General features: G+C 38.0%; 51 protein-coding genes and 1 rRNA gene (1 of these 52 running past the window's edge). 51 read left to right on the top strand and 1 reads right to left on the bottom strand.

The genetic code is table 11. The features are described from left to right. The 3 genes from ISU02_RS21335 to ISU02_RS21325 form a co-directional block, all read left to right on the top strand. Positions 1 to 140, top strand: the end of a protein-coding gene (locus ISU02_RS21335; RefSeq protein ID WP_194703880.1) for an enoyl-CoA hydratase-related protein. 631 nt of this gene lie to the left of the window's left edge; 140 of the gene's 771 nt are visible here — the last part of the coding sequence; its start codon lies beyond the left edge, outside the window; it ends in the stop codon at positions 138 to 140. Positions 141 to 177: 37 nt separating this feature from the next. Continuing rightward, positions 178 to 1,020, top strand: a complete 843-nt coding sequence (locus ISU02_RS21330) for a 3-hydroxybutyryl-CoA dehydrogenase (protein ID WP_194703907.1) — start codon at positions 178 to 180, stop codon at positions 1,018 to 1,020. A 173-nt stretch (positions 1,021 to 1,193) separates the two neighbouring features. Next, positions 1,194 to 2,129, top strand: coding sequence for an LCP family protein (locus tag ISU02_RS21325; protein WP_194703879.1), 936 nt, complete (start codon positions 1,194 to 1,196; stop codon positions 2,127 to 2,129). Between the two features lie 77 nt (positions 2,130 to 2,206). On the opposite strand, the gene murC is transcribed toward ISU02_RS21325, so the two are convergent. Next, a complete protein-coding gene (murC, locus tag ISU02_RS21320) occupies positions 2,207 to 3,589 on the bottom strand; it encodes a UDP-N-acetylmuramate--L-alanine ligase (protein ID WP_194703878.1) in 1,383 nt (460 codons plus the stop codon). A 103-nt stretch (positions 3,590 to 3,692) separates the two neighbouring features. Here murC and purR point away from each other — a divergent pair, with 103 nt between their 5' ends. The 48 genes from purR to ISU02_RS21080 form a co-directional block, all read left to right on the top strand. Then, positions 3,693 to 4,571: a pur operon repressor gene (gene purR / locus ISU02_RS21315; RefSeq protein WP_207736477.1), complete on the top strand. Its 879-nt coding sequence runs from the start codon at positions 3,693 to 3,695 to the stop codon at positions 4,569 to 4,571. A 257-nt stretch (positions 4,572 to 4,828) separates the two neighbouring features. Further along, positions 4,829 to 5,122: a septation regulator SpoVG gene (gene spoVG, locus ISU02_RS21310; RefSeq protein ID WP_194703877.1), complete on the top strand. Its 294-nt coding sequence runs from the start codon at positions 4,829 to 4,831 to the stop codon at positions 5,120 to 5,122. Positions 5,123 to 5,364: 242 nt separating this feature from the next. Then, positions 5,365 to 6,477 carry a poly-gamma-glutamate synthase PgsB gene (pgsB, locus tag ISU02_RS21305; RefSeq protein ID WP_228727915.1) on the top strand — a complete coding sequence of 371 codons (1,113 nt, stop codon included), beginning with the start codon at positions 5,365 to 5,367 and terminating at the stop codon, positions 6,475 to 6,477. Then, positions 6,470 to 6,904 (top strand): poly-gamma-glutamate biosynthesis protein PgsC, encoded by a 435-nt coding sequence (gene pgsC / locus ISU02_RS21300; RefSeq protein WP_194703875.1) that lies wholly within the window; start codon positions 6,470 to 6,472, stop codon positions 6,902 to 6,904. The genes pgsB and pgsC overlap by 8 nt, the downstream gene beginning before the upstream one ends. A 72-nt stretch (positions 6,905 to 6,976) precedes the next feature. Beyond that, positions 6,977 to 8,032, top strand: coding sequence for a poly-gamma-glutamate system protein (gene pgsW / locus ISU02_RS21295; RefSeq protein WP_194703874.1), 1,056 nt, complete (start codon positions 6,977 to 6,979; stop codon positions 8,030 to 8,032). Further along, the gene (locus ISU02_RS21290; protein WP_194703873.1) at positions 8,032 to 9,429 is read left to right on the top strand and encodes a sensor histidine kinase; all 1,398 of its coding nucleotides are present in this window, start codon (positions 8,032 to 8,034) and stop codon (positions 9,427 to 9,429) included. Before pgsW ends, ISU02_RS21290 begins: the two co-directional genes overlap by 1 nt. After that, positions 9,422 to 10,054 (top strand): response regulator, encoded by a 633-nt coding sequence (locus ISU02_RS21285; protein ID WP_194703872.1) that lies wholly within the window; start codon positions 9,422 to 9,424, stop codon positions 10,052 to 10,054. The genes ISU02_RS21290 and ISU02_RS21285 overlap by 8 nt, the downstream gene beginning before the upstream one ends. Positions 10,055 to 10,324: 270 nt before the next feature. Continuing rightward, positions 10,325 to 10,930, top strand: coding sequence for a DUF6305 family protein (locus tag ISU02_RS21280; protein ID WP_194703871.1), 606 nt, complete (start codon positions 10,325 to 10,327; stop codon positions 10,928 to 10,930). A gap of 45 nt (positions 10,931 to 10,975) precedes the next feature. Beyond that, positions 10,976 to 12,253: a TRAP transporter large permease subunit gene (locus ISU02_RS21275; RefSeq protein ID WP_194703870.1), complete on the top strand. Its 1,278-nt coding sequence runs from the start codon at positions 10,976 to 10,978 to the stop codon at positions 12,251 to 12,253. Between the two features lie 15 nt (positions 12,254 to 12,268). Further along, on the top strand, positions 12,269 to 12,415 hold the full coding sequence (locus tag ISU02_RS21270) for a hypothetical protein (RefSeq protein ID WP_194703869.1): 147 nt from the start codon (positions 12,269 to 12,271) through the stop codon (positions 12,413 to 12,415). Between the two features lie 10 nt (positions 12,416 to 12,425). Further along, complete coding sequence (locus ISU02_RS21265; RefSeq protein WP_194703868.1) at positions 12,426 to 13,571, top strand: succinylglutamate desuccinylase/aspartoacylase family protein; 1,146 nt, start codon at positions 12,426 to 12,428, stop codon at positions 13,569 to 13,571. A 75-nt stretch (positions 13,572 to 13,646) separates the two neighbouring features. After that, positions 13,647 to 15,488: a gamma-glutamyltransferase gene (gene ggt, locus ISU02_RS21260; protein WP_194703867.1), complete on the top strand. Its 1,842-nt coding sequence runs from the start codon at positions 13,647 to 13,649 to the stop codon at positions 15,486 to 15,488. A 319-nt stretch (positions 15,489 to 15,807) separates the two neighbouring features. Beyond that, entirely contained in the window at positions 15,808 to 17,178 is a 1,371-nt protein-coding gene (gene glmU, locus ISU02_RS21255) for a bifunctional UDP-N-acetylglucosamine diphosphorylase/glucosamine-1-phosphate N-acetyltransferase GlmU (RefSeq protein WP_459251427.1), read from the top strand. Between the two features lie 9 nt (positions 17,179 to 17,187). Beyond that, positions 17,188 to 18,141: a ribose-phosphate pyrophosphokinase gene (locus tag ISU02_RS21250; protein ID WP_194703866.1), complete on the top strand. Its 954-nt coding sequence runs from the start codon at positions 17,188 to 17,190 to the stop codon at positions 18,139 to 18,141. Positions 18,142 to 18,349: 208 nt separating this feature from the next. Further along, a complete protein-coding gene (locus ISU02_RS21245; protein WP_194703865.1) occupies positions 18,350 to 20,374 on the top strand; it encodes a methyl-accepting chemotaxis protein in 2,025 nt (674 codons plus the stop codon). A 124-nt stretch (positions 20,375 to 20,498) separates the two neighbouring features. Further along, positions 20,499 to 21,056: an aminoacyl-tRNA hydrolase gene (pth, locus tag ISU02_RS21240; RefSeq protein WP_194703864.1), complete on the top strand. Its 558-nt coding sequence runs from the start codon at positions 20,499 to 20,501 to the stop codon at positions 21,054 to 21,056. A gap of 17 nt (positions 21,057 to 21,073) precedes the next feature. After that, on the top strand, positions 21,074 to 24,553 hold the full coding sequence (mfd, locus tag ISU02_RS21235) for a transcription-repair coupling factor (RefSeq protein WP_194703863.1): 3,480 nt from the start codon (positions 21,074 to 21,076) through the stop codon (positions 24,551 to 24,553). A gap of 40 nt (positions 24,554 to 24,593) precedes the next feature. After that, on the top strand, positions 24,594 to 25,664 hold the full coding sequence (locus ISU02_RS21230) for a peptidylprolyl isomerase (protein ID WP_194703862.1): 1,071 nt from the start codon (positions 24,594 to 24,596) through the stop codon (positions 25,662 to 25,664). Positions 25,665 to 25,783: 119 nt separating this feature from the next. Next, positions 25,784 to 27,235, top strand: coding sequence for a bifunctional methyltransferase/pyrophosphohydrolase YabN (yabN, locus tag ISU02_RS21225; protein WP_194703861.1), 1,452 nt, complete (start codon positions 25,784 to 25,786; stop codon positions 27,233 to 27,235). A 94-nt stretch (positions 27,236 to 27,329) separates the two neighbouring features. After that, positions 27,330 to 27,608, top strand: a complete 279-nt coding sequence (locus ISU02_RS21220; RefSeq protein WP_194703860.1) for an HU family DNA-binding protein — start codon at positions 27,330 to 27,332, stop codon at positions 27,606 to 27,608. Positions 27,609 to 27,752: 144 nt separating this feature from the next. Beyond that, positions 27,753 to 28,016 (top strand): RNA-binding S4 domain-containing protein, encoded by a 264-nt coding sequence (locus tag ISU02_RS21215; protein WP_194703859.1) that lies wholly within the window; start codon positions 27,753 to 27,755, stop codon positions 28,014 to 28,016. 23 nt (positions 28,017 to 28,039) lie between these two features. Continuing rightward, positions 28,040 to 28,339: an FtsB family cell division protein gene (locus ISU02_RS21210; protein WP_194703858.1), complete on the top strand. Its 300-nt coding sequence runs from the start codon at positions 28,040 to 28,042 to the stop codon at positions 28,337 to 28,339. Positions 28,340 to 28,360: 21 nt separating this feature from the next. Then, complete coding sequence (locus ISU02_RS21205; RefSeq protein WP_194703857.1) at positions 28,361 to 29,278, top strand: Ppx/GppA phosphatase family protein; 918 nt, start codon at positions 28,361 to 28,363, stop codon at positions 29,276 to 29,278. A 205-nt stretch (positions 29,279 to 29,483) separates the two neighbouring features. Next, complete coding sequence (locus tag ISU02_RS21200) at positions 29,484 to 30,872, top strand: TldD/PmbA family protein (protein ID WP_194703856.1); 1,389 nt, start codon at positions 29,484 to 29,486, stop codon at positions 30,870 to 30,872. 1 nt (position 30,873) lies between these two features. Continuing rightward, a complete protein-coding gene (locus tag ISU02_RS21195; RefSeq protein WP_194703855.1) occupies positions 30,874 to 32,220 on the top strand; it encodes a TldD/PmbA family protein in 1,347 nt (448 codons plus the stop codon). A 218-nt stretch (positions 32,221 to 32,438) separates the two neighbouring features. Further along, on the top strand, positions 32,439 to 33,797 hold the full coding sequence (gene tilS / locus ISU02_RS21190; protein WP_207736476.1) for a tRNA lysidine(34) synthetase TilS: 1,359 nt from the start codon (positions 32,439 to 32,441) through the stop codon (positions 33,795 to 33,797). 27 nt (positions 33,798 to 33,824) lie between these two features. Beyond that, the gene (ftsH, locus tag ISU02_RS21185; RefSeq protein ID WP_194703853.1) at positions 33,825 to 35,822 is read left to right on the top strand and encodes an ATP-dependent zinc metalloprotease FtsH; all 1,998 of its coding nucleotides are present in this window, start codon (positions 33,825 to 33,827) and stop codon (positions 35,820 to 35,822) included. Positions 35,823 to 36,021: 199 nt separating this feature from the next. Continuing rightward, entirely contained in the window at positions 36,022 to 36,405 is a 384-nt protein-coding gene (locus ISU02_RS21180) for a thioesterase family protein (protein WP_194703852.1), read from the top strand. A 15-nt stretch (positions 36,406 to 36,420) separates the two neighbouring features. Then, positions 36,421 to 37,263, top strand: a complete 843-nt coding sequence (locus tag ISU02_RS21175; protein WP_194703851.1) for a fumarate hydratase — start codon at positions 36,421 to 36,423, stop codon at positions 37,261 to 37,263. A 9-nt stretch (positions 37,264 to 37,272) separates the two neighbouring features. Beyond that, positions 37,273 to 37,827, top strand: coding sequence for a Fe-S-containing hydro-lyase (locus ISU02_RS21170; protein WP_194703850.1), 555 nt, complete (start codon positions 37,273 to 37,275; stop codon positions 37,825 to 37,827). 63 nt (positions 37,828 to 37,890) lie between these two features. Then, entirely contained in the window at positions 37,891 to 38,490 is a 600-nt protein-coding gene (locus ISU02_RS21165; protein ID WP_194703849.1) for a class I SAM-dependent methyltransferase, read from the top strand. A gap of 248 nt (positions 38,491 to 38,738) precedes the next feature. After that, positions 38,739 to 40,109 (top strand): aspartate-alanine antiporter-like transporter, encoded by a 1,371-nt coding sequence (locus tag ISU02_RS21160; protein ID WP_194703848.1) that lies wholly within the window; start codon positions 38,739 to 38,741, stop codon positions 40,107 to 40,109. 56 nt (positions 40,110 to 40,165) lie between these two features. After that, a complete protein-coding gene (locus ISU02_RS21155; RefSeq protein ID WP_194703847.1) occupies positions 40,166 to 40,501 on the top strand; it encodes a DUF3870 domain-containing protein in 336 nt (111 codons plus the stop codon). A 310-nt stretch (positions 40,502 to 40,811) separates the two neighbouring features. Further along, complete coding sequence (locus ISU02_RS21150) at positions 40,812 to 42,308, top strand: acetyl-CoA hydrolase/transferase family protein (RefSeq protein WP_194703846.1); 1,497 nt, start codon at positions 40,812 to 40,814, stop codon at positions 42,306 to 42,308. A 131-nt stretch (positions 42,309 to 42,439) separates the two neighbouring features. Then, positions 42,440 to 44,116, top strand: a complete 1,677-nt coding sequence (locus tag ISU02_RS21145) for an acyl-CoA mutase large subunit family protein (RefSeq protein WP_194703845.1) — start codon at positions 42,440 to 42,442, stop codon at positions 44,114 to 44,116. Positions 44,117 to 44,143: 27 nt separating this feature from the next. Beyond that, positions 44,144 to 44,542, top strand: a complete 399-nt coding sequence (locus ISU02_RS21140) for a cobalamin B12-binding domain-containing protein (protein WP_194703844.1) — start codon at positions 44,144 to 44,146, stop codon at positions 44,540 to 44,542. A gap of 97 nt (positions 44,543 to 44,639) precedes the next feature. Then, a complete protein-coding gene (gene meaB, locus ISU02_RS21135) occupies positions 44,640 to 45,584 on the top strand; it encodes a methylmalonyl Co-A mutase-associated GTPase MeaB (protein WP_194703843.1) in 945 nt (314 codons plus the stop codon). 275 nt (positions 45,585 to 45,859) lie between these two features. Next, positions 45,860 to 46,264: a methylmalonyl-CoA epimerase gene (gene mce / locus ISU02_RS21130; protein WP_194703842.1), complete on the top strand. Its 405-nt coding sequence runs from the start codon at positions 45,860 to 45,862 to the stop codon at positions 46,262 to 46,264. Positions 46,265 to 46,286: 22 nt separating this feature from the next. Further along, positions 46,287 to 47,834 (top strand): methylmalonyl-CoA decarboxylase subunit alpha, encoded by a 1,548-nt coding sequence (gene mmdA, locus ISU02_RS21125; protein WP_194703841.1) that lies wholly within the window; start codon positions 46,287 to 46,289, stop codon positions 47,832 to 47,834. Between the two features lie 37 nt (positions 47,835 to 47,871). Continuing rightward, positions 47,872 to 48,276 carry an OadG family protein gene (locus ISU02_RS21120; RefSeq protein ID WP_194703840.1) on the top strand — a complete coding sequence of 135 codons (405 nt, stop codon included), beginning with the start codon at positions 47,872 to 47,874 and terminating at the stop codon, positions 48,274 to 48,276. Positions 48,277 to 48,332: 56 nt separating this feature from the next. Beyond that, on the top strand, positions 48,333 to 48,731 hold the full coding sequence (locus tag ISU02_RS21115; RefSeq protein WP_194703839.1) for a biotin/lipoyl-containing protein: 399 nt from the start codon (positions 48,333 to 48,335) through the stop codon (positions 48,729 to 48,731). Positions 48,732 to 48,765: 34 nt separating this feature from the next. Next, positions 48,766 to 49,908, top strand: coding sequence for a sodium ion-translocating decarboxylase subunit beta (locus ISU02_RS21110; RefSeq protein WP_194703838.1), 1,143 nt, complete (start codon positions 48,766 to 48,768; stop codon positions 49,906 to 49,908). A gap of 233 nt (positions 49,909 to 50,141) precedes the next feature. Continuing rightward, a complete protein-coding gene (locus ISU02_RS21105; RefSeq protein WP_194703837.1) occupies positions 50,142 to 52,244 on the top strand; it encodes a methyl-accepting chemotaxis protein in 2,103 nt (700 codons plus the stop codon). A 159-nt stretch (positions 52,245 to 52,403) separates the two neighbouring features. Further along, on the top strand, positions 52,404 to 53,390 hold the full coding sequence (locus ISU02_RS21100; protein ID WP_207736474.1) for a biotin--[acetyl-CoA-carboxylase] ligase: 987 nt from the start codon (positions 52,404 to 52,406) through the stop codon (positions 53,388 to 53,390). A gap of 17 nt (positions 53,391 to 53,407) precedes the next feature. Then, complete coding sequence (locus ISU02_RS21095) at positions 53,408 to 54,184, top strand: type III pantothenate kinase (RefSeq protein ID WP_194703835.1); 777 nt, start codon at positions 53,408 to 53,410, stop codon at positions 54,182 to 54,184. 30 nt (positions 54,185 to 54,214) lie between these two features. After that, positions 54,215 to 55,177, top strand: a complete 963-nt coding sequence (gene dusB / locus ISU02_RS21090; protein ID WP_194703834.1) for a tRNA dihydrouridine synthase DusB — start codon at positions 54,215 to 54,217, stop codon at positions 55,175 to 55,177. 58 nt (positions 55,178 to 55,235) lie between these two features. Beyond that, positions 55,236 to 56,702, top strand: a complete 1,467-nt coding sequence (gene lysS / locus ISU02_RS21085; RefSeq protein WP_207736473.1) for a lysine--tRNA ligase — start codon at positions 55,236 to 55,238, stop codon at positions 56,700 to 56,702. A 752-nt stretch (positions 56,703 to 57,454) separates the two neighbouring features. Beyond that, positions 57,455 to 57,671: ribosomal RNA gene (locus ISU02_RS21080) — 16S ribosomal RNA — on the top strand; the annotation flags it as partial.

The following is a 57,671-nucleotide window of genomic DNA, read 5'->3' as shown; positions in this document are numbered from 1 at the left end:
ATGTGGGCGCAAACGTCTCAATTGAAGAGGGCAATGAGGTTGAAGCGACATTATTTGGACTTTGTTTTGCAACGCTTGACCAAAAGGATGGCATGAAAGCTTTTCTAAACAAAGGCAAAGCTGAGTTTCAAAACAAGTAACTTTACAAGCTTATAACGGATAAAAGTAGGAGGAATGATTATGAAAATCGGTATTTTAGGAGCAGGCACTATGGGCGCTGGGATCGTTCAAATTTTTGCTCAAAATGGCTATGATGTTGTTATGCGTGATTTAAATGAAGAGGTTCTGAACAAGGGCATCAAAGGTATTGAAAAAGCCTATAGTAAGATGGTGACAAAAGGAAAATTAACCGAAGATGATAAAATTGCGAGCTTGGGTAGAATTCACCCTACTTCTAATGTTCAGGATTTAAGGGACTGTGATTTTGTCATAGAGGCCGCAACTGAAAATATGAATGTAAAAAAGAAAATATTTGAAGAGTTGGATCAAGTCGTTAAAGCAGATGCTATTTTAGCGACAAATACGTCATCACTTTCAATTACAGAGATCGCTGCCGTTACAAAGCGACCAGATAAAATAATAGGGATGCATTTTTTTAATCCTGTACCTGTTATGAAATTGGTTGAAATTATCAAAGGTATTGCAACTTCTGATGAAACGTATGATACGGTTTATGGGCTTTCCACAAAAGTGGGCAAAGATCCTGTAAAGGTTGAAGAAGCGCCTGGATTTGTGGTCAATCGAATTTTAATTCCAATGATTAACGAAGCGGTTGGCATTTTAGCAGATGGTGTTGCAACTGCGGAAGATATTGATAAAGCCATGATGCTTGGTGCCAATCATCCAATTGGACCTTTAGCGCTTGCTGACCTCATTGGAAATGATGTAAATTTAGCGATCATGGAAGTTTTGTTTGAGGAATTTAAAGATCCTAAGTATAGACCGCACCCTCTTTTGAGAAAAATGGTGAGAGCTGGTCGTTTGGGAAGAAAATCAGGGTTAGGTTTCTATCAGTACTAAGTGGGACAGAAATGAAAAGGATGTAACATAAATGTAAAATGGTTGCCTTTCCTCTTATGTTACAATAGAATAGATCTTATTATGAAAGGAATCACAATATGAAGTTTTACATTAAATTGTTTGTTATATCGTTTATATGTTTTACAGCTATAATTGCGGGTGGGTTTCTTATTATGGAGAAGAATCATGAAAAGAACGCCAGTAAGACACCTTCGGAAACATCACCTTCAACAGAGCCTGTAGCTGTTAAACCGCAAGAACCTATTGTTGAAGTGGATACTCGGACAGAGTTGCAGAAACTTGCGGATAGTTCAAATAGAGTGAATGTACTTGCTTTTGGACTCAATGATTCATTGGCAGATACGATGATGTTTATCAGTTTTGACCCAGATGAACAAAAAATAGATATTTTATCGATTCCAAGAGACACCTACCATCATGTTGAAGGCTTCAATAATCCGGGACAAAAGAAAATGAACGCAGTTTACGGGATGAAAGAAGTCGGTGGCGTCAATGGTATGAAAAAATATGTGTCTGAGTTTTTAGGGGTTCCAATTGATTACTACGTCAAAGTGGATTTCAAAGCGGTACAAGCAGTAGTAGACGTTCTTGGTGGTTACAAAGTGAAAGTACCATTTGATATGGATTATGATGATGTTTGGGCGAGTCCAGAACTTCATATTCATCTTAAAGCAGGGACTCAGACGCTTGATGGTAAAGAAACGGTCAAGTTTTTGAGATTTAGAAAAAATAATGATGGCACGATCAGCGAAGGTGACATTCAAAGAATTCCGAGACAACAGGCTTTTGTAAACACAATGATCAAGAAGGCGCTGAGTGCTCAATTGCCTTCTGTTATGAATACGATTATCAACAGCAATTATGTTAAAACAGACATGACAATCGAAGATGCTTTAGGCTATGCGGTTAAAGCAGCCGGCATGAAAACAGATCAAATATCGTTTTATACTGTAACAGGCGAGGATAAAAAAATCAATGGTCTCGACTACTGGATACATGATCCAGCCGAACTCGAGAGCACTCTGTTAAAAATTTATGGTACTGAGAAGAAAGCAGAAGAAAACGGTGAAGCAAATACTTCTAACTAAGATATGCTGCTAAATCAAATTAATAAAGCGTTTATTCATAGGATATCAACCTAGTGAATAAACGCTTTTTTTCATGCTTACTTTTTCAAAATATCGTTGAGCGCATAGCCAATTTTGTTCACATCGCCAGCACCTATGGTCATAACAAAATCGTGAGGATGACAATTAGCCGCTAGATAGGCCACAACTTCATCAAATGTTTCAAAGAAAAGTGCATTTATACCTTCTGCCAAAAGTGCTTTCAAAAGATCTTTTGAATGTATTTCGCCTTTATCAACTTCACGCGCTGCATAAATGTTGGTGAGTATGACTTCATCAGCTGATTTAAAGGAACCTGCAAATTCGTGTAAGAGCTCTTTAGTCCTTGAATAAGTGTGTGGTTGAAAAATGCAATACAACTTATTCAGGGATTCGATCCTCCGTGCAGCTTGCAAAGTAGCCTTGATCTCACTAGGATGATGTGCATATTCATCGATAATGCTGATGTCATTCACTGAGCCAATTTGCTCGAAACGGCGCTTGGCATTTTTAAATGAATTCAATCTGGATTGAATGAGATCATAATCCTTTATGAATTCGGATACAGCGGCAATTGCCGCAAGTGCATTATAAACGTTGTGCTGCCCTGGAATGGACAATGAAATTTGAGTTTTTTTCTGATCTTTGTAGTAAACATCAAATGTGGGAAAGCCCAAATGATTATAGACAATATTTTTTGCACTGAAATCGCAATCGGAATTGATGCCAAAGGTAGTGAGACGTCCTTGGTAATAGGCCTTGATTTTTTTACTGTTGTAATCATCACCATTTAAAACGAGAACACCATCCTCGTGAATGTTATCAGCGAATTTTGCAAAAGCACTGATAATGTGTTCCAGATCTCTATAGTAATCGAGATGGTCCTCATCGATGTTGAGGATAATGCCGATTTTAGGAAAAAAAGATAAAAAGCTTTCTTTGTACTCGCAGGCTTCAGTGATGAATAATTCACTTTTGCCAATTCGAACATTGCTCTCAATATCTGAGAAGAAGCCTCCTACAAGTGCTGTTGGATCAAAGGTTGAGTCATTTAATAACCTTGTGATCATTGAAGTTGTTGTTGTTTTGCCATGTGTGCCAGAGATTGCAATGCTATCTTGATAGGCACACATGATTTGTCCCAACATCTCTGCTCTTGAAAGACAGGGAATCCCCTTGGCGATAGCTTCTGATAACTCTGGATTTTCTTCTGTTACAGCAGAGGTATAAACGACTAAATCAATGTTTTTTATATGATCAGCAGAGTGTCCAATATATATTTTAAGCCCCTTGTTTTGAAGTGCTTCAGTTATAGGAGATGACGACATATCAGAACCGCTTATTTCATAGCCATTGGTGTGTAAGATCTCAGCGATTGCACTTACGCTGACCCCGCCAATTCCAATTAAGTGGACGGTTTGGATGGTACTCATATCTATCATAATTCACCTCTGTTATTTAGTCCGTCTTTTGACACAAAAGACATAATGATTATACCATATTTTTAAAAACTTGAAAGAAAAAAATAAAAAGTGATTGAAGTAAATGAAAAAAACGAATAAAATTAGAAATATAGATTATAAATATTCGGAGTGTGATAAAGTGAGCAAATTAAAACGAAATGAAAGAATTGGTGCAATTGTTAAAATTTTATGTGATTCACCCAATAAGGTTTTTACGTTAAATTATTTTACGAATATGTTCAATTCAGCAAAATCAACGATTAGTGAAGATCTTGTAATTGTAAAAAAAATCATGGAGGAACTCTCTCTTGGAAAAGTGGTGACACTTGCAGGTGCTGCAGGTGGGGCTAAATACGTTCCCATGATGGGTAAAGAAGAAAAGACCACACTGATTGAAAAGATTTGTGAGGACATTCGAAAAAAAGAACGTATTATGCCAGGCAAATACTTGTATATGGCGGACATTTTATACAATCCAAGCTATACCAAAGGGATTGGAGATATTTTTGCAGAAAAATATTCAGATGATGGCAATCAAGTGGATTATGTATTAACTGTGGAGACGAAGGGGATTCCCATTGCAATGATGACCGCCAGAGGCTTAAATGTGCCGCTAGTAATTGCAAGGCATGAAAATAAAGTAACAGAAGGCCCTAAAATTAGCATTAATTTCATTTCGGGTTCCACAGGGAAACTTCAAACCATGTATATTGCGAAAAATGCCATTAAAAAGGAATCTAAAGTGCTTATTGTGGATGACTTCATGAAAGCAGGCGGCACGGCAAAAGGTATGATTCAATTAGTTGAAGAGTTGGAATGTAAGGTGGCAGGCGTATGTGTGCTCATGGATACCATTTCACCTTCGCAAAAGTTAGTTCAAAACTATCTGTCCTTGATTAAATTTGAGGCCATTGATGAGGCCAACGAAATTATTGTACATCCGAATTATGAAAAACTGTAATTTTACTTAGGCTGTTGGTATGTGAAAATAGCGGGCTTATCAAAATTAAGCGTCGCTCTATGCCCTGTGATATCGTTTGCTGGATGTTTCGATATGACATAGAGGATAAAGGCTATTTGAAGCGGACTTTAGAGCATCGGACATTAAATAATTAAAAATAATTAAAAAAAATTAATATTTTCTAAAAAAAAAGAAGGACTTTTTAGATCTGTATAGAATATTCACTTTACACAGCAAAATTAGGGGGAAATAAATCGATGAATATTACAGATGTAAGAATTCGCAAATTACGTGAAGAAGGTAAAATGAAGGCTGTCGTTTCTTTGACTTTTGATAATGCATTTGTTGTACATGATATCAAGGTAATTGAAGGACAAAATGGGTTGTTTGTGGCAATGCCGAGTCGAAAGGTTGGGGAATCCGACTACAGAGATATTGCACATCCAATAAATCAAGAGACGCGTTCGATGATTCAAGATATCATATTTGAAGAATATGAGAAAGCGAAACTCTTAACAGATGAAGAAGAGCCTAGTTATCTAGGAGAATAACCTCAGCATCAAAGCTCAAAAGTCATGCGTAAACATGGCTTTTTTTTTGTTAAAACACCAAGATTTGAGCCGAAAGATTTTCTCCGAGGCACTAATCGGGAAAATCGTCAGCGAAAATCGGTTTGAGTCATTGGGAGATGAAACAAATGGTGTTCAAAATCGTAAAATTTGTGATATTCTTTTAGATAGTATGACACGATCATATAAAAGCGAATAAAAAGAGGTGAACCGTCTTGGAGAACATGATCATGCTGCTCTTTGGCATTATTCTAATAGGATTTTTAATAGAAAACAAATTGGCAATATATAGACGGAAACAACTTAAACATGTTATTTATGTTAATGGCACCCGTGGGAAATCAACCGTGACGAGGCTCATAGATGCTGGGCTCAGACGAAGTGGTTATCGCGTGTTCTGTAAGACCACTGGGACAGTTCCTCTGATCATAGGAACGGACAATATTGAAAGGCAAATAAAAAGAAATGGAAGCCCCAATATCAAAGAGCAACTCTGGGTTCTAAAAAGGGCAAATAAGGATAAAGCCGATATTTTAGTCTGTGAATGTATGGCAATTTCTCCAGAGTTGCAACGCATTTCACAGGATAGAATGCTCATGAGCAATATGGGTGTCATTACCAATGTAAGGCACGATCATTTAGAAGAAATGGGAAGGACTTTACCTGAAATCTGTGAAGCTTTATCCAATACAATTCCAGAAAACGGCGTTTTGTTTACGGCGGATGCAGATGCTTATCCGCAACTTAAGATAAATGCGGAAAGACGTCACACAGAGACCGTCTTAGCAGAAATTTCAGAGTCCGTTAAACACGAACTCTTTGGTGAAAACTTGGCACTTGCGCTTTCAGTATGTGAACATCTAGGGGTGGCGAGAGAAGTTGCTCTAGAAGGCATGCTCAATTACAAGAAAGATCCATACGCACTCAGTTTGTTTCGTCTAAAAAACGACGGCATCTTTGTAAATGGTTTTTCAATCAACGATCCAGATTCCACGGCGTATGTTTACAACATGCTGATGGCAAGAGATTTGTTTAAAGACAGACAGTGTATACTCCTGATCAATAGCCGATCAGACCGTTTATCTCGAACGAAGCAAATGATAGAGCTTGCCATAAATCTTAAACCGACTGAAGTATGGCTCATGGGTTCCATGAACTTAATGATGCAAAAGAGATTGAAGCGCAATTTTATGACTGTAAGTCATTTTAATACCGTGGATGCAATGGACTTCAAAAAAGTAAATCGTCATTTTTTTGTATTTGCAGTGGGGAATATCGCAAACGATGGGATGCAATTGATCCGTAAAATTGAAATGGAGGGACATGAAATTGGATAATAACATTATTATTTTAGGGATAGTCATCAGTCTTCTGTTTTACGAATTGACAGGGATCTCCCCATCTGGCCTTATTGTGGCAGGCTATTTTGCACTCAATTTTCATTCGCCTTATAGAATTGCGTATACATTTGGAGTGGTTTTATTGACTTGGGGCATTGCGAAACTCCTATCGAAAGTCATGATTCTCTATGGACGAAGACGATTTGCCGTTATGATTTTACTTTCGTTTGCCATAAACGTACTCGTTATTAGAAGTGGTGTTTTAGTTCATACCCCTGGAATCATAGGGAAAATTGTGCCGGGAATCATCGCTTTAGAATGGGAAAGGCAAGGTGTTTTAAAATCCACTTTATCGTTGGGAATTGTCGTTGTGCTGAATCTGCTTGTGATCATGTGGCTAGGTGTGCCTGTTATTAGTCTATAATATGTATTTATAATATTATTAGTCTAGGACACGATTTTGCGTGCTTTTGCAAATGAGGAGGAAAACATAAGTATGGATACAAATAAAAGAGATGTACTTCGACTGAGCTTAATATTGCTTTTTCTGATCTTGTTGTTGGCCCTAGTTGTTCAGAACAGTAAAGTTCAAAAGAATACCTACTATGATCAACAAGTCCATGCTGCTGAAAAGATGAAAACCTGCATGGAGGCTATTAAGTCTTATAAGAGCGATCTTGAAATTCCTTTGTCAGATGAGGATTATTTTAAGACAGGGCTGATTGGCGAACCGTTTAATCTCATTACCACAACTTTAGGTGAAGTAAAAGCTAAACGAACCACAGCTCATCCAGATATGGCGGCACTTGTTGTCAAAATGTTTCATGAGGTTGGCCTTAAAAAAGGAAACCGCGTGGGACTTGGTTTCTCGGGTTCTTTCCCCGCTCTAAATATTGCCGTGCTCTGTGCGGCAGAAGAGATGGAACTGGAAATGGTGCCCATAACCAGTGTAGGGGCCTCCACTTATGGTGCGAACAACTATGCCTTGACATTTCCTGAGATGTTACATCACTTGTATCAGGAGGGATTATTGGATACAGATAGTGCAATGGTTTCCCTTGGTGGAGATTTTGATGTGGGTGTCAACATAGATTCAGATAAGATCCATGAAATTGAAGAGAGATTGATTGAGTCAGGACTAAATCTTTCTAAAGAACCTGATCTTGAAAAGAATGTTCAGCTGAGGTTGAGAACCTATGGACAAATTGATTGTTTCGTTGCAGTGGGCGGCAACATAACCAATGGCGGCACGACTGAAGAAGCCATCACATTGGGACAAGGCATCTTAGATGGCAATCAGTACTTTGGAAAGGTGGATGCAAAAAGCGGTATTATTCAGCACTATCTCTCTAAAGAGGTGCCTGTAATCAACTTGCTAAATATCGAAAAGATCACATTGACCTATGGTATGCCCTTTGACCCAATTGAACGAGACGAAATCGGTACAGGCACTATATATTACACGGTGACTTATCCCAAGTTTCTAATCAGCATAGGATTTTTAACAGGGGTGAGCATGCTTATTTTTCTCTATAGAAAGAGGGGGGCCTGATGGATAACATTCATATCAAAAACTTTAATCACTCTAAATTTTGGTATGGTCTGCTCATGGTAATCGTAGGGATTATAATGCCTAGTATTATTACGGTGAATACTTTTAGCATACCTGAAAAGTTGAATCAGGCCATTAGAAATGAAGATGTGATCATTTTAATGGTTGCAGGACTTGAGCTCATTGCGCTCAATTCACTCCGCGCATTTCCACATTATCTGGGTGCATTTTTTATTACAGAATCCATAGAAATCAGCGATAATTTTCCCTTTGAGAAATTGTTTAAATCCGCATTGATCTGTCTGATCATTCCACCGGTTTATTTTATCATAGGTTATGTTCATCACATCAAATACTATTTTGGTATGCCGGCTTTTGTACTGATTATTCTATTAATGCTTCTAGGGAAAAATGACTATAATCGTGTGAGCGGATGGAAGAAATCCACTTTAATTATGGTCTTTTTAACGGCGTTTCAATTTGTGGATATAATGCCTTGCATGGAGGGATTGCCCATAGGCAGAGGAGAAACCTCCAAAGAGGTAAAACTCATAGCACATTTTTTACAGGCTGATAAAACGGTTGATATCATGGCATTGGTTTTTTTATTGCTGCTTCTTTTCCTGGGAGCGCTTTTGTTTTTACTCATTCGAGATGAAAATAATCTGAGATCCATGAATGCACTGAGAGAGGCCAATCGAAAGATGGAAATTGAAGCAAAATTCACAGCGCTAAAAAACAGAACTTTTTTAGAAATGAACAGTTTGGTTCATGATTTAAAGTCACCACTTACTTCTGCACAGGCGTTAGTGGGTGTGGTCAAGTTGAATTGTGAGATGGATGGTAGGAGCAAAGATGTCGATTACTTAGAAAATGTAGAACTTGCAATTAAAAGAATGAGTGGCATGATTTCTGAGATCTTATACGAGGACTATAGATCCTTGATAACAACGGATGAATTGCTTCAAGCTGTTTTGGCGCAAATTTCTATCACAGAGTACGCACCTTATGTAACGGTTCAAAATGAATATCCAAAGAATATGCTTATTTTGAGCAAGACGCGAATGATCAGAGTGCTTATCAATTTGCTTGAAAATGCATATGAAGCAACAAAACACACTGTGCCCAATATACAAATAAAAGTATCTCGCTTCTTTATAGAGGATAATGCATGGTTGGGATTTGAGGTGTCAGATAATGGCTGTGGCATTGATATGAAAAACTGTGATAAAATATGGGAGGTAGGTTATTCCACAAGAGATTCTCATGGACTGGGGTTAAGTTTTGTGAAAAGTGTTGTGGATTCTTACGAGGGATGGATTGACATTGAAAGTGTCACAGATAGAGGCACTACAATTAAAGTAGTGCTTAAAGAAGGGGGGCAGGTAAATGGATAAGACATTGACCATATTATCGATTGACGATGATGAATCCATAAGATTTGCTTTAAAGGCAGTTATTGAAAGTCAAGGATGGATCGCAGTTACAGCTGAAAATGTTGCTGTTGGCTTAGAAAGTTATAAAGAATTTAAACCAGATTTGATACTAATTGATTATCATATGCCAAGAATTAATGGTTTTGAGGGCGTTCGCATGATCAGAGCACTGGATGAGGAAGTTCCGATAATCGTATTCACAATTGATGAGAGTCAAGAATTGGCAGATCGGTTTTTAGAGGTTGGAGCAACGGATTTTGCAATGAAGCCCATTAGAACCCCTGATATTATATCGCGTATCAAGCTTCACATTAAATTGATACAGACTCGCGAGACATCTCATTTGAAACCTAAAGTGACGTTAACACCTACAAAGGGCATTGGAATGGCAACACTTGAACTGGTTTTGGACGCACTTGCCAAAGTGGATGATTTCATCACGGTTGAAGAGATCTCAGATATTTCAGGGCTTGCCTATCAAACGACTTATCGGTATTTACAATATCTTTCGGCGGAAAATATTGTTGAAGTCAAAAGCACTTATGGCAAAGTGGGCAGGCCAAAGCAAACTTATAAACGCATCTAATAGACTCTAAAGGGCATTTTAAAATAAACATTTAAATTATACATTTTATAGGGAAATACTGGTATTGTCATATGCATGGATATGATGATACCAGTATTTTTTTTCTTCATTCAGTTTTGAACACTGTGAATCCTGATGAGATAAATAAGATAAATAAGAGAAAAAATAGAAAGGTCAAAAACAATATGTTACATTTATTTAAACAATATATGAACCTCTTAGGACACATACAGAGGTAAAACAAGCGATTTTAAGATAGGGGAGTAAGATATGAAAAAGATAATTTCAGTATTTTTATTGATCATGTTGTTGGGAACACTCTTGACAGCATGTGGTAGTAAGACCACAGATGAACCACAGACAGCAGAGGAAGCCGTGACGATTGAAGGTTTGACAGAACCCATTGCAGAACAACCTGTTTTGTTAACTTCTGTGGGACAATCTGCTGATGTTGAAATGGTAAAAACAATGCTTACAAAAAGTGACATTGACTTGACGATGAAGACAACGGCGACTGAAGCTGATTTAACAGATGTTAAAACGCTTGTCTTAGCAGTTGGCGGATCTTCAAAAGGTCTTGGAGCAGCTGGTATTGATGCGGATCAAGAACTGGAAAGAGTATCTGCGCTAATTGACAAAGCCGATGAAGCGGGCATTACGATTATTGCTGTTCATATTGGTGGAGAAGCAAGAAGAGGAGAGCTTTCGGATAAATTTATCGGACCAAGTTTTGCCAAAGCAGATTATGCGATTGTCGTTGCAGCGGGGGATAAAGATGGCATGATGTCCAAATTAGCATCTGAGTCTAAGATGCCAATGGATCTTGTGGATACTATGGCTGATGTTATGTCACCTCTCAAGGCAGCGTTTAAGTAATGTGTTTAGAGCATTTATTGGATACGAAATTTAGGGAGGCATTTCATGAGCATTGAGTTAATCATTTTTCTAGCTATGATTATAACATTTATTTCAGGCTGCTTTTTATTTAAGCTTCCTGTTAGTATTTCTATGGTAGCGGCAGCTGTTGTTGGTGCCTTTGTAGGGGGATATGGATTTCCATTACGTCACTTAGTGGAAGGCATGTTTTCATATGTAGACACGGTGCTCGTCATAACAACAGCGATGATCTTTATGAAAGTCATACAGGATTCTGGCGCACTGGATGCCCTATCCGCACTCATAATAAAAAAATTCAACAAAACACCTGCTCTGCTCCTTTGTTTAATCATGCTTGTGATCATGTTTCCAGGTATGATTACAGGGTCATCCACTGCAGCTGTCTTGTCAGCAGGATCTATCATGGCACCCATATTGATGATTATGGGTATTCCTGCACTTGAAACCGCATGCATTATAGCAATGGGTGGTTTGCTTGGCATGATTGCGCCACCAGTCAATATTCCAGTTATGATTATAGGTGGCGGATTAGATATTCCATATGTTGGATTTGAAGGGCCGCTTGCAATGCTCACTTTTCCACTGGCAATCTTATTTGTGCTGATGTTTGGCCATAAGTACGTCAAGAAATTTGACTACGACCTCATTAAATCCAAATTGAACAATGAGCCTATGGAAAAACACGGTGGTAAGATATTTATTCCCATATTTGTGGCTTTGGGTTTGATGATTGTCAACAAATCGTTTCCGTCATTGCCAAACCTCGGTATGCCCCTTATTTTTATCATAGCTTCTATTGTAGGCGGATTTACGGGCAATCGAATTAGCGTTACTAAAGTTTGCAAGGAATCGGTTAAAAGTGTTCTACCTGTTTTGGGCATTTTGATGGGTGTGGGTATGTTCATACAGATCATGACTCTGACAGGTGTTCGCGGATTAATTGTAACCACATGTATTAGTCTTCCAGATGCACTGCGCTATATCGCAATGGCAGTTACGATTCCACTATTTGGTGCCGTATCTTCATATGGTGCGGCTTCGGTACTGGGCGTTCCATTCTTAATGGCCTTCTTAAGTGGGAGTCAAATCGTCACAGCTTCTGCAATTTCATTAATCGCATCTTTAGGCGATATGATGCCGCCCACAGCACTTGCGGGTATATTTGCAGCTCAAGTCGTTGGCCTTGATGACTATAAACCCGTCCTTAAAAAGTTTATCGTGCCAAGTCTGATCATTATTATTTGGGCAATTCTATTTATTTTGTTTTCGGATAAAATTGCGCCATTTATCGTATTTAAGTGAGAATGGAGATGACATATGATTACTTTGATCTATAGAGGGATAATTGCATTGGTACTTATTTTTGTAATATGGAATATTTTTGATGAAGAAAAGCTGACACATCAAGCCAATGCAGCACTGGTTATTATTCCACTGGTTTTAAGATTTTTAATGATTAAATAGGAGGCAAGGGATGAAGAAACATTATCTAACAGGTACTTTGTGCCTAGCCATCGCCATAGTTGTCATGGTGTTTTCGAGCATCAATTTCTTATCGTTGAAAGATTTAGGTGTGATTGAGCCCGGTCCAAGCGTGGAAGATGTGAAAATGCTCTCAGAATACTATGATGGCATAAAGAACACGAATATGGACACAGAGGTCTATGTGCTCAAAGGCACTAAGCCAGGTGGCAAAGTTTTAATTCTCGGAGGCACTCACGGGAATGAACCCTCTGGTTACCTCAGTGCAATTACCTTCATTGAAAATGCAGTGATAGAAGAGGGGACTGTATACGTGATTCCATATACGAACCACAGCGGCATGACGCATAATGATGCACAAGAAGCATCGCCGCAGTTTATCCATATTCCAACAGAAAAAGGTATCAGAACTTTTAGATATGGCTCAAGAGCGTCCAATCCAATAGATCAGTGGCCAGATCCAGATGTCTATGTTCACGCCGCTTCAGGACAACAACTATCGGGTTCAGAAACTAGAAATATCAACAGAGCTTATCCAGGGCGTCCAGATGGCACACTCACTGAACAAGCTGCATATGCAATTGCTGAACTCATCAGAAGCGAAGATGTAAATTTAACCTTTGACTTACATGAAGCATCACCAGAATATCCCGTAATCAATGCCACTGTATCTCATGAAAAGGGAATGAGTGTTGCGGCAGAAGGCGTTATGGAATTGCAATTTTCTGGCATCCAGATGGCACTTGAACCCTCGCCTTCAAACCTACATGGGCTGACACATAGAGAGCTGGGAGATTATACAGACACGATCCCACTCCTCATGGAGACGGCAAATGCATCACAGGGACGTCTTAGAGGTGCCACGAATGAAGCGCTTGCACTTACCGGGATTGATAAATCATATGTAAGAAGTCAAAAACTCGGCTTTTTGTATGTGCCATATGATGAATCGGGACATCCCATAGAAGAGCGTGTCGGCAGACATCTTCAAGGCATCATCGAGTATACAAAAGCATATTCAAATCAATATGCAGATAAACCCGTTACTTTTTCAAATATTCCAACTTATGAAGAACTCTTTATAGCCGCTTTGAAAGAAGATTTAGGTGGACCACAATTAGGTAAGTATTTGCACTAATGAAGTGCGAGTATGCTTATAAATAGAGTCTGAATAATCGGATTCGATACTCATTAAACAAAGGGGGATTAAACTATGAAAATGACTAAAAGTATAATTGCATTTATGCTCGTTGTTTTGTTACTTGTCGGATGTGCAGCACCAGCAACTCAGACGCCGGCAGCTCAAGAACCTGTTGGAGATTCTACTGCCTCAAATGCGCCTGCAGAAGAAAAAACAGATGCGAGCACTGCTGAGGAGGCGTATACGTCACTTGATGATTTCGTGCTTTTCGATGCAGAGGGCGTACTTACAAAAACGGGTCGTGATGCAAAAGGCACCACCGGAGTGGTTTCGTCAGGTAAGTATGAAGCTTCAAAAATTGGTAAAGAAATCATGGAAAAAGGCGGTAATGCAGTAGATGCTGCTGTGGCAGTTGGCTTCGCTTTAGGGCTTGCAGAGCCAAACTCATCAGGCCTTGGTGGCGGTGGTTTTATGACACTTAGAACGGAAGACGGACAGACGTTCTTTATTGATTTTAGAGAGAGAGCACCAATGGCAGCGACACCAGATATGTGGCAAAGCTATACGGATGCCGATGGTAAATCGCATGTTATTGGTGATCAAAACAAAGAGGGTGGTAAATCTGTCGGTATTCCAGGGAATGTCGCTGGATTACTCTATGCGCTTGATAACTATGGGACGATGTCAAGAGCTGAAATCTTGACGCCAATTATTGAACTCGCTAAGAAAGGTGTCACTGTTACACCTACATTATCAAACGATATGAAAAACAATTACGATAAACTGTTGCTTTATTCTGAAAGCGGCGATATCTTCCTAAAAGAAATTGACGGTATTAAGTATCCATATGAAATCGGAGAAAACTTTAAGAATCCCGAGTATGCAAAAGCACTTGAACTCATTATGGATCAAGGTACAGATGTCTTCTACAAAGGGGAAATGGCTGAAGCTATAGTGGCATCTGTCAACAAATACGGTGGTTTGTTTACAATGGAAGATATGGCGAACTATCAAGTGGAAGTTGTAGAACCTGTAAAGGGAACCTATAGAGGTTATGAAATTGTTTCTTCGCCAACACCTTCATCAGGTGGGACAATTGTCCTTGAAATTTTAAATATCCTTGAAAACTTTGACTTGCCTTCAATGGCAGATAATTCAGCTGAAGAATTACACCTTTTCTCAGAAGCCTTTAAACTGGCATATGCGGATCGTGGTCAATATATGGGCGATCCAAAATTTGTAGAGGTCCCTTTAAAAGGTTTAATGAGCAAAAAGTATGCAAAAAAATTAGCAGATAAAATTGATTTAAAGGTCTCCACTGAAAATGTATTGCCAGATGATCCTTGGATGTTTGAACATGAGGATACAACGCACTATTCAGTCGCAGACAACAAGGGTAACATTGTGGCAGTTACTCAAACCGTTAACTATATATTTGGATCAAAAGTTGCAGTTCCTGGCTATGGCTTTGTCATGAATGATGAAATGGCAGATTTTGTGACCCAACCAGATCATCCAAACTCAATTGCAGGTGGCAAAACACCACTTTCCTCTATGACCCCAACAATTGTTCTTAAAGATGGGAAGCCATTTGCAGTTCTTGGAACACCAGGTGGTACAACGATCATTTCAACTGTTGCACAAATTATTTCAAACCTTGTTGACCACGATATGGGCATGCAAGAAGCGATTGATGCCCCTAGAATTAAAGGGTATAATAAAAATACAATTACACTTGAAACAAGAATATCAGCGGATGTTATCGCTGAACTAGAAGCAATGGGACACGTTGTTAAACCAAGTGAAGAGTGGAACCGATCATTTGGCTCTGTAAATGCAGTTAAATATTTAGAAGACGGCACATTAGACGGTGGTGCTGACCCTCGTAGAGATGGTAAAGCGTTAGGCTATTAGGAGCAAATGTCTTAAGGGCCATGTATGGACGAAGTGCCTTCCATTTCTGAAAGCTTTTTTCTGAAATGATTATGACAATGCAATGACATATATTGCTATGTTGTGGATTGAAGCGTATGAACCGTATGAATTGTATTGAATATCAAAAAGTGGTGCAAAGATTGCGCCACTTTTTTATGCGAATAGGATGGACAATCGTCAAATGAGATTCATTTACACACCGAACTTTTTTTCGAATTTCTTGAATAAAGGTTTTGTTTTTGGTATAAAAGTGATATAATCTTGCGTGGTAAAATCAAATCAGATATGGAGTTGATAAATGATGCAAAATATAACGACAGTGATATTGGCAGCCGGGCATGGTAAGCGCATGAAGTCAAGTTTGCCCAAAGTACTACACAACATTTCGGGGATGTCAATGGTTGAACATGTCATCAGGGTAGCACAATCTGTAAACAGTGAAAATATTGTCTGTGTTGTAGGACATGGTAAAGAACAAGTTAAAGCGCAACTGAAAGATGCACCGGTTAAGTTCGTTGAGCAGAATGTACAGCTCGGCACGGGTCACGCGGTTATGATGGCAGATGAATATATAGAGGCGGGTGACATTCTCGTGTTGTATGGAGACGTGCCTTTGCTTTCAGAATCGACGCTAAACGATTTCGTAGCAATGCATCAAAAGGATGATAATGATGCAACAGTACTTTCCACAATAGTGGACGATCCAAGAGGTTATGGCAGAATCGTAAGGGGTTCTAAAGGGTTTGAAAGAATTGTTGAGCATAAAGATGCCACACCAGAAGAACTTGATATCAACGAGATCAATTCTGGGATTATGATTGTTAAAGCGCCAATTTTAAAGACATTACTTAAACAACTTGAAAATAACAATGAACAGAATGAATATTATTTGACAGATATCTTTGGATTGATTTTAGAACAACAAGGTAAAATAGGTGTTATGATTGCAGAAGATGATTATGAGGTGATGGGGATTAATGATCGCTATAATCTTTCGCTTGCAGATGAATATATGCAAAAGAGAATTAAGAAAAAATGGATGTTAGAAGGTGTAACCATGATTTCACCTGCAAGCACCTATATAGAGATAGACGTTCAAATTGGAAAAGATACGGTCATTTATCCAAATAGCATTTTGCAGGGCAATACTGTAATTGGAGAAGACTGCATTATTGGACCAAGTGCGGATATTAAGAATTCAATCATTGATAAGGGTGTAAGCGTTAAGCATTCCACAATCATTGATTCCAAAGTAGACGAAAAATCTAGTATTGGCCCCTATGCTTATTTAAGACCGAAATCAGATATCGGAAAACACGTGAAGATTGGTGATTTCGTAGAAGTAAAAAACAGTAGAGTAGGCGATCATTCCAAAGTATCGCATTTATCATATATTGGCGATGGCGAAGTTGGGACAAATGTCAATGTGGGCTGTGGTGTCGTATTTGTCAATTACGATGGCACACATAAGCACTTAACTCAGATTGAAGACAATGCCTTTATTGGTTGTAATACAAATTTAGTTGCACCTGTTAAAGTTGGGAAAGGGGCCTATGTTGCAGCCGGATCTACAATAACTGAAGATGTGCCAGCAGATGCAATGGCGATTGCGCGTGAACGACAAGTGATCAAGACCAATTGGTCTAATAAATATCAAAAGAAGGTTTAGGAGGAAGTAATGCATACAAGGGGCAGAAAAATAAAGGTGTTCTCTGGTAATGCCAACCAAGAACTTGCTAAAGCAATTTGTGGCGAATTGGGACTCCCTTTAGGTGACAGTGTCGTCAAGACGTTTAGTGATGGCGAAATATCAGTGAATATCAACGAAACTGTTAGAGGTGTGGATGTCTATGTCGTTCAGTCTTTTTCACTTCCATATGTCAATGACTACTTAATGGAACTTTTAATCATGATTGATGCACTTAAAAGAGCATCAGCAGGTCGAATTACAACGGTGATTCCTTATTATGGCTATGCAAGACAAGACAGAAAGGCTAAGGCGAGAGATCCAATTTCAGCAAAATTGGTTGCAAATCTCATTGTGGCAGCTGGAGCGGATCGTGTCTTGACAATGGATTTACATGCATCTCAAATTCAAGGCTACTTTGACATTCCGCTAGATCATTTAAGAGGTGTTCCAATATTAGCGGAGTATTTTAAAAGTAAGAACATTGACAATCTTGTGGCAGTTTCACCCGATTTGGGAAGTGTAACGAGAACACGTGATTTTTCATACAAATTGGACGCGCCAATTGCAATTGTCGATAAGAGAAGACCTGAAGCCAATGTTTCAGAAATTATGAATGTCATTGGAGAGATTGAAGGCAAAAACGTCATTTTGATCGATGATATGATCGACACGGCGGGAACGATTGTGAATGCTGCTAAAGCGCTTAAAGATATGGGTGCTAAAGATATCTACGCATGTTGTACGCACGGTGTCTTTTCTGGGCCAGCACTTGAGCGCATTAAAAATTCGGCGATTAAAGAATTGGTTGTGTTAGATACCATTAATTTATCTCAAGATCTCAGAAATCTGGATAACATTACACTTTTATCTGTGGCACCGATTTTTGCAGAAGCCATTAGAAGAATTTTTAACAACGACTCCGTAAGTAAACTATTTGATTAAATTGAGGCAAAAGGCAGCAAAATAAAATTGAATTATTCAGTAGTTTTAGGATAGATCTTATAAAAAGGGCAAAACTTGTTAAAGTTTTTGTCCTTTTATTAAATTTTTGTAATGTTCAATTGTGAACAGTATATGAACAGTGTTATAATGAAGGATAATTAAAAACCCATAATTTTGGGAATGATTAGAAAAAAATAAGGGGGGTCATATGGAGAAAAAAGGTAGAACTAAACGTAGTAAAAGTAGACGTTCAATCAAAGCAAAATTTCTTTTGATAATGAGCTTAATCTTAATCATTGGAGTGGCAACTTTGAATTATTCGGTATATTTGATATCGAAAAATGTATTGACTGACAATTTTGAAGAAACGGCAAGAGAGCTTTCAAAATCTACAGAACTCATCATTGAAGGGTTTTTGTCTGAGTACGAAGGTATTGTTGCAGCTGCAATAAAAACGGAAGAATTCTCAGACTATGATGGCTCTCCAGAAAGCACACAACGATTAAAAAACTATTTGGATTTAGTAGTAGAAGAGTATCCCAACATTTTGTTTATGTACTTAGGAACAGAAAATGGGGACATGATTATGAGACCTAATGGTAATCTGAAGCCAGATTACGATCCTCGCATGCGACCTTGGTATAGCGATGCGCTCAATACAGATGAAATTGTGTGGACGCAACCCTATATTGATAGCACTACAAAAGATCTTGTTGTGACGTGCACCGCTAAGGTCAAAGATAAGAATAATAAATTGATGGGTGTCATTGGATTAGATTTAAAGTTGGAGCAACTTTCAGAACTTGTAAACTCTATTACAATTGGAAAAACAGGTTATCCAGCACTTGTGGATGGGAATTTACTGATGATGACATCTCCTGATCTCACACTTATTGGAAAGGAAATCCCAGTTCCAGAGATCAATGAAGCTCTAAAAGCCAATAGCAGTGAAGTCATCAAATACATTTATGAGGCAGATGATAAGAAAATCAAAAAATTAGCGCTTATTGAACCCCTTGAAAAAGTAAATTGGTATATAATAGCGACCTTTTCTGAAAGTGAAATCGTAGAAGATATTGCCGCAATCACATGGACGATCATTCTGTATGGGTTGGCTATTTTAGTGATTTCCCTGATCATCATTTTTATCTCCACAACGCAAATTGGCAACAACATCAAGAAAATAGTAGGTGTCATGGAAAGGGCACAAAACGGAGATTTAACGGCAGTGGCTACAATTCACTCTAATGATGAAATCAATCATTTGGCAGATTACATGGCAAGTGCTTTTGAAAGTATTGGCATGATGATCAAGAATGTTCAAGGGGTTACTCAAGAAGTCAGTTATGCGGCGGAAAATCTAGCAGCGACTTCAGAAGAAACCAGTGCGTCTGTGGATGAAATCTCAAAAAGTGTTTCTGATATCTCTAAAGGGGCACAGGAACAAGCGGCAGATGCTGAAAAAGGTGCAACATATGTCAATGAGCTGGCTAAAAAATTCGAAGAACTCAATAGCAACACAAGTGATATGTTAAGCGCCTCAGCAAAAGTATTGGATGCAAATGAAAAAGGACTGTCCTCGATTCAACTGCTTAGAGAAAAAACAAAATTAAATGATGATGCAAATTTAAAAATCAGTGAGGCGATCCATGCTTTAAATGATAAAACACAATCCATTGGCAACATTTTAAATACGATTTCATCGATTTCGGAGCAAACCAACTTACTTGCATTAAACGCTTCCATTGAAGCGGCAAGGGCAGGCGAATTTGGAAGAGGTTTTGCAGTCGTTGCAGAAGAAATCAGAAAATTGGCAGAAGAATCCGCTAAATCTACAGAAGAGATCAGAGAAATCATAGTCAATATCCAAAGTGATAGCAATAAAACCGTCACAAGTATGACAGAAGTTCAAACGATCTCTAAAGAACAATCACAAGCCGTATATGACGTGAATGACCAGTTTGATGAAATTTCTGATGCAATCAACGAGATCAATACAGGCATAAAACGCATTTCTGTATCTGTAGACCAGCTCAATCACGACAAGAATAACATCGTTGAGTCCATCGAGGGTATTTCAGCAGTCAGTGAAGAAACTGCGGCGGCTTCTCAACAGATGGATGCAACCATGGATCAGCAAGTCTTTGCAATAGAAGAAGTTGCAAAATCCGCGGAAAAGCTTAATGAACTTGCAAGTATCTTAAATCAAGAGATTTCTAAATTCAAAATTTGAGATAATTTTAGTGTGATCCAGAGATGAATCTTTAAAAAGCTTGGCAATTTAATAATTGTCAGGCTTTTTTTGTGGTATAATTGATGTGCTAAAAAACCAATGTAAGATAAGATGAGGAGCAAATATGTATGTCATTGTAGGATTAGGGAATCCTGGAAAGCAATATCAACAGACGCGTCACAATGTGGGATTCAATGTGATCGATGTACTCAGTGAGAAATTAAGTATCCGCGTGGATAAAATAAAGTATAAAGCAGTCATTGGAGAAGGTCAGTACCAAGGGGAAAAAATCATGCTCGTGAAGCCTCAAACCTTTATGAATCTCAGTGGTGAATCGGTTATGAAAATCATGAGTTATTTCGATCTGCAAATGGAAAATCTCGTTGTTATTTATGATGATATAGATACTGAATTGGGTAAATTGAGAATTCGTAAAAAGGGAAGTGCTGGGACACATAATGGCATGAGAAACATCATCTACTTGTTGCAAAAAGATGATTTTCCTAGAGTTAGAATCGGTATAGGCAAGCCTGAAAGGGGCGATTTGAAGGATTTTGTGCTCAAAAGATTCAGCCCGGATGAGAAACTATTAATGGACGATACAATATCAAGAGCAGCAGAAGCCACACTTGCTATTATTCGGGAGGATGTTGACAAGGCAATGAATCTATACAACGGTTAAAGAGGAAGGATGTTGTCATGAAGTTAATGACTAATTTATTTGATCATTCAAAAGAATATCAAGAACTTAAGAAGAGCATTTCTCAAAGGATCAGTCCGATTTTAGTTCATGGGACTGAAATAAGTGCCCTTAAATGGATCATCTTGAAGTTATCAGAGGACCTGAAAAGGGATATATTGGTATTGTTTGATGATGATTTCAAAGCGAAAACTGCCTCTGAAGATGCTGAAGCATTCAGATATTTGCCAAGTCGAGAAATGATTTGGTTTGATACATTTGCGCATTCTAATCAATTGACTCATGAACGGGTTGAAACTTTATTAAAGCTTAAATCTCAAGACCCTACAATTCTATTCACCGCAATCAACAATCTTGCAGTCAAGTATCCACTATACGAGCAGTTCAGAGACAAGGCTCTCTTTGTAGATATGGATTCTGTTTTAGAACTCTCTGAAATGCAGCGCATTTTTTTTGAATTTGGCTATGAAAGAGTGGAAATTGTAGAGGCAAAAGGACAATATAGCATTCGAGGAGGCATTGTAGATATTTTTTCAACATGCTATGAAAATCCCATTAGAATGGAGTTCTTTGGAGATGAAATTGATTCAATTCGTTCTTTTGATATAGAAACGCAAAAGTCCATTGAGAAATATGAAAGCGTTGAAATCTTTCCATGCCGTGAAATGATCTTGGAAGAGCAAAGTGTAAGAAATGCAGTGATCAAACTCGATCAAGTTAAATCCAATTATAAAACTCAAAAGAGACAGCGTGTGGAATCAATGATTGAACATCTTAAAGAAGGCGTCATATCAGACGACTTGGACCCTTACTTTTCGATTCTATTCGATCAGGCAGACTCGCTTTTAGCTTATCAGAGAGAGCCAATTGTGTTCGTCATAGGCAATAATCAATGCATGATGAGAATCAAACAATATATTTCCGAGTATGCAAGACAATTTACAGATTTTCTTGAACGCAATGAGGTAATCAAAGAACAGTATGGTCGAATCTTTGAACTCGAGCAAATATTGACTTTACTCAAACAGAAGACTTTGGTTCTGGATGAACTGCTGATTAAAAAAGTAGATCAATTTGAACCCGAACAAATCCTGAAGATTACTTCTAGAGAACTTTCTAAGTACTATGGCAAATTTGATCAAATCGCACTTGATATAAGAAAATGGAAACTCAGTGGTTATCATATTATTATTGCAATTGGAGATGATCAAAGAAGACAAAAGTTTTTTGAGCTAATGCAGTCTTATGACATTGCCATCGATCAAGAAACGCATTATGATCGTGCACTTAGCGGTCAGGCGATTCTCGTGGCACAAAATATGAATGCCGGCTTCTACTTTGATACGTTTAAAGCGGTTATGTTAACTGAAAACGAGCTCTATGGTGAAGGTAAAAAAGTAGCTCGTAAACGTGCAAACACAGGTAAAGTGATCAAAGCCTTTTCAGAGTTATCCATAGGAGATTATGTGGTTCATGAAAACCACGGGATCGGTCAATATGTGGGTATTGAACAGATGAAAATTGATTTGACGCGAAAAGATTTTTTGAAAATCAAATATGCACATGATGACTTTCTCTATATACCTGTAGAGAGCTCAGGCATGATCCAAAAGTATTTAGGTACAGATAATGATAAGCTAAGACTGAATCGGTTAGGTGGCACTGAGTGGAAAAAGACGAAGCAGAGAGCTCAAAAATCCATTGAGGAAATGACCGACGAACTCATCGAACTCTATGCAGAGAGAAAGGCGAAACGCGGTTATGCCTTTTCTCGGGATAGCGAATGGCAAAGGGAATTTGAAAATATGTTTCCCTACCAAGAAACTCAGGATCAGCTCAAATGTATTGAAGAGATTAAAAGAGATATGGAAGTGCAACTTCCGATGGAAAGACTCTTATGCGGCGATGTCGGCTATGGTAAAACTGAAGTAGCGCTCAGGGCGGCTTTTAAAGCAGTACTCGATTCAAAGCAAGTGGCCATCTTAGTGCCCACTACGATTCTAGCTCAGCAACATTTTAACAATACCGTAGAGCGCTTTTCGAAATATCCAGCGAAAATTGAGATGCTTTCTAGGTTTAGAACCAAAGCGGAACAGGAAAAAATTATTGAGAATATTCGAACGGGTGTGGTGGATGTGATTATTGGCACACATCGAATTTTATCCAATGATATTCAATACAAGGATTTGGGCCTTTTGATCATCGATGAGGAACAACGATTCGGGGTTAAGCATAAAGAAAAAATCAAGATGCTCAAAGAGAATATTGATGTGCTTACATTATCTGCAACACCTATACCGAGGACACTTCATATGTCTATGATTGGCATCAGAGATATGAGTGTTATTGAAGATCCGCCAGAAGATCGATATCCGATTCAAACGTACGTGGTTGAATTCGATGAGTTTTTGGTCAGAGAGGCCATCATACGTGAAATCGAAAGAGGCGGGCAAGTTTTTTTCGTTCACAATCGGGTGGCAGATATCGATCAGGTTGCGCATAAAATTCATCAGCTTGTGCCAGATGCCAAAGTCGATTTTGCACATGGTCAAATGAATGAGCACAAGCTCGAAAAAATAATGCTCAGCTTTATGAACAATGAATTCAACGTATTGGTCTGCACTACGATCATCGAAACGGGACTTGATATTTCCAACGTCAACACCATTATCATAAATGACGGAGATCGATTTGGACTCTCGCAACTCTATCAACTTAGAGGGCGCGTGGGGAGGAGCAACAGGCTGGCGTACTGCTACATTTTTTATCAAGCCAATAAAGTGCTTAATGAGATTGCGGAAAAGCGGTTAAGGGCAATAAAGGAATTCACTGAACTGGGTGCAGGCTTTAAAATAGCCATGAGAGATCTTGAAATCAGAGGGGCTGGAAATGTGTTAGGCACTCAGCAACATGGACACATGGAGGCCATTGGATATGACCTGTTTTGTAAGTTGCTAGAGGAAAGTATCCTGCGTAAAAAAGGTGAAGTTGTAAGCGAAATGCCACAAGCCAAGATGGATATTGCAATCAATGCGTATATTCCAGAAAACTACATCAACAATCATCAAATGAAAATTGAGATCTACAAGAAAATAGCTTCCATAGAGACGAGAGACCAATTTGACAGCGTTTATGAAGAAATTGAAGATCGCTTTGGTACGGTTTCTCCTTCTGTGAACAATTTGATGAAAATTGCATTTATAAAGTCTATGGCAGAAAAAATGTGGATCGAAGAGATTTCAGAAGAGAACAATCATTTTATAATGAAGTTTCAAATAGATGCTCAAATCAATCCTTTAGTCATTGGTCGGATCGTAGAATTTGAACCTAAAAATTTACAATTCTACGCGGGAAATCCCATGATTATGAAACTTAAAATTACAAACAGATTAAGAAAAAAAGAAGAACAATTAACAATGCTTGAAAATTTCATAGAAAAAATATATAGTTTTTACTGTGAGTATAGTAATATAGAATAGAAACAATTGATTTCGCAATAAAAATTGAGGAGAAGGTATGATGACAAATTTAAAAAAGGTGCTGGCTTTGACGTTGGCGATAATGGTGTTTGTAATGACTGGATGCTCTTCAGAGGCAAAACCAGCTGAGGCAAGCGTCCCTAAGGTTGATACAACAAATGCTATTGCAATGGTTAACAATCAAATTATTGAATTAGATACATTTAATAAGTTTTATGGCATGTATGAATCCGCATATAAGAAAAACTATGGTGATGATGTTCTTGAAAGAGATGTCAATGGCGTGAAGTTTGGTGAAATTTTAAAACAAGATATTGTGGATATGTTGGTTTCAGAACAATTAATGCGTGACTATGTCAAAAGTACAGAGTACGTTGTGGAGACAGCAGCACTTGATGAGAAATTTAAAGAATTGCAAGATCAGTTGACTACAAATGAAGAAGTCAAATCACTTTATGAGACATTGGGCATTGACGATGCATTCTTAAAGAAGCAAGTTGAAAGCAGCATGTTGGCAAGTGAATTTAATCGTTTGATTACAGAGAGTATCGATCAAGATGAAGCAAAACTCAACGAGCTTTATGCATCGACACCGATTCAAGTGAGTGCAAGTCATATTCTCGTTGCGGATGAGGCAACAGCAAAACTTGTAAAAGAAAAATTAGACGCAGGTGAAGATTTTGCAGAGCTGGCTAAAGAGTACTCTCAAGATCCCGGTTCAGCTTCAGCTGGTGGTAGCCTTGGATTTTTCGGCAGAGGCGTTATGGTATCTGAATTTGAAAAAGTGGCTTTCAGTTTACCAGCAGGTGAAATTAGTGAACCCGTTAAATCAAGCTTTGGTTATCATATCATTCGTGTAGATGAAGCTAAAACCATCAACGACATGATTGCCGATGGCGAAGATGAAACCGTGATCAATCAACAAAAAGAAGAACTCAAAAAAACCATTTCCGATGAATATTTCGCTAAGAAAATGGACGAATTGAAATCAGCGGCAACTATTGAGACCTTTATGGACAAAGTAGCTAACGTTGATGCAACATCGACAGAACCTGCAACAACAGAACCTGAGACAACAGAACCTGCAACAACGGAAAAGAAAACAAACTAAGACAATGAGGTCAGATGTTAAAGCGTCTGACCTCTTTAATATAATCGTAGGGTGGATGCGAGTGAATTTTGTAAGTACATAAACAGATATTTTATAGAACAGATAGAAGGTGGTTAATCATGAATCCAATAACAATAGTAGGTATGGGACCGGGTGGAAAAGAGTATTTAACGCTACAGGCTTTAGAAATACTGACAACATCCTCAAACGTATACCTTAGAACGGAAAAACATCCTGTGGTGGCAGATCTTGTTCAAAATGGCATGCAGTATGAGAGTTTTGATGCGATCTATGATGCGGCTGAAACATTTGATGAGACTTATGAAGCCATAGCAAACAAGGTACTTACTTTGGCGCAGGAGCAACCAATTGTGTATGCGGTGCCTGGAAATCCATTTGTGGCAGAAAAAACAGTCGCGTTGATCATGGCAGCTCACCCAAACGCATTGATTAAGATTGTTCATGGCGTCAGTTTTATAGATGCCATAATAACTGCGCTTAAGTATGATCCTGTAGAGGGGCTTGAAATTGTTGACGGCCTTAAAATCAGTGATGAATCATTGAATCCTAAAAAGGATCGTCTTATTATACAAGTTTATAACCAAATCGTGGCATCTTCAGTAAAACTTCACCTCATGTTACGTTATCAGGACGATCATGAAGTCATTGTGGTGAATGCAGCAGGTATAGAATCTCTTGAGAAAATCGAAAGGGTACCTCTCTTTGAATTGGATCGTGATCCAGAACGTTTTAATCATCTGACAAGTTTATTTGTGCCTGCGGCGGTCGATGCTGGATATACTTTTGAAGATCTTCAGAAAATAATGGTTCAATTGAGAGCTGAAAATGGTTGCCCGTGGGATAGAGAGCAGACCCATCAGACGCTATCGAAGTATTTGATTGAGGAAGCGTATGAGGTGTTAGATGCTGTGGCATCAGAAGACGACAATGCGTTGGTGGACGAGCTTGGGGATGTACTCTTGCAAGTGGTATTTCATGCCACTATTGCCAGTGAAGATGGTTATTTTTCAATGGATGATATCACAGATGGTGTTTGCCGAAAAATGATCAGAAGACATCCACATGTATTTTCTGACGTTGACGTTTCAGGCTCAGATGAAGTTCTCGTGAACTGGCAGGCCATAAAAGCAAAAGAAAAGCAAACGGAAAAGATCTATGAGGCAATGCATGCAGTTGCCAAAAGTACGCCTGCACTGATCAGAAGCCAAAAAATTCAGAAAATTGCAGCTAATGTTGGTTTTGACTGGCAAAATGTAAAAGATGCTATAGAAAAAATTGATGAAGAATTTAATGAGTTTAAGGCGGAAGTGGAAGCTCAGGATTTCAAGAAGTTGGAAGAAGAACTTGGAGACTTGCTGATGATCATCAGCAATGTTTCCAGACATTTGAAAATTGATGCAGAGATTGCACTTGCTAAGGCCATAGAAAAATTTATTAGAAGATTCAAATATATTGAAGAGAAATTACAGGCTCAAAATGATGTCCCAAGAGACGAATTACGCGATGAAATGGATAAATTGTGGAATGAAGCGAAAAAATGGGAGAAATAATAAAAAAAAAAGCAAAAACTCTTGTAAAACTTGAAATTTCAACGTATACTATTTATAGTTAAGACAACTTTATAATTTAAGAGGAGGTTTTATTGTGAATAAAGCTGAATTAGTAGCTAGCATGGCTGAAAAATCAGGATTAACAAAAAAGGATGCAGAATTAGCATTAAATGCATTTATGAAAAGCGTTGAAGACGAACTTGCAAAAAACGGTAAAGTTCAACTAGTTGGATTTGGTACTTTCGATGTTAGAGAAAGAAAAGCAAGAACTGGTAGAAACCCAAGAGATCCTAAACAAACAATTGAAATTCCAGCATCAAAAGCACCTGTTTTCAAAGCTGGTAAAGCATTAAAAGAAACAGTAAATGCGTAATATAGCATAGAAAAGGCAGCTTCGCTGCTTTTTCTTTATTTAAAAATGAAAGCAATAAAATCCTCGCAGAGGGCGTTCGCTTCGGGAACTCATTTCGCGAAGCGAACCACAATTAAAATACAAGTCGATCTGAGGAGGTTATCCATGAGAATCGATAAATATCTAAAAAATGCAAGACTTATCAAACGCCGAACTGTGGCAAAGGAGGCTTGCGATCAAGGACGTGTAAGCATCAATGGCAAAACGGCTAAAGCTGGGGCTGAAGTCGCTGTGGGTGATGAAATAATCATCACTTTTGGCAATAGAAAATTGACGTTAAAGATTACGGCGCTAGAAGAACATGTAAAAAAGGAATTGGCTAAGGAACTTTATGAAATTTTGTCAGAAGAAAAAATTGAAGCGGTTTAATTTTTGGGAATAAGGTGTTTGTGATGGCTAAGAAATTTTTTAAAAGGAACAGCCTTTTGATTATTATTTTGATCATTTTTGTAGTGTATTTCGTGTACAGTATGTATATAACCGATATAAAATTGAAAGAATATCAAGCCACTCAAAGCGAGTTAAATCAAGAAATAAGTGCGCTTGAAGACGATATTGAGCGCCTTAAAGATGATTTAGAGTATGCACAAACGACTGAAGCGATTGAAAAGATTGCAAGAGAAAAGTTGAAGATGGTCAAACCCAATGAGATCATATACATGATTAAGGGGCTTGATGACACAGATGAATAAGAAGATAAATAAGGAAGACTTATGAAAAATAGATATGCATCTATAGATGTTGGGACGAATTCCATAAGATGCCTAATGGCAAAAATAGAAAATGGACAACTTGTAGAAGCCGAAAAAAAACTTGAGATGACTCGAATTGGTGAAGGTGTCAACGCAACTAAAATGTTGCAACCAGAGCGAATTCTTTCAAGTACAAATGCGATTAAAAAATTTGTAGATGAAGCAAAGGCCTTTTTGGCCCAAGATATATTCATTATGGCAACCAGTGCTGTGAGAGATGCAGAGAACCGTGCGGTTTTTCTAAATTCGGTAAAAGAGGCAACTGGATATGATGTGGATGTGATTTCTGGAAAGCAAGAAGCTGACATTGGATTTAAAGGTGTTATTGCAGGTGCGATTGCGCCTGAACGCATGAAGCTTGTTGTGGATATTGGTGGTGGCTCTACAGAATTTATCGTTGGCAATATAGAGGGTATTGCTTTTTCAAAAAGCATTAATATTGGTGCGGTTCGAATGACCAATATGTTTGGTCGTGACTACAGTGCCATGTCTGATTTTATAGATGAACAATTGAAGCCGATTGTGCCTTTCATTTCAGATGGAAAAACGTTCGATGTTATTGGAATTGGTGGCACTGCAACAACTTTTTTAACTATGTTCAAAAAAATAGAACATTATAAGCGTGAGCTCGTTCACAATCAAATGATTACTTGCAGGGATATAGAAGTGATCAATAAACAGTTGCGTGGCCTAACGCTTGAAGAAAAGAAGAACCTTCCCGGTTTAGATCCCAAGAGAGCAGATATTATAGAAGCAGGCGGTGTGATCTTAAGTCGTGTCATGCACTGGGCGCGTTCAGAAAACATGATTATCAGCGACTATGATAATCTTGAAGGATATCTCTTTTATTGCTTAGAGAATCCCCAAAATCGAAGATGATAGTTGAAAGCGTTAAATCGTTTAAAAGCAGATGTGCAAGTGATTTTTAAGAACTTGTACATCTTTTTTAAATGTAAAAAGAGTGTGTATTTTATAGTGAGAGCATTGTGTTTATTGTACAAAATGTTATACAATAAAATAACCATATAAAATTATTTATATAAAACATATACTAAATCAGAAGTGTGATCCACGGAGGTGTCATATGATTGAAAAGAATATCATTCAAGATATACTTACAGCTGCAATTTCAACAGGTGGTGACTTTGCAGAAATCTTTGTAGAAGATCGATTTAACACAGCCATTGAAATGACAATGGGGAAGATTGAAAAGTCGTTGTCAGGCAGAGATTTTGGAATCGGTATCCGAATTTTTAAGGGCACGAACAGTGTTTATACCTATACGAGTCATTCTGATAGAGCGCATTTGATAAAAGTGGCTCAAAAAGCTGCTGAAGCCATAAAAGGCATGCCATTAGACTTAAATTTTGATTTGCAATTGGCTTCGCCTGAGATCGTTCATCCTATAGCGATCAGACCTCAAAGTGTTGAAAAAACAATTAAAGTAGAGCTTATGCGCAAAGGTTATGAACAAGCTGTGAAGGCAAGTGATTCTATTAAACAAGTTGTTGTGAATTACATGGATTATGAACAAAAGGTACTTATTGCAAATACCGAAGGCAGACTAGTGAATGACACGCGTACGAGAACGAGATATACAATTAGCGCTGTTGCCGAAAATAAAAATGGCTTGCAAACAGGACGTGCAGGAAAGGGTTCAGGAAAAGGATTTGAACTCTATGATCAAATCGATGTGGAGGCGCTTGGCAGAGAAGCGAGTCGAGTGGCTCTTACTATGGTGGACGCCAAGTCTGCACCAAGTGGCAAATTTCCTGTAATTATTGATAATCGGTTTGGAGGCGTCATATTCCATGAAGCGTGCGGCCATGGACTTGAAGCTACTTCCGTTGCAAAAGGCAACAGTGTTTTTGCAGATAAACTGGGGCAAAGAATTGCATCTGAAATTGTAAATGCAGTGGATGATGGCACCGTTTTAAACGAGTGGGGTTCTGCAAGTTTTGATGATGAAGGCACACCGACAAAACGCAATGTGCTGATTGAAAACGGCATCTTGAAAGGGTTCATGATTGATAAGCTCAATGCCCGAAGAATGCATATGGATATTACGGGTTCATCAAGGAGACAGTCTTATAAATACGCACCAACCTCAAGAATGACAAATACCTATATTTTAAATGGAAGCCATACATTTGATGAGATGGTGACATCAGTGCCCTATGGGTTATATGCCAAGAGTTTAGGAGGCGGATCTGTAAACACGTCCACAGGGGAGTTCAACTTTGCTGTACAAGAAGGGTATCTGATTGAAAACGGCAAGATCACAAAACCAGTAAAGGGTGCAACCCTTATCGGTACGGGCTTAGAGATTTTAGAGAAAATTGAAATGATCTCTAATAATTTTGGATCAGATGAAGGCATGTGTGGCTCAGTGAGTGGATCGATTCCTGCCGGATTAGGGCAACCAGCACTTAAAGTATCTGAAATAACAGTAGGCGGCAGAGAGGAGGCATAATATGGACGTAATGATTAAGCAACTGTTTGAAAAAGGACGACAAATGGGTTTTGAAGCACAGGAAGTCTATATACAAGATTCCAAGAAACTTTCTATGTCCGTCTATAAACAGGAATTAGATAAATACAGTCTTTCTGAAAATGGCGGAATATCATACAGAGGGATTGTGGACGGCAAAATGGGATATTCGTATACAGAAAAAATGGATGATCAAGCGGTTGAAATGCTTGTAAATGAGGCTTTTCAAAACGCTAAAATCATTGAGAACGAAGATGTCGTCAGGATTTATAAAGGGGATGAAGATTACAAGAAGATAAATCTATATAATCCTGAACTCGAGCAAGTACCCATTAGTCAAAAGATTGATTTTCTAATGGCACTTGAAAAATCAATTGAAGCAAAAGATCCAAGAATATACCAAGTGACTGCAAGTGCGTATGAGGAATCAGATGTCTTCGTAAGAATTATCAATACAGAAGGTTTAGACCTATCAGATCATGCAAATTATTGTATTGTTTATACCATGATCTCTGCAAAAGAAGATGGCGATACTCGAACCGGTTTTTCTTATCAAGTGGGGAATGACTTTGATAAATTTTCAATAGACTATTTGACTGATGAGGCCACACGTGAAGCCTTGAATTTATTGGGTGCAAAATCTACAAAATCCAAAGCCTGTGAAGTGGTCTTTAAAAATGATGCATTTGCACAATTGCAAAGTGCTTTTAATGGCGTGCTGTCAGCTGAAAATGTTCAAAAGAATCTTTCGAAATTTAAAGATAAGCTGAATGAACAAGTGGCATCTGAAAAGTTCACGTTAATTGACAATCCGCATCTAGAAGATGGCATTGCATCTGGGAGTTTTGATGCAGAGGGTGTGGCCACCAGAATCAATCACGTGATTGAAAATGGCGTTCTAAAAACATATTTTCACAATTTGAAAACGGCTCAAAAATCAGGTGTGCATTCAACTGGAAATGCGAGCAAAGGTTCTTATAAAGGTACAATTGGCATTTCAGCTACCAATATATACGTACAGCCTGACCGTCATAGCTTTGAAGAAATCATTGGCTCGGTAAAGGATGGTATTTACATCATTGATTTACAAGGCTTACATGCAGGGCTCAGTCAAGTATCTGGCGACTTTTCACTTCAATGCTACGGCTATCATATCCAAAACGGCAAATTGGACAAGCCGGTGAGTCAAATAACGGTTGCTGGAAATTACTTTGAAATGCTTAAAGAGATAGACATGATTGGAAATGATCTGAAATTCACGATTATGGGCGCGGCTTATACGGGTTCGCCAACTATTAAAATCAAAAAGCTTTCCATATCAGGAGAATGATCTTAAAATCTAAAGAATGATTTCAAATCTTAAAATGAGGACCTAGTCCTTAAATATAACACATGATCTTGAGAGACTTTTAACTTTAAGATACAATTTTATAGGTTGAGGGTCTTTCGCTTTTTTTCATTTTTTAATAGTTTGAAAATCGAAAAAATGGTACAATATAAGGGACCTTGCTTACTGAAGTGATTTATTATAGAATTGAGGCGATATCATTGTTGAAGCAAATGCTGGAGACGATCTATAATCACCAATTAATTGAAGAACATGATAAAATTGTAGTTGGTCTTTCGGGTGGTCCAGATTCACTTGCTTTGATACACGCTTTATATCATTTTAGGGAGAGTTTGCAGATTGAACTTGTGGCAGTTCATATTAACCATATGTTTCGCGGCGTACTGGCGGATGCAGATGAAGACTTTGTGAAAAATTTTTGTAAGTTGCATCAGATTCCAATGTATAGTTATCGGATCGACGTTGGAGAATACGCAAAAGAAATTGGAACTTCCTTTGAAGATGCAGGTCGAAGAGTTCGCTATCAATATTTTGAGAAGGTACTCATAAAAGAAAATGCTCAAAAAATTGCAGTTGCTCAAAACAAAAATGATCTGATTGAAACTTTTTTCATCAATCTATTCCGCGGTTCAGGTGTCGATGGGCTCGCATCCATAGATTATAAGAGAGATCAAATCTATATAAGACCTCTTTTGGATGTGGATAGAAATGCTATTGAGGCTTACTGTTTGGAAAATGCGCTGAATCCACGAAGAGATCATACAAATGATGAAAACGACTATTTGCGAAACAAGATTAGAAATGATCTATTACCCTCGCTTAAGATGGTTTATAATCCATCGCTAGACCAAACCCTTTATAAAACCATAAAAATTATGAAAAGAGAGAAGGCGTTTTGGCAAAAACATAGCGAACTTTTGTTTAAAGAGAGTTGTAAAGGGGAAGAAAACAAGGTAAGGATTTCAAAAAAAGCATATGATCTCATGCATGAAGCGGAAAAACTGCAGCTTCTGAGGTATGCCATATCAAAAGTCAGAGGGAATTTGACCAATATATCCTCGGATATTTTAGAACAGATCCTTTTGCTATCTAAGACAGGGACGTTTGTGGACCTTGACTTTAATCACAGAGTTTTGTTGTCATACGATGAACTCATCATCCAAAAAGAAGTGATTTCTGGTGTTGAAATTATGCCTGTTCTACGGGAAAAAAAAATCAGCAGGCAGGTCTATGAGAAAGTAAAACAAAACATGAAAACTTCAGATATTGTTGCGGTGGATGCGGCAACAATACAGGGCAATTTGATTTTAAGGCATAGAAAAGATGGCGATGTCTTTGTGCCCATGGGGATGTCTGGGCATAAGAAGATTAAAGATTTTTTCATAGACGAAAAAGTGCCAAAGGAAAAGAGAAATCATATATGGCTTGTATGCGATGATGAAAAAATAGTATGGGTTCACGGTATGAGAATGAATAATATGTGTAAAGTTACAAATAAAACTGAAAACATTCTGTTAATTAGTTTCAATGATATTGTTGAAGCTTTAGAATTGTGCTAAAATTATAAGATGCGTAAGGAGGGTGCTATGAATAAAAATCTAAAAAATGCATCGATATATATTGCGATATTCATAGGGATTTTAATACTCGTTATGATGACTAAAAATAGTGTGGTTAAATCAGTTGAACTCAGCTACAATGAGTTCAATGATAAGTTGGGCAGCGATCAAATACAATCACTTAGTATCGATGGCAACAAGATCACAGGTCAATTGAGTGATCAAACACTATTTGAAACCTATATACCGAGTATGCTGTCACCGATCACAGGTGAAAAAATTAGTGAACTTGAAGGTAAAAAAATAACAGGAGTTCCACCTGCGAATACACCTTTCTTTATTGAGATTTTACCGACAATTATCATGATTTTGTTAATTGTGGTATTTTGGTTTGTATTTATGCAGAATTCCCAAGGTGGCGGTTCAAGAGTTATGTCTTTTGGCAAGAGCAGAGCAAAAATGGTGAAGGATAGTGGGAAAAAGATCACTTTTGCTGATGTTGCAGGCTTAAAAGAAGAAAAAGAAGAAATGCAAGAAATCGTGGACTTTCTTAAAAATCCAAGGAAATATTTAGCGCTTGGTGCGAGAATTCCAAAAGGGATTCTCATGGTGGGACCTCCTGGAACTGGTAAAACCTATCTTTCCAAAGCATGTGCTGGCGAGGCTGGAGTACCGTTCTATACAATTTCTGGTTCAGATTTTGTTGAGATGTTCGTCGGTGTCGGCGCTTCTAGAGTAAGGGATTTGTTTGAAGAAGCTAAGAAAAATTCACCTTGTATTGTATTTATTGATGAGATTGATGCTGTTGGTAGAAAACGTGGTGCTGGCTTAGGCGGTGGCCATGATGAAAGAGAACAAACATTAAATCAATTGCTCGTAGAGATGGATGGTTTTGGTGACAATCAAGGCATTATCATCATTGCGGCAACAAATCGCCCGGACATTTTGGATCCGGCTCTACTCAGACCAGGTCGATTCGATCGTCAAGTTATGATCGGTGTGCCAGATATTCGTGAAAGAGAACAAATTTTAAAAGTTCACGCGAAAAACAAACCGACATCAGACGATGTAAATTACCAAATATTATCACAAAGTACACCAGGGTTTACCCCTGCAGATCTTGAAAATGTCATGAATGAAGCCGCTTTACTCTCAGCAAGAAATGATGATAAAGTCATTCGCATGGAAACGATCAAGCAAGCAATCATCAAAGTGATTGCAGGTGTTGAAAAGAAAAGTAAACTCGTAAGTCCAAAAGAACGCAAATTGACAGCTTATCATGAAGCAGGTCACGCTGTACTCGCTCAACTTTTGCCAGATACAGATCCAGTGCATCAAGTGACGATTATTCCAAGGGGCAGAACAGGTGGTTTTACAATGCAGTTACCTGAAGAAGATCGAAGCTATGCCACTAAGAAAAGTATGGAAAAAGAATTGATTATTCTTCTAGGTGGAAGAGTTGCTGAAAGTCTTATTTTGGATGATATCAGCACAGGCGCTCAAAACGATCTTTCAAGAGTGACTAAAGTCGCTCGTGCAATGGTTACTAAATATGCCATGAGTGATAATTTAGGTTCTATGAGTTATGACACTGAAGATGAAGTCTTCTTAGGACGTGATTTTACGTCAATGAAGAATTATTCTGAGCACGTTGCTGCTGAAATTGATAGAGAAGTCAGAAATATTGTTGATAACTCTTACGATAAAGCCAGAACGATGTTAGAGCAAAACTTAGATAAGCTACATGTAATTGCAGAAGCGCTTCTTAAGTACGAAACCATCAGTGGCGATGAATTTAGGTTAGCATTTGAGCAAGGTATGGATGTGCTCAATGAAAAAATAACCAGTCAACGCACAAAGGTTGAGGAAGAAAAACGTGTTGCTAAAGAACTTGAAGAAAGAGAAAAAGCAGCATACGATAAGCTCAACGAAAAATTCAAAGAAATAAATGAGGATAAAGCTTCTATCTTCGAAGCGGCTAAAGAGGAAGAAATCACTTTAGAAAATGATAAAAATAAGAGTTAGTTAATGATGAAGAACCAGTCCTTTTCAGGGCTGGTTTTTTTAATTAAAACAACAAGATTTGAGCCGAAAGCAGCGTCAGCGAAAATCGTTTTGAGTCATCTGGAGATGGCTCAAATGTTGTTCAAATATCGTTTTCGAAATTGCTTCTTGTCAGAGGGCCTTTTTTTATTATAGAATAAAGGGCAAAGGAGGTGAAAATATGACATTAAAAATTGGTGATCAATTTACGTCGGAATTGATTGTCGAAGAAAAACACACCGCAGCAGCATTTGGAAGTGGCAGTATTTTTGTTTTCTCCACACCGATGATGATCGGTCTCATGGAAAATGCGGCACTAAAATGTGCTGAAATGGGATTGCCAGAAGGTCAATCCACAGTGGGTACTTTTGTAAATGTAAAGCATATGGCTGCAACCCCTATGAATATGAAAGTTAAGGCGATTGCAACAATCACTGAAATTGAAGGGAAGAAGTTGACGTTTGCAGTTGAAGCGTTTGATGAAAAAGAGAAGATTGGTGAAGGCACGCATGGCCGTTATGTTATTGATGCAGAGAAATTTTTAAAACGCGTCAATGAAAAATAGATGGCAGGAGGTTGTATGAGAGAAATAAATGTGTCAATCATTAGGGAAGCCGTGCAGAAAATGTGCGTGGATATGAATTATTATATTGGTGCAGATATAAAAAAATCATTTGAAGACAACTATAAGACAGAGGCATCCCCGATTGGAAAAGCCATTATTCTGGATTTAATAGAGAATTCGAAAATTGCATCTGATAAACAAGTTCCAATTTGTCAAGATACAGGAATGATCATTGCCTTTGTCGAGGTGGGACAAGAAGTCGTATTGGTCGGTGGAGACATATCTGAAGCCATTAACGAGGGGATCAGACGAGGTTATGGAGAGGGTTATCTTAGAAAATCAGTCGTATCAGATCCTTTGATTAGACAAAATTCTAAAGATAACACACCTGGCGTTATTTACTATGATATTGTCGCTGGCGATCAAGTTAAGATCAAACTTGCTGCAAAGGGTTTTGGCAGTGAAAATATGTCAAGATCCAAAATGCTCAAACCTTCTGATGGTATTAAAGGTGTTGAATCATTTGTGGTGGAGACGGTTTCGCTAGCAGGTCCAAACCCATGTCCTCCGATTGTGGTTGGCGTAGGTATCGGTGGCACGATAGACAAAGCGGCACAAATTGCTAAAAAGGCATTGATGCGTGACTTGGAATCTGCAAGTGAACATGAACACATTAAAGCGCTTGAAGAGAGATTGCTTGAACAAATCAATGATTTGGGGATTGGACCACAAGGACTGGGGGGAACAACCACCGCTTTAGGTGTTAATGTAGAAATTTACCCAACACATATTGCCGGACTTCCAGTGGTTGTAAATATCAATTGTCATGCATCAAGACATTTAGAAACTGTGATATAGGAGGCTGAGATGAGTAAAATTAGATTGACGACACCACTTACAAATGATGTGGTGAACCGTTTGAAATCTGGAGATCAAGTGCTTATTTCAGGAACGGTATACACAGGGAGAGATGCAGCGCATTTGAGACTTGTAAAAGCAATAGAAGAAGGTGAATCACTGCCTTTTGAAGTTGAAGGTCAAATTATTTATTATGTGGGACCGGCACCCGCAAAACCGGGCGAAGTGATCGGATCGTGTGGGCCAACAACGAGTTACAGAATGGATGACCTCACAGAGCCCCTACTGGCACTTGGATTAAAGGGGATGATTGGAAAAGGTGAGCGAAATCAGACTGTCGTAGACGGTATGAAAAACCATAGAGCTATTTACTTTGCAGCTATTGGTGGTGCAGGCGCATTGATTGCCAATGCGGTTAAAGAGAGCACTGTAATTGCATATGAAGATTTAGGTCCTGAAGCGATTCGCAAATTAGTAGTTGAAGATTTGCCTGCAATTGTTGTGATAGATGCTGATGGTGATAATTTATATGAAACGGAAAGAGCAAAATACCAGAAAAAATAGATGCCCATGACAATATTTTGTTATAATATTAACAAAATAACCGTGTAATTTGGGGGTCTATAAATGGGGGTGCTTCAATTGATTAAGCAATATTACAACAAGCATGCGAAAGAATTTATAAGTAATACACTCAATGTGGATTTGAAGCCAATTTATGACAAGTTTTATTTGTATCTTAAAAGCGGGCAGAAAATTCTGGATATTGGTTTTGGATCAGGACGAGATAGCTTACAGTTTTACAAAAGAGGATTTAAAGTAGTCTCTATAGATTTTGCTGAGGAAATTGTAATGCGCGGTAAAATCTTGTTGAGCAACGAGGTATTGCTTGTGGATGCTAGAAATATGCGCTATCAAAATGAGTTTGACGCAATATGGGCAAGTGCTGTTTTTTTGCATTTTAAAGAGACAGAAATCCTAGAGACACTAAAAAACTGTGAAGCCGCCCTAAAATCTGAAGGCGTGATTTACTTATCTTTCAAATATGGTGAATCCGAAATATTCAGACATGGTCGCTATTTTAATGACTTTGATGAGCAAAAGTTCGAGAAAATGATGGCAAAAGTGGATGGTTTCAACGTTTTGGAAATGTGGAAGACTGAAGATGCGCGTAAAGACCATAGGGAGCAGTATTGGCTCAATATTATTTTGCAAAAAAAATATTGAAAATGATTTATATTTCAGATAACTTATGTTATAATGTTATTAAGTTAACAAACTGCGCCAAACCAATATTCGGTGGTTTCCCATCATCGACACGTATTGATACTGCGGCATAGCATTCATTTGCTATGCCTTTTTTATTGTCTGCATGTTCTTCATAGCGGAAAGTTCCCACTTTTTTACCTATGAAGTGCACTAGGGGCATTCAAGATTCGTTAACTAAAATATGGAATGAAAAGGGGCAAAAAGTTATGAGTTTTGATTACATGAAGTGGTTGATGGATCCGTTTATCTTGATGTTCGTCACAGTCGTTACGGGTCTTCTGTTCGGAAAAATTAAGTTTGGAAAGTTTAACTTTGGAACTTCAGGCGCCTTGTTTACTGGTCTTCCTATAGGCTGGTTCATGTTAAACTTTGCAAAAAAAGTGGGTGAAGAGGATACAGCTTACAAGTCGGCATCGGCGCTTATAAAAGCAGGCGTTGTTGACAAAGGATTTTTTACTTTATTTTTGGTATTATTTGTTGTTGCAGTTGGATTACTTGCAGCAAAAGACATCAATGTCGTTCTTAAAAAATATGGCGCTAAATTTATCGTCATGGGATTTATTATTACACTTTTAGGCGCTGGTGCAACGTATGGTATGACCTTTGTATTTAAAGGGCAAAATCCTTACGAGATATCGGGTGTTTATACAGGCGCACTGACAAGTTCACCGGGACTTGCTGCGGCAATTGAAACTGCTACCAAGCATGCAAATGGTGAGATCGAAAAATTTGATGCAATGACAGCAGAAGAAAAAGCAAAATTTATAAAAATAATGGATAAGAATTTAGATCCTGCTACAGTGACAACATTGACAGAAGAACAAAAAACTCAATATATTAAAAATGCTGCAGCAGGCATTGGGGTAGGACATGCCATTGGATATCCATTTGGCGTGCTCATCGTTATCATTGCGATGAATTTCTTCCCTAAAATCTTTAGAATAGATGTAGAGAAAGAAAAAGTGGAATTTACCCGTGAAATGTCAGAAGCGCGAGCAGGTAAAACGGGCAAAGAAATTCCAGAAGTTTCTTTTGATATGATTGGATTTGTATTTGCATGTTTCTTTGGATATACGATTGGCCTATTGACGCTTGATTTAAGTTTTATTGGACTTGGGAAATTTAGTTTAGGGGCAACAGGCGGTGCATTGATCGGTTCGTTAATCTTAGGTTATATTGGCAAATTAGGATTTATCAGTTTCAGAATGAATGGCAAAATCCTTGGCGTTATAAGAGAAGTATCCCTTGTGTTCTTCCTTGCAATCGTTGGATTGAGATATGGTTTTGCAGTGGTAGATGCATTGGCGGGTCCGGGCATCAATCTTGCAATTGTATCATTAGTAGTTGGCGTTGTGGCAATGATGGTGGGTTACATCATTGGAAGATATGTTTTCAAAATTAATTGGATTATGCTTTCAGGTGCGATCTGTGGTGGTATGACATCGACTCCAGGTCTTGGTGCGGCAGTTGAAGCGGTGGGTTCGGATGATCCAGCGGCAGGATATGGTGCGACTTATCCGTTTGCACTTCTTGGAATGGTAATATTCACAATTATTCTTCACTCCCTACCTATGTAAGCGCGTGAGTATGTGATATAATATGCTTAAAAGCGTCATAGATTAGGAGGTCTTTCATGGACACAAATGAAATTCTGATTACAGGTTATGCTAAGCTTCCTCAGGGAATAACTGCTAAAGAACTGTACTCAGTTATTGCGGTAGGCTTGATTATAGAGAGAAATTCAGGTGTTATCATAGATTCGGATTGTTCACTTGCAACAGAACTCGCGAAAGGGTTTGTAAAAAAAATTTTAGTGGGTACGAATGTAAATGATATAGAAACTATTGAAAAAAAATTCAAAAAGCATTATTATGGTAGTGCGAGAAAAGCGATTATATCCGCTGTAAAAACTTGCGCTGAAAAATACAAGCAAATTTGTGAAAGTGGTGAAGACTACAACGAAGATTAATTCGAGTGCAAATTTGAAATTAAATAGTGTTTAGAGGGTATTGATCCATTTTGCTAAGCGAGATAAAAAAACCTTTTATCTCAAGAACTAGTAATGTTGAGCCAAATAGCCAATCTTTTAAATAAAAGATGGTTATTTGGTTTTTTTGTTTTTATGGATTGGAAGTATATGAGTATTAGAGCATAATACTTAATCTTAAATAGAGTATGTGAAAATAGAGTATATGAAAATAGAGTATGTGATTTTGCATTTAAAATGATCATTTGAGCATACTGCTGATAAAACAAAAGTAAGTTTAGGAGGCATAATTATGGCTAATGAGCGCATAAGAAGTGAAGCTTTATTATCAAAAGTGACAACGGCTGAAGCCGCAGCAAAATTTATCAATGATGGTGATACCGTAGCAACAAGCGGTTTTACACCTTCAGGATATCCAAAGGCAGTGCCGCTCGCTTTGGCTGAACGCGCAAAAAATGGTGAAAAAATTGAAATAACATTGATTACAGGTGCATCTGTGGGTCCTGAGCTTGACGGTGCGCTGACAGATGCAGGGGTGATCAAAAGAAGATTCCCGTATCAAACGAATTCGAATATGAGAAATGCAATTAACAATGGTGAAGTAAAATATGCTGATATGCATCTAAGCCATGTATCACAATATATGGACTATGGTTTCTTCGGTGATATAGATATAGCGATCGTTGAAGCGATTGCAATCAATGCTGATGGCGGTATCATTCCATCAACATCAGTGGGCGTATCACCACAAGCTGTTAAAAATGCAAAGAAAGTTATCGTTGAAATCAACACATCTCAATCTATGCATCTAGAAGGCGTTCACGATATTTATATGACACAACAACCGCCGTTCAGAGAGCCTATTCCAATTACTAAATCAGGCGATCGCATAGGAACAACTTACATTCCATGTGATCCTGCTAAAATCGTGGCAATTGTAGAAACTGATATTACAGACAAAGTGAGACCGCTTGGTGCTATAGATGAGGATTCAAGAAAAATCTCACAACATATTATCAAATTTTTAGAAAATGAAGTTGAAGCAGGCAGATTGCCAGAAAACTTATTGCCGCTTCAATCTGGTGTTGGCTCAGTTGCAAATGCAGTTTTAGGTGGTTTAGTGGATTCGAACTTTACAAATCTCACTTGCTATACGGAAGTTATTCAGGACTCTATGTTTGATTTAATCGATGCTGGTAAGGTGACGGTTGCATCTGGAACTTCCTTTACACCTTCAGAAGAAGGGTTGAAGAGACTTAACGAAAACATGGCGCATTATGCCAAATACTGTGTATTGAGACCAATGGAAATTAGCAATAATCCAGAAGTTGCAAGAAGATTAGGCGTCATCTCTATCAATACGGCAATTGAAATTGATATATATGGACATGTTAATTCTACTAATATTATGGGGTCTAGAATGATGAATGGTCTTGGTGGATCAGGAGATTATACTAGAAATGCCTATATTTCTATATTTACAACGGTTTCAAATGCTAAAAATGGGGATATATCTTCTATAGTCCCAATGGCATCACATGTGGATCATACGGAACACGATGTTCAAGTTGTGGTAACAGAGCAAGGTCTGGCTGACCTAAGAGGGCTCTCTCCGAGAGAACGTGCTAGAGCCATTATAGAAAACTGTGCGCATCCGGATTACAAAGAAATGCTAACAGATTATTTGGACAGAGCTGAGCAAACAAAGTTCAAACATGAAAGTCATCTCATGGATGAAGCACTTTCATGGCATGCAAGATTTCTTGCAACGGGTTCAATGAAGAAATAGGTAATTTTAATTAAATGGTTGGAAAAGTATACAATTATACTTTGATAAAAACAATGAAATTTGACATGATTTATGGTATTGTTATAGAGGTTAATGCCATATTGCGGTCATGATAAGGAGGATTTAAAAAGATGTTTAACAAGGATCAAATTTCTATTTTAAAAGAAGCAGTAGAGAAAGAAAATGCGAAAACGCAAGAAAGCTTGCAAAAACGTCCTGAACGTAAAGCTGAATTTACAACAGGATCAGGTTCTCCAGTAAAGAGATACTACACACCAGCTGATATTGAAGATATGGATTACATGAACGACTTAGGATTACCAGGTCAGTTCCCATATACTCGTGGTGTTCAAAACACAATGTACAGAGGAAAATTCTGGACAATGAGAATGTATGCAGGTTTTGCAACTGCACAAGAATCAAACCAAAGATACAAATATCTTGTTGAGCAAGGTTCAAGCGGTTTGTCCGTAGCATTTGACCTTCCAACCCAAATTGGTTACGACTCAGATCATTCTTTATCTGAAGGTGAAGTTGGTAAAGTTGGTGTTGCAATTGACTCATTAGCAGATATGGAAATCTTATTTGATGGCATTCCACTAGATAAAGTTTCTACTTCTATGACAATCAATGCACCTGCATCTGTGCTACTTGCAATGTACATTGCTGTTGCAGAAAAGCAAGGTGTTCCTTCTGATAAATTAAGAGGTACAATCCAAAATGATATTTTAAAAGAGTACATTGCTAGAGGTACTTACATCTTCCCAACAGAGCCGTCTATGAGATTGATCACAGATATCTTTGAATTCTGTTCAAAAGATGTACCGCTATGGAATACAATTTCTATTTCAGGCTACCATATTAGAGAAGCGGGTTCTACTGCGGCTCAAGAAGTTGGTTTCACATTAGCAGATGGTATCGCATACGTAGAAGCGGCAATCAAAGCAGGTCTTGATGTGGATACTTTTGCACCTAGATTGTCATTCTTCTTCAATGCACATAATGATTTATTAGAAGAAGTTTCTAAATATAGAGCGGCAAGAAGATTATGGGCTAAAATTATGAAAGAAAGATTTGGCGCTAAAAATCCTAAGTCTATGGCACTTAAGTTCCATACACAAACAGGTGGTTCTACATTAACTGCTCAACAACCTGACAACAACATCGTAAGAGTTGCAGTTCAAACACTTGCAGCAGTTCTTGGTGGCACTCAATCACTTCATACTAACTCTAAAGATGAGGCACTTGCGTTGCCAACTGAAGCATCTGTAAGAGTTGCTCTTAGAACACAACAAATCATCGCCAACGAAAGTGGTGTTACAGATGTGGTTGATCCATTAGCAGGTTCTTACTATATTGAAGCAAAAACGAAAGAAATTGAAGACCAAGCTATGGAATACATCAAGAAAATTGATGAAATCGGTGGCGCTCCAAAAGCAATTGATATGGGATACATTCAACAAGAAATCATGGATGCTTCTTACGACTATCAAAAGAAAGTTGAAACAGGAGAGATTATCGTTGTTGGTATGAACAAATATCAAATCGAAGAAGAAGCACCAAAAGGCTTACTCCGAGTTGATCCTTCAGTAGGTGAAATGCAAAAAGCCAACCTTGTTAAATTGAGAGCTGAAAGAGATAATGCAAGAGTGGATGCTGCATTAGCTGCACTTAGAACAGCATGTGAAGGTACTGAAAACGTTATGCCATTTATCCTTGAAGCAGTAAGAAGCTATGGTACATTAGGGGAAATTTGTGGTGTTATGAGAGAAGTGTTTGGTGAATACCAACAATCAGTAAATCTTTAATTTTGATGGATATTTAGGAGGATTAAAATGGATAGACCAATTAGAGTTTTAGTTGCTAAACCAGGATTAGATGGACATGATAGAGGCGCAAAAGTTATCGCAAGAGCATTGAGAGATGCAGGTATGGAAGTTATTTATACAGGACTTCGCCAAACACCTGAACAAATTGTAAACGCTGCAATTCAAGAAGATGTTGATTGCATTGCACTCAGTATTTTATCTGGTGCACACAATACTTTGTTGCCAAAGGTTGCGTCGCTGATTAAAGCAGAAAATGCAGAAGATATACTAATTGTTGGCGGTGGCGTTATTCCTGACGAAGATATCCCAGGCTTAAAGGCAAGTGGCATATCAGAAGTGTTTACACCGGGAACTCCAACTCAAGTTACGATTGACTACATCAGAGCAAATATTAAAAGAGCATAAATACTAAAATTCAGTGAGGTGCCACACCTCACTGAATTTTGGATATCTTTAATAATAGGTAGACATTCAACAAATGATAAAAGATATAGGAGTCGCTATGGATATCGAAAAACGTATTTTAGAGAAAGACAAAAGGGCTGCTGCAAGACTGATTACACTTATAGAAAATAAAGACCAAGAGGCTTTAGAAATTCTTAAGAGATTGTATTCAAAAAGTGGTAATGCCTATATTGTGGGTATCACTGGTCCTCCAGGTGCGGGTAAAAGTACTCTAACAGACAAACTGGCAAAAGCTTTGAGAAAACAAGGTAAGACCGTTGCAATCATTGCCGTAGATCCGACATCTCCTTTTACAGGTGGCGCGATTTTAGGTGACCGTGTAAGAATGAATGACCTCAATTTAGATTCTGGAGTGTTCATAAGAAGTATGGGCGCTAGAGGGCATTTAGGCGGTATTTCTGAAGCGACGAGTGCAGCAGTTAAAGTTTTAGATATTTATGGATCAGATTATATTTTTGTGGAAACAGTTGGCGTCGGTCAATCGGAGATAGATATTGTTAAAAACTGCGATACCACTTTAATGGTTATGGTACCGGGTTTAGGTGATGATATTCAGGCAATAAAAGCAGGCGTCATGGAAATTGGAGATGTTTTTGCAGTCAACAAATCAGACCGTGATGGGGCTAAAAGAACGGCTAGAGAAATAGACATGATGCTTGACTTTAATAAAGATGCTGAGTGGAGACCACCAGTAAAAATGGTTGTTGCTGTTGAAAATCAGGGAATAGAGGAACTACTAGAAGCCATCCACGAACATAAAACGCATATGGTTACCAGCGGAAAGTTTGAAAAACGCAGAACTGAAAATGCAAAGAGTGAAGTGGTAGGGCTTGTAAAAGAGCGGGTTGAAAAAGCAATTCTAGACAAATCCAATCGGGAAGAAATATTGGATTTTTACTCTGAAAAAATCGTGAAACGTCAAGTGGATCCGTATTCAGTTGTGGAAGAAATTTTAGGAAAAATGGATGTATTATTAAAGTAGCGAACAAATTATAGTGTATTTATAAAACCGCTAAATTTGATTCTTATGGCGTTCAGAATATACTGATCGCGTTCGAGATAACAATAGAGCATTCTATTTTGCACATGACATTTGCAAGTGACGAAATAAGAAGAAAGTGAAACTATACATTATTTAGAATTCGAAAAAGCACTAAATGCTTATTTTAAATAAGGTATATGTGCGAAAGTATTTATTTAATTTATTTACAAAAAACAGAGATGTTGTTAAAATCAACTTAACTAACGGAGGTTTTTATGAAAGCTTTAAAAGTAGATCACATTGGTATTGCAGTTAAAAACTTAGATGAGACGATCAAGTTTTATCAAGATGTTTTAGGTCTCGAATTACAAGGTTCAGAAGTTGTTGAAGAACAAAAGGTAAAAGTTGCTTTCCTACCAGTAGGCGACACAGAAGTAGAATTATTAGAATCAACATCAGAAGATGGTCCAATTGCAAAGTTCATCGAAAAAAATGGTGAAGGCATACAGCATATTGCTTTTAAAGTAGAAGATATTGAAGAAGCAATTGAGTACATGCAATCAAAAGGGATGAAAATGATTGACGAAAAACCAAGATATGGTGCAGGCGGAGCAAAAATTGCATTTGTACATCCTAAGAGTTCACACAGAGTTTTAGTTGAATTATGCGAGAGAAAATAAATCACAACTTGGAGGTTTTGAAATGTCTATCAATAAATTGGATGATTTAAGACAGAGAAAAGCTAAGATTCTAGCTGGCGGTGGTGCTAAACGTATTGATAAGCAACACGATGCAGGTAAATTAACTGCCCGCGAGAGATTAGATTTGCTTTTTGATGAAGGCACTTTTGTTGAATTAGATGCATATGTAAAACACAGATGTACTAATTTCGGCATGGAAAAAGTAGACGCACCTGCAGAGGGCGTTGTAATCGGCTACGGCAAAGTAGACGGCAGACTTGTATATGCATATTCACAAGACTTTACAGTTGTAGGGGGATCACTCGGTGAAATGCATGCAGCAAAAATTTGTAAAGCAATGGATAATGCAATGAAAGTTGGCGCGCCAATCGTAGGTCTTAACGATTCAGGTGGCGCAAGAATTCAAGAAGCAGTAGATGCTTTATCCGGATACGGTAAAATCTTCTACAAAAACACTTTAGCTTCAGGCGTTATTCCACAGATCACAGCTATCATGGGACCTTGTGCAGGTGGTGCAGTTTATTCACCAGCATTAACAGACTTTATCTTCATGGTAGACAAAACATCTCAAATGTTCATCACTGGTCCACAAGTTATTAAAACAGTAACTGGGGAAGAAGTTACTGCAGAAGCACTTGGTGGTGCAATGACTCACAACTCTGTAAGTGGTGTTGCTCAATTCATTGCAAACAATGATGAAGACTGTATTCTCGAAATTAGAAGATTATTAAGCTTCTTACCATCAAACAATATGGAGACTGCTCCTGTATACGGTTGTGATCACGATGTCAACGAAATCGTTGAATCATTAAATGATCTTATGCCAGACAATCCAAATAAACCTTATGATATGTTTGATATCATCAAAGCAGTTGTGGATAATGGTGATTATTTAGAGTATCAACCATACTTCGCTAAAAACATTATTACTTGTTTTGCAAGAATCAATGGCCAATCTGTTGGTATTATTGCAAATCAACCTAAGTTCTTAGCTGGATGTTTAGATGTAAGTGCTTCAGATAAATCCGCTCGTTTCATCAGAACTTGTGATGCGTTTAATATTCCATTATTAAATATCATTGACGTTCCAGGATTCTTACCAGGTACTGAGCAAGAGTACGGTGGTATCATCAGACATGGCGCAAAAATGCTTTACGCTTATTCTGAAGCAACTGTACCTAAAGTATCGTTGATCGTTAGAAAAGCATATGGTGGTTCATACCTAGCAATGTGTTCTAAAGACTTAGGCGCAGACCTTGTATTGGCATGGCCAACAGCAGAGATCGCAGTTATGGGACCTCAAGGTGCTGCTAACATCATCTTCAGAGGCGAAATCAAAGAAGCCAAAGATCCTGTGGCAACAAGAGCAAGAGTGATTCAAGAATACACAGATGAATTTGCAACGCCATATAAAGCGGCAGAGAGAGGTTTTGTGGATGATGTCATCGAACCATCGGCTTCAAGACCAAGACTTGCAGATGCATTTGATATGTTGGCATCTAAGAGAGAAACGAGACCTGCTAAAAAACATGGCAATATTCCTTTATAATCATTTTGTGATTATATAATTATAAAGAGGTGAAAAGATGCAAATTTTAGAAAATTTTAAGCATGCTGAAACCTTCGCTCAAATGACGTTAGGCGATAAAATGATGGCAACACTATACGTTATTTTGCTTGGCATGGGGATTACATTCGTTGCACTTATTTTGATATGGGCCTTAACAGCGCTGATGTCGAGAATAATAAGAGCAGTTGAAGGGGGCTCTAAGCCAGCAGTAACAGAGGCAGTTGCTCCAAAAGCACCAGCTCAAACGACTGTGAACGAAGAAGAAGACGAAGCGTTAATTGCTGTGATCACAGCAGCCATTGCAGCATCGCTCAATACCTCAATGCACAACATCATTGTGACCAATATCACACGTATCAATGATGAAACGCCCGTATGGGGACGTGCAGGTAGAAGTGATGTTATGAATTCAAGATTTTAACAGCTCAATAGAAGCGTTAATGGAGTACATTAATAATTAATGGAGGAATCTTATTTATGAAAAAGTTTAATATCACCGTGAACGGGAAAACATATGAAGTAGATGTGGAAGAAATAGGTGGTGTGAGCACACCATCACCAAGACCAGTACAGAGAGCTTCTGCACCAGCAGCGGCACCTGCTCCAAAGGCAGCCCCAGCACCAAAAGCAGCTCCAGCGGCAGCTCCAGCGAGTGCAACGGGTGGCGAAACAATCACTGCACCAATGCCAGGCACAGTACTTGACATCAAGGTAGCAGTAGGAGATGCAGTAAATTCAGGGGATGTACTTGCAATTCTAGAAGCAATGAAAATGGAGAACGAAATTATGGCACCAAGTGCTGGAAAAGTCGTTTCAATTAATGTCAATAAAGGTGCATCAGTAAATTCAGGGGATGTGTTAATTGTTATTGGATAGTATCCAAAGATAATTAATTGAAAGGAGATGCACTATGATTCAAACGATAAAAGATTTTTATATGAGTACAGGCTTTAGTGCAATCACTTGGGGTCAAGTCGGTATGATCTTAGTATCTTTTTTATTGCTTTACTTGGCAATTAAGAAAGGATTCGAACCATTATTACTTGTACCTATTGCATTTGGTATGTTTTTGACTAATCTACCACTTGCGGGGTTGATGGCACCACCGGTTGGACATGATCAACCAGGGGGATTGCTTTACTACTTGTATCAAGGGGACCACTTGGGGATCTTTCCACCACTGATCTTCTTAGGCGTAGGCGGGATGACAGACTTTGGACCGCTAATTGCAAATCCAAAATCATTACTACTTGGTGCGGCAGCACAATTCGGTATATTTGTCACCTTTTTAGGTGCCATTGCTTCAGGATTGTTTACACCACCTGAAGCGGCATCCATAGGGATTATAGGTGGGGCAGATGGTCCAACCGCGATCTTCTTGTCCTCAAAATTAGCACCACATTTGATGGGATCCATCGCGGTGGCAGCATATTCTTATATGGCACTTGTGCCTGTTATTCAGCCGCCAATCATGAAGTTCTTCACCACAAAGGAAGAGCGTATGATCAAAATGAAACAGCTTAGAACCGTATCGAGACTTGAAAAGTTACTTTTCCCAATTCTTGTAACGTTGATTGTTTCAATGATCGTACCACCGGCAGCTGCACTTATTGGGATGCTCATGTTAGGGAACTTATTCAAGGAATCCGGTGTTGTAGCACGTCTATCTGAGACATCACAAAATGCCATGATGAATATAGTAACGATATTCCTCGGTGTAACTGTAGGGGCAACAGCAACTGCAGAGGCATTCTTAAATTTACAGACACTTGCAATTGTATGTCTTGGGGTTGTTGCATTTGGTATTGGAACATCCGCAGGTGTAATCCTTGCAAAGGTTATGAATAAATTTACAAAAGATCCTGTAAATCCACTGATTGGCTCTGCCGGGGTATCTGCGGTACCAATGGCAGCAAGGGTATCACAAGTGGTTGGACAGAAAGAGAACCCAAGCAACTTCCTGCTCATGCATGCAATGGGCCCAAATGTTGCTGGTGTAATAGGTTCCGCAGTATCTGCTGGAGTGCTATTATCCCTTTTCTCTGGATTTTAAAATCAAAAATATCAATATAAAGCTGACCCAAAAAAGCTGACTCGAACAGGGGTCAGCTTTTTTTTTTTAATAGAAAAATGAGATGACATAAGGATGTTGAAGTAAATATTAGAGTACAATACAAAAAACATTGAAATAATTTATTTTTTTTCAATACTAGCATTTGTTTGAATTTTCAGAAAAAAACCTTTATAATGACAAGTAGGTAAGTATTTATGATGGAGGCGTGATTAATGGGAAAAGTAAAAACAAAAGCATTAAAAAAATCAGATGTGGGGTCTGATCGAAAAACTAGAAAAAAACTCACAAAGGAAAAGCAAGAAAAATCAAAGGTTGCTCACAAAAGAATTAGCAAATTAAAAGTATTAAATTCTAAATTTGGAAAGCGACTCGCAATTATTTTAGTAATTTGTATTATATTACCTGTGTTTATCACTGGTGCGGTGATTTTTAATCAGTTTAGAACTTATGTGGAAAAAGATATCTATTCTAATAACGAAGTAATTCTAAATACGTTGGAGTCTTCAATACAAAATCGATTAAATAGTGTAGGCAAAGTTTTAACCATTTTGTCTCAAGTGGATTATGTACAAAACTTACAGCCGGTTTTAGTTAAATCCATGTTTGTGAATGTACAAGATGAATATGATTTGTTGGCAAGCATCGAAGTGTATGATTCAAAAGGAAAAGCAATATTTTCAACTGTGGGGAAATTGGATGCAATAGACACACCACATTTTAGAGAGGCATTAAATGGCAATTTAACCTATTCTAATATCATTCAGTCCGAAAATGGTCAAGGCAATTTGATTCAACAGGCCATTCCTATTTATGACCGAAGTGGTTCAGTAACGGGGGTTTTAATCGGTGAAATTTCACTTGAAAAATTTAATTTGGCAGTTCAAAATTTGGTTTTGCCAACGGATTTTGAAGCCCTTATTGTGAGCCAAGAAGGTAAGATTGTAGCGCATTCCAATAGTGACATGTTTATCGCACAGCAAGATAAAGATTTCTCTGAGCTAGAACCTTTTAAAAGAGGTCTTGCTGGAGAACGTGGGTCAGTGGAGTACACCTCTGATGGTGAAAGCTACTTGACATCTTATCAACAACTTGAAGGTGTCAATTTGGGGGTAGTGATTCAAGTGCCAGCTGCAAAGGCCTATGCTCAAATTCACTTGTTAACTGCGATTTTTACAACGATATTATTGGTCGCAACTGTATTGGGATTGATCGTATCCGTGGTGCTTTCTCAATACGTAACAACGCCACTTCAGAGGGTTTCTGATAGTGCACTCATTGCATCTGGTGGTGATTTCACCGTTCATATGGATGAAAAAACTTTTGCCAGAAAAGATGAATTTGGCGACTTAGCAAGATCTTTCATGGTTATGATTGAGGCCTTTAAAGAAATTATCATGCGTTTAAAAACATCGACTAATGTTTTGGATGAAACAACGTATACACTTGTAAACGCTTCAGAAGAAACACGCAATGAAATGACGATGATTATCAAAAACGCGGATGAACTCAAAGAGACGGCTCATGATGATATTCAATTATCTAGAAAAGTAGTTGGTGCTGTTGAAGAGATGGCAAAAGGATCAGAAAACGTTGCCTTGAACACAGAAAGATTAAACGTTCTTATAAAGAATAATGTTGATTTTGCATCAAGAGGCGTAGAGATGATGTCGAATACGGCAGGACTCGTGCAGAAAACTTTCAATTCATATGAAATGATTGAAACTCGAATCAGATCGCTTGAAAAATCGGCTGTGGATATTGGCAGTATCACGGACACCATTATGGAGATTGCAAATCAAACCAATCTATTGGCATTAAATGCGGCGATTGAAGCTGCAAGAGCAGGAGATGCTGGTCGTGGTTTTGCAGTTGTTGCAGGGGAGATTAGAAATCTCGCAGATCAGTCTAATAAGTCAGCTGAGAGCATTACGACAATTATCAAGGAGATCCAAAATGATATCAAAGATACGTCAGGCATGTTCTCAAGCACCTCTGAGATGTTAGAAAATGTCGTTTCAGAATCTGAAAAAACAGTTGGACAAATTAATGAAATATTAGAAGATTCTAAAAAAGCGGCTGAATCCGTGGATGAGATTAGTGCAGTCACTGAAGAACAAGCAGCTGCATCTGCTCAGATCAATGAAATGATGGAAAATATGCTTGAAACTATTCAAGAAACAGCCGGGACATCAGATCAAATGGCTGAACGCATTAATATTCAAAAAGCTCAAAGCGATAAAACCATTGCAATGATTGAAGAAATTAAACAGTTATCAGAGGAAATAAAATCTATGACAGGGCAGTTTAACTGCTAGATAAGATGCGTATAGATTTCGGGATATAAATGAAATTTTATAAGAAATACAAGGGGAATGCTTTAGTTTTACATAAAATTTAAAGCGTTCCTTTTGCTTTTTGTGTGACGTCAGATATGTTATAATAATAACGAAATTATATGCGAAAAGAGTGATACTGTGAAAGCTGAAATTATGAGTTTATTAAGAGCTAAACAAGGTGAATACGTCTCTGGAGAAGAGATTAGTAAACAACTCAATGTCTCGAGAACGTCGGTCTGGAAATATATAAACATGTTGAGAAGTGAAGGCTATGAAATATCTTCAGTGACCAATAAGGGCTATCGCTTAGTCTCTGATGTCAAAGAACTGAATGAAGTTGAATTAAAATATGCTCTGAAAGAGTGTTCGCTCGTTCAAGAGTGTTTTTTCTTTGACACAATTGACTCAACGAATCAAAAGGCCAAGAGTATAGGTAATGGGTTGGAATTTCAACAATGCTTGATTGTTTCAAATGAACAGACAAAAGGTAGAGGCAGATTAGGGCGACAATGGGACTCAGAAAAAGGTGCAGGCATTTGGATGAGTTTACTATTAAAACCAGATTTTGCTCCTGATTTAGCATCTCGAATTACTCTTATGGCTGCTGCGGCCATGAGTGAAGCCATAGAGATTGAAACGGGGATAGAAACGGCAATTAAATGGCCTAATGATATTGTGGTCAATGGCAAGAAAGTATGTGGTATTCTCACTGAACTCAACGCGGAACTTAACCATATTAATTATTTAGTGCTTGGGATTGGCGTGAATGTCAATACACGTCAATTTGATGCTGAAATTCAAGAGAAGGCCACTTCACTTAGCCTTGAGCTCAACAACCAATGGATTAATCGATTAAATATTATAAAATTGTTTGTAGAAAAATTTGAAATATATTATAATCAATTCGTTAACGAAAATGATTTTAGACCTGTGATAGAATACAATAGAAGAAAATCGATTACTTTGAATAAAGATGTTGAAATTATATCAGGTAATACAAGGAAAAAAGCTTTTGCGTTAGATATAGATATGGATGGCAATTTAATCGTTAAAAATAGCGATGGTTCTAATGAGGCCATATATTATGGAGAAGTATCTGTTCGAGGCATTAATGGATATGTCTAAAATCAACAGGAGGAAAAATGTTATTAGCATTTGATGTAGGAAACTCAAACATTGTACTTGGTGTTTTTAAGGACAATGAATTAATCACGCACTGGAGAATGGCCACAGATAATGCCAAATCCGCTGATGAAATTGGCATATTTGTCAATCAATTGTTTGCATATGAAAATTTGTCTCTAAAAGATGTAGATGATGTTATCATATCTTCTGTCGTACCGCATGTGATGTATTCGCTTCAGCATATGTCCTCAAAGTATTGTGAGAGAGAAGCAATCGTAATTGGCCCAGGAATTAAAACGGGTATGAATATCAAGTATGATAATCCAAGACAAGTAGGTGCTGACAGAATCGTAAATGCAGTTGCAGGGTTTAAAAAGTTTGGTGGGCCAATAATAATCGTAGACTTTGGAACAGCAACGACATTTTGTGCCATCAATGAAAAATGTGAATATCTTGGTGGGGCTATTTTGCCAGGGATTAAAATATCTTCGGACGCCCTATTTCAACGTGCAGCTAAGTTAACTCACGTTGAACTTGTGAAACCCGATAAAGTGATCTGTAAGAATACAACTCAGAGTATTCAAGCAGGTATCATATACGGTTATGTAGGCAGTGTAGATTATTTAGTAGCAAAGATGAAGGAAGAACTTGGAGGCGGAGATATCAAAGTAATTGCAACAGGTGGGCTGGCAACCTTGATTTCAACTGAGTCTGATTCTATTGATCACGTGGAGAGATTTTTAACACTCGAAGGATTAAATTTCATCTATCATATGAATAGAACTAAAAAATAAAGCTTTGATTTTACGGAAAGAGAGTCATGGATGAAAATTGGAAGTTTTCAAACTGAAAACGATGTAATACTAGCACCTATGGCAGGTGTGACAGATCTTGCCTTTAGATTGATCTGTAAAGATTTTGGTGTGGGGTTAATGGTTACAGAGATGGTAAGCATTTCAGCTCTTTATTATAAGGACAAAAAAACACATAAAGTTATGGAAATTCTTGAAGCAGAAAGACCAATGTCACTTCAAATATTTACGAAAGACTGTGAAAAATTAGAAGCGGTTATGGGTGAATTGAATCAGCATAACAACGATATCTTGGATATTAACATGGGCTGTCCTGCACCCAAAATTGTGAATAATGGTGAAGGATCGGCGCTGATGAAAACGCCTAAATTGGCAGAGCAGATTCTTAAGACAGCAGTAAAACACTCTTCTAAACCTGTGACGGTTAAGTTTCGAAAAGGATGGGATGAGCAAAATGTTAATGCTGTTGAGTTTGCAAAGATGGCAGAAGCAAGTGGCGTTTCAGCCATTGCAATTCATGGAAGAACAAGAGCTCAGATGTATAATGGCGAAGCGGATTGGGAAATCATAAAAGCTGTTAAATCAGCAGTTAAAATACCTGTTATTGGAAATGGTGACGTTTTTTCAGTTGATGATGCCATGCGTATGAAATCAATAACCCATTGCGATGGCATTATGATTGGCAGAGGGGTACAAGGGAATCCTTGGCTATTGAAAGAAGTTGCTAGTTTTTTAAAATCTGGTGAAAGTATTGAGAAGCCCACAATGGAAGAGAAGAGCAATATTGCACTTAAGCATTTTGAGTTGTTGTTAAAATATAAAGGTTCCAAGATAGGCACTCTTGAAATGAGGAAACATGCAGCTTGGTATTTTAAAGGTTTAAAGCATGCAAATGCATTTAAAAACGAGATCAATAGAGCGGATGATCCTGAAATGGTTAAAACCATTATTATAAGAGCATTTCAAGCAAATTGACTTTAGATTTTTAATGTACTATAATTAACTGAAAATAGAATAATTGGAGGATGAGCGAATGGAAAATTTGAATGAATTATTACAGATTAGACGTGAAAAACTTGCAAAATTGCGAGAAATGGGACAAGATCCATTTAAGATAGAGAAATATGATAGAACGCATTTCAGTAAGGAGATCATTGAGAACTTTGAAGAGATGGATGGGCAAAACGTTCGCGTGGCAGGCAGAATTATGGCAAAACGCGATATGGGTAAAGCTTCGTTTATTGATATTCTCGATAGTGAAGGTAGAATTCAATCGTATGTCAGAAAAGACGCAATTGGTGAAGACGTATTTGAGGTTTTTAAAACCTATGATATTGGTGATATTGTAGGCGTTGGCGGTAAAGTATTTAGAACTCAAAAGGATGAGATTTCAGTTAGAGCTGAAGAAGTTATTTTACTTAGCAAATCATTACAAATATTACCTGAAAAATGGCATGGTCTTAAAGATCAAGATATCCGCTACAGACAAAGATATGTTGATTTAATTGTAAACCCAGAAGTTAAAGATAAATTTATCATGAGATCTAAGATCATCAAAGCAATGAAAGATTATTTTGATAAAGAAGGGTTCTTAGAAGTGGATACGCCTATATTGAGTACGATTGCTGGCGGTGCTTCTGCAAAACCTTTCATTACACATCACAATACGCTAGATATTGATATGTATATGAGAATTGCAAATGAATTATACCTTAAACGATTAATCGTTGGTGGTTTTGACAAAGTATATGAAATGGGCAAGATGTTCAGAAATGAAGGTATGAGCATGAAGCATAACCCTGAGTATACTGCGGTTGAGCTCTATGCTGCATATGAAGATTATGAATATATGATGAAATTGACTGAAAACGTTGTTGCTTTTTGTTGTGAGCAAGTACACGGCACAACAGAAATTGACTATCAAGGCACTAAAATTGACTTTAAACCACCGTGGATCAGAGCTTCTATGCATGATTTAGTAGAGAAGAAAACAGGTGTTAACTTCTATGCATTTGATTCTGATGAAGAAGCAAGAAAAGTGGCAAAAGATCAATTGCATCTAGATGTAGATAAAAACATGAAAAAAGGTCACTTGGTGAACTTGGCATTTGAAGAATTCTGTGAGATGGACTTGATTCAACCTACATTTGTCTTGCATCATCCTGTTGAAGTTTCGCCACTTGCAAAGAGAAATCCTGATAATCCTGAAATTACAAATAGATTTGAAGCATTTGTAAACACTTGGGAAATCGCAAATGCGTTTTCTGAACTCAATGATCCAATCGATCAAAAAGAACGTTTTGAAGAGCAACTTAAACAAAGAGAAGCTGGGGATGAGGAAGCTCATATGATGGATAACGACTTTGTCAATGCGCTTGAAGTAGGCTTGCCACCAACAGGTGGATTGGGAATTGGCGTTGACCGTATGATCATGCTGTTGACAAATTCTACAACGATTAGAGATGTCATCTTATTCCCAACGATGAAACCAATTAAGTAGTAAAATCTAAATATAGTTTTTATAAAGAAGAAAAACCGTTTGTGCTGTAATGAAGCTGAACGGTTTTTTATTACCAGCATGATTTTTAGTCCAGGATCGAGTTAAAAATGCACAGTCTGCCCAAAGCGATTGAATGAGAACGAGTGCAAGGCAGTGTCAGACAATGATTTCAACGAAATTGTGAATTGAAAATATTGTCAGGGCAATAATGGATATAAATGTAGGTACTGCTGAAAAGCTTTCAGAACAGTGTTGTACACGAGGACAGACTTGGACAGTAAAAACGTACGAAAAATGTCTTCAAAAAAGCAAGTAGAAAAGTGTTTATTATTTATGTCAGTGGGTATCAAAGTATTTGTCACTATAAAAAATAAAAAAAGAGTTGACAGCAACAAGGATATTTAGTATTATAAACAAGTTGCCTCACAGCGAAGCGACAAGAGCAAAACAAGCGAAAGAAAATAACTTAAAAAAAGTTGTTGACTTAGCAAGATATAACTGCTATACTGATATAGCTGTCGCACATTGGATGAACGCCTTAATGGTTGAAATAGCAATGGAGCGACAACACAGGACCTTGAAAATTGAATAGCGCAAATGAATTAAAACACGCAATTCTTTGAGCTTACGGAAGCCATCTTGATGGTGGAAGTTGCTTAACAGAAACAAGTGATAAAGTCGAAAGACAACGGAAACGTTTTGTTGTAAAGACAAAACAAAAGAGCTAAGCGAAAGCTGGGCAAAAAAGGATTATAATTAAGAGTTTGATCCTGGCTCAGGATGAACGCTGGCGGCGTGCCTAACACATGCAAGTCGAGCGAGAATTGTTGGAACGGAGACTTCGGTCGAAGAGAAGACAAGGAAAGCGGCGGACGGGTGAGTAACGCGTGGGTAACCTGCCCCATACAAAGGGATAGCCACTGGAAACGGTGATTAATACCCTATAAGACTACAGGATCGCATGATTCA

Origin of the sequence: Fusibacter ferrireducens (genome assembly GCF_015352425.1) — a bacterium.
Taxonomy (GTDB): Bacteria; Bacillota; Clostridia; order Peptostreptococcales; family Acidaminobacteraceae; genus Fusibacter_A; species Fusibacter_A ferrireducens.
This window is presented reverse-complemented; position numbering and strand designations above follow the sequence as displayed.

Coding starts and splice junctions, on each gene's coding strand:
- ISU02_RS21110 (WP_194703838.1), top strand. CDS start 48,766: ATGATTCAAACGATAAAAGATTTTTATATGAGTACAGGCTTTAGTGCA.
- meaB (WP_194703843.1), top strand. CDS start 44,640: ATGGATATCGAAAAACGTATTTTAGAGAAAGACAAAAGGGCTGCTGCA.
- ftsH (WP_194703853.1), top strand. CDS start 33,825: ATGAATAAAAATCTAAAAAATGCATCGATATATATTGCGATATTCATA.
- glmU (WP_459251427.1), top strand. CDS start 15,808: ATGATGCAAAATATAACGACAGTGATATTGGCAGCCGGGCATGGTAAG.
- pgsW (WP_194703874.1), top strand. CDS start 6,977: ATGGATACAAATAAAAGAGATGTACTTCGACTGAGCTTAATATTGCTT.
- purR (WP_207736477.1), top strand. CDS start 3,693: ATGAAAAAAACGAATAAAATTAGAAATATAGATTATAAATATTCGGAG.
- ISU02_RS21205 (WP_194703857.1), top strand. CDS start 28,361: ATGAAAAATAGATATGCATCTATAGATGTTGGGACGAATTCCATAAGA.
- mce (WP_194703842.1), top strand. CDS start 45,860: ATGAAAGCTTTAAAAGTAGATCACATTGGTATTGCAGTTAAAAACTTA.
- ISU02_RS21230 (WP_194703862.1), top strand. CDS start 24,594: ATGACAAATTTAAAAAAGGTGCTGGCTTTGACGTTGGCGATAATGGTG.
- mmdA (WP_194703841.1), top strand. CDS start 46,287: ATGTCTATCAATAAATTGGATGATTTAAGACAGAGAAAAGCTAAGATT.
- ISU02_RS21105 (WP_194703837.1), top strand. CDS start 50,142: ATGGGAAAAGTAAAAACAAAAGCATTAAAAAAATCAGATGTGGGGTCT.
- spoVG (WP_194703877.1), top strand. CDS start 4,829: ATGAATATTACAGATGTAAGAATTCGCAAATTACGTGAAGAAGGTAAA.
- mfd (WP_194703863.1), top strand. CDS start 21,074: ATGAAGTTAATGACTAATTTATTTGATCATTCAAAAGAATATCAAGAA.
- ISU02_RS21290 (WP_194703873.1), top strand. CDS start 8,032: ATGGATAACATTCATATCAAAAACTTTAATCACTCTAAATTTTGGTAT.
- ISU02_RS21150 (WP_194703846.1), top strand. CDS start 40,812: ATGGCTAATGAGCGCATAAGAAGTGAAGCTTTATTATCAAAAGTGACA.
- ISU02_RS21275 (WP_194703870.1), top strand. CDS start 10,976: ATGAGCATTGAGTTAATCATTTTTCTAGCTATGATTATAACATTTATT.
- ISU02_RS21200 (WP_194703856.1), top strand. CDS start 29,484: ATGATTGAAAAGAATATCATTCAAGATATACTTACAGCTGCAATTTCA.
- ISU02_RS21145 (WP_194703845.1), top strand. CDS start 42,440: ATGTTTAACAAGGATCAAATTTCTATTTTAAAAGAAGCAGTAGAGAAA.
- ISU02_RS21285 (WP_194703872.1), top strand. CDS start 9,422: ATGGATAAGACATTGACCATATTATCGATTGACGATGATGAATCCATA.
- ISU02_RS21325 (WP_194703879.1), top strand. CDS start 1,194: ATGGAGAAGAATCATGAAAAGAACGCCAGTAAGACACCTTCGGAAACA.
- ISU02_RS21250 (WP_194703866.1), top strand. CDS start 17,188: ATGCATACAAGGGGCAGAAAAATAAAGGTGTTCTCTGGTAATGCCAAC.
- pth (WP_194703864.1), top strand. CDS start 20,499: ATGTATGTCATTGTAGGATTAGGGAATCCTGGAAAGCAATATCAACAG.
- ggt (WP_194703867.1), top strand. CDS start 13,647: ATGAAAATGACTAAAAGTATAATTGCATTTATGCTCGTTGTTTTGTTA.
- ISU02_RS21195 (WP_194703855.1), top strand. CDS start 30,874: ATGGACGTAATGATTAAGCAACTGTTTGAAAAAGGACGACAAATGGGT.
- ISU02_RS21215 (WP_194703859.1), top strand. CDS start 27,753: ATGAGAATCGATAAATATCTAAAAAATGCAAGACTTATCAAACGCCGA.
- ISU02_RS21120 (WP_194703840.1), top strand. CDS start 47,872: ATGCAAATTTTAGAAAATTTTAAGCATGCTGAAACCTTCGCTCAAATG.
- ISU02_RS21180 (WP_194703852.1), top strand. CDS start 36,022: ATGACATTAAAAATTGGTGATCAATTTACGTCGGAATTGATTGTCGAA.
- ISU02_RS21155 (WP_194703847.1), top strand. CDS start 40,166: ATGGACACAAATGAAATTCTGATTACAGGTTATGCTAAGCTTCCTCAG.
- dusB (WP_194703834.1), top strand. CDS start 54,215: ATGAAAATTGGAAGTTTTCAAACTGAAAACGATGTAATACTAGCACCT.
- ISU02_RS21265 (WP_194703868.1), top strand. CDS start 12,426: ATGAAGAAACATTATCTAACAGGTACTTTGTGCCTAGCCATCGCCATA.
- ISU02_RS21140 (WP_194703844.1), top strand. CDS start 44,144: ATGGATAGACCAATTAGAGTTTTAGTTGCTAAACCAGGATTAGATGGA.
- ISU02_RS21280 (WP_194703871.1), top strand. CDS start 10,325: ATGAAAAAGATAATTTCAGTATTTTTATTGATCATGTTGTTGGGAACA.
- pgsB (WP_228727915.1), top strand. CDS start 5,365: ATGATCATGCTGCTCTTTGGCATTATTCTAATAGGATTTTTAATAGAA.
- ISU02_RS21175 (WP_194703851.1), top strand. CDS start 36,421: ATGAGAGAAATAAATGTGTCAATCATTAGGGAAGCCGTGCAGAAAATG.
- ISU02_RS21170 (WP_194703850.1), top strand. CDS start 37,273: ATGAGTAAAATTAGATTGACGACACCACTTACAAATGATGTGGTGAAC.
- ISU02_RS21165 (WP_194703849.1), top strand. CDS start 37,891: ATGGGGGTGCTTCAATTGATTAAGCAATATTACAACAAGCATGCGAAA.
- ISU02_RS21115 (WP_194703839.1), top strand. CDS start 48,333: ATGAAAAAGTTTAATATCACCGTGAACGGGAAAACATATGAAGTAGAT.
- yabN (WP_194703861.1), top strand. CDS start 25,784: ATGAATCCAATAACAATAGTAGGTATGGGACCGGGTGGAAAAGAGTAT.
- ISU02_RS21160 (WP_194703848.1), top strand. CDS start 38,739: ATGAGTTTTGATTACATGAAGTGGTTGATGGATCCGTTTATCTTGATG.
- ISU02_RS21270 (WP_194703869.1), top strand. CDS start 12,269: ATGATTACTTTGATCTATAGAGGGATAATTGCATTGGTACTTATTTTT.
- ISU02_RS21095 (WP_194703835.1), top strand. CDS start 53,408: ATGTTATTAGCATTTGATGTAGGAAACTCAAACATTGTACTTGGTGTT.
- murC (WP_194703878.1), bottom strand. CDS start 3,589: ATGATAGATATGAGTACCATCCAAACCGTCCACTTAATTGGAATTGGC.
- ISU02_RS21245 (WP_194703865.1), top strand. CDS start 18,350: ATGGAGAAAAAAGGTAGAACTAAACGTAGTAAAAGTAGACGTTCAATC.
- ISU02_RS21210 (WP_194703858.1), top strand. CDS start 28,040: ATGGCTAAGAAATTTTTTAAAAGGAACAGCCTTTTGATTATTATTTTG.
- lysS (WP_207736473.1), top strand. CDS start 55,236: ATGGAAAATTTGAATGAATTATTACAGATTAGACGTGAAAAACTTGCA.